Genomic DNA, 57671 nt, shown 5'->3' with positions numbered 1-57671 from the left:
TAAAAAGTTGCATTTTAAGAGATTTTGGGATCAATTCCTTTACAATTTCAAGTTTTGAAGGCTCGAAAATGTAATCCAATTGTTTGTTCTCATCGCTTTCAAACTTCTCTATAGGTAGAAACTGTTCATCCATTACCACCTGGGTGGCAGCATTCTTGAACTGGTTGTAAATAATCTCGATTTTGTCATATTTCCCGTCAAGAAATTGTTGCATTAAATCCTCTGCGATCTCCGCTACCGGGTCATAATTAAGATTGTCAAAAATATCATTGTTATTGCCGGCGATAGGAAAAGTTTTTTTCAATATATCATTGGCTTTTTTACCCAATGAAAGTATTTCAACTTCCTTACCCTGGTACTCACCCTGGATCTTAGCCTTTACTTTCTTCACGATATTACTATTAAAAGCTCCGGCAAGTCCTTTATTTGAGGAAATGGCCACAAGCAGAACTTTTTTAACCTCGCGTTTTTCAGCAAATTCACTCCCAGATTCTTCTTCAAGTGTAGCGCTTAGATCCTGAAGCAATTGCGTAAGCTTTTCGGCATAAGGTCGCATGGAAGTAATCGCATCCTGCGCCTTGCTCAACTTTGCAGCCGATACCATTTTCATGGCACTGGTGATCTGCATGGTCGAGGAAACCGAATTGATCCTGCTACGTAATTCTTTTAAGTTTGCCATTTTTATTTAGTATTGAGTATTGAGTAATTAGTACGGATAACTTTTAATCAACACTATAAACCTTATAAATTTGAGGAGGAAATTCAAGATCTAATATCTCAAATCTCACTACTCAATACTATTTCTTATATTTCTCTGAAAGCTCCTTAGCTGCCTGAGTAAGGGTATCAGTTACTTCATCAGTCAGTTTACCTGCTTTCAAAGTATCCAGAACATCTCTATGTTTTGTATCGAGATAATCTAAATATTCTCTTTCAAATTCACGAACCCTATCTACAGGCACATTTCTAAGAAGGTTTTTGGAACCTGCATAGATGATCGCGATCTGGTCTTCCACCGGATAAGGATCATTTTGTCCCTGTTTAAGGATCTCCACGTTTCTTCTACCTTTTTCAATAACTCCAAGAGTCGCCGCATCCAGATCTGATCCAAATTTTGAGAAGGCCTCTAATTCACGAAACTGAGCCTGGTCGAGTTTAAGGGTACCCGCAACTTTTTTCATCGATTTGATCTGAGCCGAACCACCTACACGGGATACAGAGATACCCACGTCAATCGCAGGACGAACACCCGAGTTGAATAAATCAGAAGTTAAGAATATCTGACCATCGGTGATCGAAATTACGTTGGTAGGAATATATGCGGAAACGTCACCTGCCTGGGTTTCGATAATAGGAAGGGCCGTTAAAGAACCTCCACCTTTCACCTTATCTTTAAGAACATCAGGAAGGTCATTCATTTGTTTTGCAATCTTATCATCATTGATCACTTTCGCTGCACGCTCCAGTAATCTGGAATGAAGGAAGAAAACGTCTCCGGGATACGCTTCACGTCCTGGTGGACGACGAAGTAAAAGCGAAACCTCACGGTATGCTACCGCCTGCTTTGAAAGATCATCATAAATGATCAGCGCAGGACGTCCCGAATCACGAAAATATTCCCCGATCGCCGCGCCGGCAAAAGGAGCATACACCTGCATTGGAGCAGGATCTGAAGCATTAGCGGCCACAATAGTGGTATAAGCTAAGGCTCCTTTGTCTTCAAGGACTTTGGCAATCCCCGCTACGGTTGAAGCTTTTTGTCCAATCGCCACATAGATACAGTAAACGGGCTCACCCCTGTCATAAAATTCTTTCTGATTAAGGATGGTATCGATACAAACGGTAGTTTTACCAGTTTGACGGTCACCAATTACCAGCTCACGCTGACCTCTTCCTATCGGCACCATAGCATCGATAGATTTGATACCGGTTTGAAGCGGCTCGTTTACCGGCTGACGGAAAATTACACCGGGAGCTTTTCGCTCCAAGGGCATTTCAAAGGTTTCCCCTTCAATATCTCCTTTCCCATCGATAGGGTTTCCCAAAGTATCAACTACTCTTCCAACAATTCCCTCTCCAACATTGATAGAGGCAATTCGCTGAGTTCTTTTTACAGTTGAACCCTCTTTGATCTCTTTCGTAGGTCCTAAAAGTACTACCCCAACATTGTCTTCTTCAAGGTTAAGAACGATTCCTTCCAGACCACTTTCGAACTGTACCAATTCACCATATTGGGCGTTGGCGAGTCCGTAGACACTGGCAATACCGTCTCCTACGGTAAGAACAGTCCCCACTTCGTCCAGAGAGGCTTTGGCTTCAAAACCAGATAATTGTTGTTTTAATATTGCTGATACTTCAGCAGGATTTACTTCTGCCATAATTATTCAGATAAAATGGCACGCCATGCGCACCGGTTTTTATTAAATTTTTGAAACGTATGTGTTTTCTTTAAATCTTCTTTTCAGGTTATTGAGACTTCTTGATACACTTGCATCATACTGAAGGTCCCCAATCCTTAATATAAATCCGCCAATGATACTTTCATCAACGATTTGCTTCAGTTTTGCCTCGGTACCGGTCAATTCCTTAACCTTTGTCATTATAACTTTTTCCAATTCTTTATCTAATGGAATTGCGGTAGTCACAATTGCTTCCTTGAGCTGATTGTCTTCGTTATACATGTAAATGTACTGTCTTGCAACAGCATCCAGAATTTCAAGACGACCATTTTCGATAAGCAAATCAACCGAACCCTGCGTCAATTCATTCAGATTGGGAAAAATAGCACTTAAAGATTTCTTTTTAAGGCTGTTTTTAATAACCGGACTCCCTAACATATCGCTAAGCTCCTTGCTGCCCTCAACAGTACGAAGGATACTTAACATATCCTCCTGCACCTTAGTGGCCGAGTTCTTATCTTTTGCGAGTGAAAGAATCGCCTTTGCATAACGTTTTGCTGCCCTGGTTCCTCTCATACTCTTAGTTTAGCTTTGCATCACCGATCATTCGTTCGATCATTTGATATTGTTCTTTTTTATCGGAAAGTTCTTTACGAACCACTTTTTCAGCGATCTCGATTGATAGATTAGCTACCTGATTTTTCAATTCGTTCATTGCCGACTGCTTTTCGTGCTCAATGCTGTCTTTAGCCTGGGCTACGATCTTATCAGCTTTTTTCTGTGCCTCATCAGATGCTTCAGCGATCATTTTTTCTTTCAAATTCCTGGCCTCTTTAAGAATAGCGTCTCTTTCCATACGAGCATCGATCAAAAGCTTTTCATTATCAGCCTTTAAATTCTGCATTTCCACGCGTGCTTTCTCAGCCGATTCGAGGGCATCTTTAATTCCTTCTTCCCTGCTATTAAGAGAATTCAGAATTGGACCCCAGGCGAATTTTTTAAGCAACAAGATCAAAACTACAAGGATCGCTATTTGCCAGAAAAACAATCCGAATGAAAAATCATTAATTAACTTTTCCATAATTTATTTTACTAATATGATGTTTCGCTCAATTTTAAATTAAGGAAAAACCTTGCAGCCAACCGCTACAAGGCTTTTTCCTTTTTGTTTAATTACACTGCGAAAAGCGCAGCGAATGCAATACCTTCCAATAACGCAGCGATAATAATCATTGCGGTCTGGATCTTTCCGGTTGCTTCAGGTTGACGGGCGATTGCTTCCATAGCACGACCACCAATCATACCAAGACCGATACCTGCACCGATCACGATTAAACCTGCTCCAACCATTACTGGGATTTCCATAACTAACTATTTAAAATTAAACTTACTTCTACTTTGTTCTAAAATTATACTACCGGTAAATCTTCACTGTGATCTTCCGGATGATCTGAATGTTCTTCAACTGCCATTCCTATATAAAGTGCACTCAACAGGGTGAAAATATAAGCCTGAAGGAAAGCCACCAACAATTCAATTATCGATATAAAAATGGTAAATCCGAAAAATGTTGGTCCCGCTACCCAATTCTGAAAAATAAAGATCAAACCAAGTAAACTCATTACTACCACGTGACCAGCGGTCATGTTGGCAAAAAGCCGGATCATCAATGCGAAAGGCTTGGTGAACATACCTAAAATTTCAATAGGCATCAAAACGATCTTCATAAGTACAGGAACTCCGGGCATCCAGAAGATATGTTTCCAGTAATGCTTATTCCCGCTGAATTGTACTATAAAAAAGGTTACTAATGCAAGTGCAAAAGTCACCGCTATATTTCCGGTGATGTTCACACCAAGGGGAGTCAATCCAAAAAGGTTCGACAAAAGGATGAAGAAAAACACGGTAAGCAAAAAGCTCATGTATTTCTTATATTTAGGACCGATATTCGGTTTTGCGATATCGTCGCGAACGTACACTACCAAAGGTTCCAGAAACCTTCCCAAACCTTTAGGTATTGCCGATCTTTTATAATTTTTTGCCAGAATCCGGAAGAATACAAAAAGAAGAAGGGCCACAACAAGCATCATCACCACATTCTTGGTGATCGAGAAATCAAGCGGGCGCTCGTTGGTAGGGAAACCATCTTCGCCGTAATGGATTGTTCCTTCAGCGTCGGTCTTATAAATTTTTGTATGATATAGTCTGTAAGTATTTCCGTCGATCTCAACGAGTTCTTCGCCGTTGTGAAATCTCGCCGAAGAAAATATATGAAGACCTTCGTCCCAAATGATCACCGGAAGCGGCGTACCATAATGCTCCCCTGTTTCCCCATTAGCCAAAAGATTGAAATAATGAGAATCCATAAGGTGGTGCCCCACAAATTCCTTAATACCTTCTTTTGTATTAATAGCACCGTGCTCTTCTTCAGTTTCATGAGCTACAGCTTCATGTTCTCCAGCATTATGCTCATTTTCCTGCGCGTTCAGATTCAAAGAAACGAGGATAAAAAGGCCGCCTAATAAGAATTTAAAAATGTTTTTCTTCCGCATTTTAAGATACAGTTTCGGTCTTTAAATTTGGGTGCAAATGTACACAATTATCTAAAAAGAAAAATCATAAAATTGGGAATAAGTCAAAACTTCTAAAAAAAGGAGTAATTAATTGTTATTATTGAAGTTAGCCCTGTTGAGTTCTCGCGCTAAAAATAAAATTTCCACCCCCAGACAAAGTATAAAAGGAACAAAAAAGAGAAAAAAGTTCTCTTTAAAATCTCCAAAATCACCCTGTTGCAAAAGAAAATAAAAAAGTCCGATCCTGATAACCCCTGCGGCCAAAAAAATAAATCCGATAAATTCTATCAGCTGTTTTTTAAAAATAATATAATTGGAAAGCAGTAAAGCAGAAAACCCGAAATTGTATAAATAACTGAAGTTGATGAGTTTTCTAACCTGCTCATCCCCGCTCGCAAAATAAATTTCGAGGAGATAAGCAAAACCCAATACCAAAGCAAGGGCAAATCCCAGCTTTACTATTTTAGTCATCATAAAAAGAAGTGATTATTTATTAAAATCGTTAAGTTGTTTGATCACAAGATACATGGAAGCTACAAGGCCAAAAAGTACAAATCCCAGCGTGAACCAATTGGTTTCGGTAGAATTGTAATTTTCATCCAGCTTTTTTCCAATCCAGGCGCAAACGAAAATGGTACCGCCCATCTGGAGTCCAATCCCGGTGAATTTTGCCCAATTTTTAAGCAGATTTTTCTTCCCGTTGTTGTTTTCTTCTTTCATCATTCAGTGGCTTTATGGCGCCTTTCATTTCACAGGTGGCATTAAAAACCGCACCGGGTTCGACGGCCAGCTTTCCGGTAACGACTTCGCCTTCAATATTTGCCGGACTCCTTAGAGTAAGCACTCCCGAAACATTAAGTTTTCCTTTAAAACTGCCTTCAATATCGGCATTTTCACATTCCAGTGTTCCGTTGATGAGTCCTCCTTCGCTAATCACCACTTTACCTTCAGCTTTAAGGCTTCCTTCCAGAGTACCTTCGATGCGGAAACAGCCTTTTGAACTAATTTCTCCGGTAATCACAGTGCCGGAAGAGATTCGGTTTTGCTCGCCATTAGAAGCGGCAGTCTTTGATTTTTTGGTTTCAGAAAACATAATGGTAGGGCTTTAGTTAAGAGTCTTGAATTCTCTTAAATTTTTCTTAATTTGTACAATTCTATAATTTTCTGATGAGATTACAAAAGACTCTCTCTCTATTTTATAGTTTTTATTATTCTTAAGCAACTCCTGAAATCCCAGTGCTTTGGATTTATTTTGGAGGTGATGCACCACCACAAAATATTCTTCAGGTGAATAAACATCTACCGATACTGATAGTTTATCATACCCAAGATCCAGCAGGGCCTTTTGAATTTTCGCCTTTAAAACTTCTGCTTTTTCTTTTTCCATTTCCACAGGAAAAACCAACTTAAAATTAGTTTGTAAACTATCCCGGTTAAATTCAAGAACCTTAAGCTGCGGAAGGTTAGAAGAAAGTATGGTTTTTGCCTTTTGGCCTTCAGTAGTTTGCGGATAAGCAACCGCGAGATCATTCAATGCTTTTTCATAAGCCTCAATCCCATAAAGTCGGGCATTAGCCTGAGCTTTTAAAAATTCTAATTTAGGTACTATGGGATCGCCGGTGAATTGTGAGATATATTTATTGGCTTCTTCGATCACCTCTGAAAATTCTCCATTTTCAAAACTTTCATATAATTTCCCGTAAATAATTTCCGGACTGTTCTCCTCACTTTTCAGGCTGCCGGGATCGTTGATAAAGGCAGCATAGCGCGAACCGGGGTAATTTTGAAGAATATCGTTCTTAAGATCCTGCTGTTTGCCCAATTGATTTGTTTGTCCGTAAATTTTATAGAGATAATATTTCGCTGGTAAAACCAGCTGAGGATCCGGATTATGATTGAGCAAATATTCCAGGCGCTCTTCGGCTAAAGCATATTCGTTATAATTTTCACTGTAAATGATGCCCAACTGATAATTTGCCAGGTTTCGCTGCGCGGCGAGACTGTCTAAAGCCAACTTACCACCGGGAATCTGACTTACATAAGCCATGGGGTCATATTTGGGATTATTATCAATATTTACCTCAGCAATTCTTTTCTGGGCATTGACCGAACTTTGATTTAAAGCATTTGAACCCCAGCGCCAGTTATCTTTTAATTCCCGGCTTCCCCAAACCCGAAGAAATTCCTGTGCTCCTCTTGCAACGCGAAGGGGGTTATAGAAATAGAAGGTATTTCCGGTTGATTCAGTGTCTTCTGCAGGAACTTCAACCGCTGATGGAAATGGATTATCCGGACCAATATTAGCAGTATAAACAGGTAATTCGGTACTATCCAGGCCGGCGGTAGCTTCTTCTTTTAACTTATTGGTATATTCGGTAAAATAGGCAATTTGTTCTTCTTCGCTCATCCCGGCAAGCCTTAAAATACTGTCAGTCTTTTCAGCGAGCTCCTCATATTTTATTACGTCTTCAAGGTTTTGTCTTTTTTTCTTAATGCTGCGATATTCCAGCAGCTGGGGCGACATATAGGCAAGCGTGCTGTCATAATATTTTCCCGCAGTTCTATAATCGGCGTCATCAAAATAGATATTTGCCAGAATTTGATAATCAATAGATTTTAAATATATATCACTGGAAGGTGCACGCAGAGATTTATTATAATACTGAATGGCTTTTTTGGTGGAATCTAACTGGTGAAAATATTCCCCAAGCTGAAAATAAATTTTGTCAAGGTAAGGCCGATTTTCACGATCGGCTTCCAGTTCTTTAAGCAAATCCAGCAGGTATGCATTCTCGCCCTGATTCATTTGAAAATTCCGTGCTTTTTGGACGTATGCATTCACCAAATAAATTCGCGGTGTTTTCCGGTTAAGATCGATCACTTTATCGAAAGCGGCGTTGGCTTTGGTGGGATCGCCCAGCCGATTGTGTAACTGGCCTAAAATGTAATAATACCGGCCCTTCTCCGAATCCAAATCGGTATAAGTCGCTGCTTGTGATAATGGAGCCACGGCGCTGTCAGGCTGATTTAGATTTATATAGGCCTGTGCCAGGCTTGAATTGGCATCAGCTATTTCCTGGTCTTCCAGCCTGTCTGATTCGAGAATTTTTTTCAGATTTTCAATCGCCAGGCGTTCATTGCCCAGCCTGATATTGGTCTTTTCCCGCCAGATCCTGGCGTGATTGATATTTTCACTTGCGGGGTACCGGTAAAGTATATAATTGAAAGCATCGAGAGCGGGAACGAACCGCTGATCGAAGTAACGGGCCTTGCCAAGCAGAAGATAAGCCTCGTCCATTTCGGGATTCCTTTCTTTACCCCCAATCTGCATGGAATGTTTCTGAATGGCTTTTACCGCTTTCTCTTCGGCACGCCCGAAATTCTGATTCCGAATACTGTCGGGCAGAAGGATCTTATCATCTACATCAAGTCGTTCAATGGGTAAAATATCCCAGTAATTATCCGCGTAATTTTGATTGATCTCCTTTTTTCCCTGCTCAAGAGCGAGTTGACCGTTGAAGAGCGTATTGTACTCGGCCGTTACCGCGTGATAATTGCGATTGATAAAGGTATTCTTCTTCCGTGAACAGCTAAGGATAACTGCCGAAATTGCAAAAAAAAGTACGATTCGTGCCGATGTATTCAAAAATGATCTTTTCCCGGTATTCAAATAACTTCATACCGGCAGGTTTAGTATGTAAAAGTAAGTTTCTTTTTCTAAACTTCAATAAGGACAAAACTTAGCTCTCGGCGATCTCCCGTGCAAAGTAGGCTTCGAGTTCTTTAAGAGTGGCTTCTGAGGTTTGAATATCTTTCACGATCTCTCCTTTATCAAGCACCACAATTCGTTCGCAAACTTCAGTGACATGAATCAAATCATGACTGGAAATAAGAAAGGTAGTTCCGGTGGTTTGGGAAAGTTCTTTCAATAATTTTTTTAGACGAATTTGGGTGGTCGGATCGAGATTGGCAAAAGGTTCATCGAGAATGACAACTTCCGGATCACCGATAAGCGCGGCGACAATACCGGCTTTTTTCTGATTTCCTTTGGAAAGGTCACGGAGATATTTATTTCGGCCAATGATCTCTCCATTGAAAAAGTCTCCGAAATTTATCAAAAAGGAATCAATATCGGCTTTATTGCGGTTGCGAAGTTCCCCGATGAAATAAAAATATTCTTCAGGAGTAAGATAGCCAATTAAAAAACTTTCATCTATAAATGAAGAGGTAAAAGGTTTCCATTCCTCACTCTGACTAACGGTAATTTCCTTATTAAAAATATTACCGGTGGAAGGCTGGATAAGGTCCAGAAGCAGACTAAAAAAGGTAGTCTTACCGGCTCCGTTATTTCCCACGAGGCCAAAACTTTGTCCAGATGGAATATCGAGATGATCGATGTTGAGCACTTTGGTACCGTTGTATATTTTGGAAAGATTAGTTGCAGTTATCATATTATTCACCTTTTTGTTTGAAACCTTCAATCATGATATATTTTCTTTTTTTGTAACGCATTACAAGAAAATTTAAAATATTAGGCCGAAGAATAAGCCCAATAATTCCCAATCCGGCAAGAAAAGCAACTCCCACCTGGTAACCTATAAACTTATTGATGAGCCAGAAGAAAAAAATCGGGACCAGCAATAATGGTAATCCAATAAGCCATTGAGAAGCACCCGTTCCCTGGTAGTTCATAAATGGGCTTTTATCAAGATCAATGCGTTTTTTATTGAAAGAACCCGCATAAATAAGCAAGGGAACGTTCACTCCCATATTATAGAACGCGCAGGCAATATTCAGCAAAAGAATGTTCCAGCCAAAATAGACGTAAGGGGTAGATAAAATTGCCAAAATTCCCACGCTAAAGCTTATTAATCCCATTTTGGAAGCCAGGTACTGCCTCATGGGAATGTTCTGCGCCATGATCATGGGGTAGTATGAAGCATCCCAGGAAGGCACAAACTGGCCAAAATTGATCATAAAGATTCCGGTAATAAAGATTCCAACAAAAACAAAAAACGCAGGCATGCTTTGATAGGTGTCATTCGTATAAAAAAGGAGTCCGTAAGCCAGGAAAATAAGCGAAATATAAATGGTCGTTTTCGGTCTTTTATTTCTCCAGATAAGTTTAAGATCCTGCTGCAGAAAAGGAGCTATGCTTCCAAAACGCTTCGTCCAAACAAAATCCTGGGTATTGGCCGATTTACTTTTTCCTTTGATCCCGGCATCCAGATAAAATTTAGATTCCAGGTTGAGTTGATTCCATTTAAAAAGCAGTAACAGGAAAAGCACAGGCAAAAACGCCAGGTATGGATGTGCCACTACAAAATCGACTGCCATCCCAAAATAAACACTGATCCTGAAAATTTCAAAATAATCGAGCAATGCGAGAATGATGGCTAAAACTACCACCGGGATCAGCGCCTTTAGATTTTCGGTAAACCGTTTTTTAATGATAAAATTGGCGTAATTCACACATAAAGTGGTTGCATAAACTGCCAGCATCCATCCCAGAATGTTCCATACACCATAATCTCCTTTCACAAGGGAAAAAATTCCAAACGGAATGATAATCAGCAGCGGAAGGAAATTATAAAAGGAAATCAGCGATTTCAGCAACACGAAATTCACTACTTTTCTTTTAGGAATAGGCTGGATCATCAGTGGTTTGATGTCAAGAACGGGTAATGTTTGAAGCATAAACCGGAAAAAAAGCTCAAAAACAAAATAAACCAGCAAAAAGCGATTTACGATTTGCAAAGGAGCGGCTTCCGGATAAAATTCTTTTAACAAAGGGTAAAGGCCAATTCCAAAAAGCAGGAACATTGCCGAAAAATACAGGGCTAAAAATGCCATCAGGATCTTTAAGCCTATACTTTTGCCAAAACTGGCCGACCTGAAAAAAGATTTCCACTCTAACCAGAGAAATTTTTTAAACATGAAAATGGACCTTTTATTCGGTTTGTAGAGAAATTTAAACTTTTGTTACATTCTTAAAACGAGCTTACTTTGTATTTTTGCGCACAAACAGTAAACAATGAGCAAGTTTTATCCGCTAAAAATAAAGGAAATAATTCGTGAAACCCCACAAGCGGTTAGTTTATCTTTTGAAATACCCGAAAACTTAAAAAAAGAGTTCCGTTTTAAAGCGGGACAATATATCACTATAAAAACCGAAAGCGACGGAAAGGAATTACGAAGATCCTATTCCCTTTGTTCCGCACCAGATTCTGATGAATTCAAGGTAACGGTTAAAGAAGTTGAAGGTGGCCGCTTTTCGGTGATCGCCAATAATAAACTCGTTGCCGGGGATATCCTGGAAGTACATCCGCCTGAAGGAAGATTTGTCCTCGAGCCTTCTGAAGGTATTAAAAATTATGCGGCTTTCGCGGCGGGAAGCGGGATCACTCCCGTGCTCTCCATCATCAAAACCGTACTTCGGGATGAGCCAAAGAGTCGGTTTGTACTTACCTACGGAAATAAATCTCCCGAAGACACTATTTTCTTCAAAGAGCTTTTAAAACTTCAGTCAGAATTTCCTGATCGTTTATTCATAGAATTTATTTACAGCAGGACGCGTGAAGAAAATGCCCATTTTGGGCGTATTGAGACCAGCACGGTTAATTATGTGCTGAAAAACAAATTCAGGGAACATAGTTTTGACAAGTTCTTTCTATGCGGACCCGAAGCCATGATAAAACATGTGAGCGAGGTGTTAAAGGAAAATGGCGTTAAGGAAGAGCAGATCTTTTTTGAACTTTTCACCACCACCGAAGAAGAAAAACCTATTGAGGGCGAGGTTGAAGGCCAGACTCAGGTAACCCTGATCGTTGATGAGGAGGAATTTCATTTTTCAATGGACCGTAAAGCGGTAGTACTTGATATGGCGCTTGAAAAAGATATAGACGTACCTTATTCCTGCCAGGGAGGAATTTGCAGTAGTTGTATGGCGCGTATCAAAGAAGGTAAAGCCGAAATGACCAAAAATCAGATCTTAACCGATGAAGAGGTAGAAGAAGGATTTATTCTTACCTGCCAGGCACACCCTACCACTCCCACTCTTAAAGTAGATTATGACGATATTTAGAAAACGACTTCTGTGATCCTTGTAAGTACTTTTTGAGGCGAAATGCTTCGCATAACTTCCTCATAACCGGCGGGAATTTTATTTCCGTAAACCGAGGTCGGTATTTTTGGATACTTCTCCAGGTCTGGTAGGATACAGTTTTCTATTGGCTGATTAAAGGCCTTAAACCCTGTGTAGGGATGCGTAACTCCCCATAAGCTTATCACCGGTATTCCATAAATGGCCGCAAGATGCGCATTCCCACTGTCCATAGAAACCATAGCGTCTAAATTGGAGATCAGGGTCAGTTCTTCGGCAAAACTCAATTTACCCACTACACTTATGCTGTTCTCGAATTGTTTTTGCCATTTCTCAAGTTTATCGCGCTCCCTTTTTCCGCCGCCAAAAAAGATCAATCGGGTTTTACCCTGGGCATTCAATTCTGAAATTACCCGCTCCATGAGATCCAGAGGATACATTTTTGATTCGTGCTGGGCAAAAGGTGCAATTCCTATCCACTTTTGCCGGTCGTGGCCTATTAATTCCTGAACTTTAGGAAGCAGCGTCCTGCGCTTGGGCGGCCGATATTGTGAAAGATCAAGCGGATATCCCAGCCCGGCGAAAACATCGGCATAACGCTGGTGGGTTGATTTCAACTGCTTAAATTCTTTATTCTCTTCCCGGGTCAATGCTTTCTTTTCGCTTCGGCCTTTATCAATTTGCTTAAACGGAATTCCGTAGAAATAAAAAACCGATCGCAAAATGTTGCTCCTGATCACGTCATGAAGATCGGCCACCACATCAACTTCCTCGTCCCTGAGCTCGCGAGCTAAACCGGCAAGTCCCAAAACACCGCTATGAACACCTTTTACATCGGCTTCATAGACACGTACATTGGGAATATGACTGAAAAGCGGTTCAAAAAATGAGCGGGTAAGAATAGTAACGATTACTTCGGGATATGTTTGGGTTAGTACACTTATCACCGGAACCATCATGGCCACGTCGCCGAGAGCCGAAAACCTGATGACCAGAATATGCTTTTTCTCCCGTTTTTGCGGTGCAGGAGATTTACTCATCACTTATTTGTTATTTCTTAGAACCGGATTCAGTTCATCATCATTATACATCTTCATTTGCTTATAAACCTTCATGTATTTTCGCCCTGCAGCTATATCATCCAAAAGCTGATTAATCGCCGTTGAAAGATCTACCCTTTGCTCCAGAAGCACATCAAGTTTCGCCTTGCATTTCATTTGATGTTCCTGGGAAGCATCCTTGCGATTGGCTTCTTCATCCATATGATAAATTTTCAGTGCCAGAATTGAAAGACGATCTATCGCCCAGGCGGGACTTTCAGAATTGATAGTAGCATCTTCATTAGGTTCTACATCCTTAAATTTTTCAAGAAAATAACTATCGATATATTCCACGGTATCGGTGCGGTCCTGGTTAGAGGCATCTATCTTTCGTTTGAGTTCGAGAGCCGCCTCTGAATCGATATTCTGGTCCCTGATAATATCTTCATAATGCCATTGAACCGTGTCTATCCAGCATTTTCGGTACAGAAGATGTTCCAGCAATTCATTTTCGGGATCGTAAGGATTTTTAAATTCCTGGTCTACACTGTCTTTTTCATGATATTTCTGTATTACTTCCTGAAATATTTTGTTGGCTTTATCTGAAAACATTCGGTTTATTTTTCGTGTTTTTATTTTTGGATTATTCTGAAAAATCCTTCCGAAGAAGGGCTACAAAGATATCATATTTCCCCGGGCTATCCAGAAATCCTATGCTAAAAACGCCAGAACAAAGGGCATAAGTATCAGCACTGTCAGCAAAATCTCTTTGAACAATTTTTCTTTTTTCCCTTCAAAATAATTTGAAGCGATGATGCTGAAAGGAACAAAAAAGAAGATGAGTTCACTACCATTTTTAGTAGGTGCCAGAACAGCAACAGCGCCCGCCACGAGCAAGTATAAAAGAATCAGGCTTAAAACAGGTCTCCTGGTCACGCTTGCTTTCTGAAGTGCAGAGAAATAATTGATCAGAGTCCATAAAAGCAAAGCGAGCAAAATACTCAGGGGAATTAGCAAACGAAAATTCCTGTATTCCGAAAAATCAAAATTACTTGCCTGAAACCAGTCCGAAAAAGTGTAAAACTGGTCATTCACCAGCAAATGAAAACAGGTGGTAAGGGAAACCACAGCCAAAAAAGCAACGAACGGCACCAGCCAGTTCTTGAAATATGCCGCAAAGGAAAGAATGGCAAAAAAAACGATAATAAAAAAAAGACTGGCCCAGAAGTAATACAAACTCGCAATTCCTATCCAGAAAGTCGCATCGAATATTTTTTGCTGAATGAATTTTCTTGTTCTCAGGCTAATAATACGCCGAAGAGCAAGTAGTACAAAAAGATTGGCTATAATGGCCGGCCCGTTCTTCAATAAACTGAAGAATGAAACGCAAAAAATAGTAAAAAGAAGGGTTTTGTAAGCACTGCGCTTGGTTAGCTCATTTTTCTTTGCGATAAAATTTAATACAAGTACGTTTAGAATGAGCGCCAGCAAGACTCCGGTAAGCTCCAAAATCGTAGAAAAACCTAAACCTTTCAGGCTAAAAAATGTTGCGCTGAGATAAAATCCGATCATCAAAAGGATGATGAGGGAAAGGTTTAATGGCTTTGATTTACTAAAAAAGCTTGTTAGCATGTAGGTTTTTTATATTTTTGTAATCCAAAAGATTTTTAGCATGACAGAGTTTTTCAGAGCAATAGAATGGATTTTTGAAGATGTACTTTTCTGGCCTTTAGATCAACTTCGCTTTTTACAAAACGATTCCTGGTTTCTGGCAAATATCATTAATTGGATCTTTTTGATCATTGGTGTTATTGCATTTGCATACTGGATGAATCAACTTCGCATTTTTGACAAAGAAGAAAAAGAAAGCGACCGCACCAGGCCAAAACCATTTTTAGGATAGGTCAAAACCTATATCCTTTCTAAAATACATCTTATCGAAATGAAGTTTTTCAGCATTTTGATAAGATTTTTTTAGTGCCTTTTTATAGTCCTCTCCAAAAGAAGTAATCGCAATAACCCGGCCTCCGCTGGTCACCACTTTTTCCCCGTCATTTTTTGTTCCTGCATGAAAAACGATGGAATCCCGGATTTCTTTTATTCCGGTGATCTCTTTTCCTTTTTCATAAGTCTGCGGATAACCGCCGGAAACCATCATTACAGTAGTCGCCGATTGGTCATTCACCCTTAATTCAGCCTCATTTAGCTTTACTTCCCAGGTTTTTTCTAAAAGACTTACCAGATCACTTTCAATTCGTGGAAGTACCACTTCGGTTTCTGGATCCCCCATTCTCACATTGTATTCAATGACGTAAGGATCGTCACCCACTTTTATCAGGCCAATAAAAATAAATCCTTTATAATCAATATTTTCAGCTTCAAGGCCCTGTACGGTTGGTTTAACAATGCGCTCTTCAATTTTTTGCATAAGAACGGTATCGACAAAAGGAACGGGTGAAACAGCTCCCATACCCCCGGTATTTAAACCGGTATCACCTTCCCCTATTCTTTTATAGTCTTTTGCGGTTGGAAGAATTTTGTAATTCTTACCATCGGTAAGTACAAATACGCTCAGTTCAATTCCATCAAGAAACTCCTCTATGACCACTTTTTCACTTGCCGCACCAAATTTCCCGGAAAGCATATTCTCAAGCTCTTTTTTCGCTTCCTCCAGATCGTCAATTATCAGAACTCCTTTTCCGGCAGCAAGTCCATCTGCTTTTAATACATAAGGCGGTTGCAGGGTTTCCAGAAATTTCCTGCCGGCTCCAAGGCTCTCCCAGCTAAAACTTTCATAGGCGGCAGTGGGAATTTTATACATGCCCATGAATTCCTTGGCTCGCTCTTTACTGCCTTCAAGAAGCGCTCCCCTTTTAGAAGGACCAATGATCATGATATCCTGTAAACGCTCATCATTTTTGAAATAATCAACTATTCCTTTCACCAGCGGATCTTCAGGTCCAACTACGATCATATTAATATCTTTGGTCAAAGCTGTTTTGGCCACCGCTTCAAAATCGATGGGATTAAGATCAAGATTCTCAGCTATTTCTGAAGTTCCCGCGTTGCCGGGCGCTACAAAAAGTTTATCGCACTTCTTACTTTGAGCGATTTTATAAGCAAATGCATGTTCGCGGCCGCCGGAGCCAAGAATAAGGATATTCATGGATTAATATTTTTTATGTTGGCTCAAAAATAATTGTTTGTAAATTGAAGCACCAATAATTTCAATAAAAAAGCTCTTCCGACCTTGGATTGGTTTAAACTTTCTTTAAAGCTTAATAAATTTCCCATTAACCGGGCCATTACCCATTTAAAGGTGATCCAGACCATTCCTGAAGAGAACTATGAAAACTACCTCCACGGCCAGCGGGAGAAAATTGTAAAATATCATCTTAAAAATAATGGGTTTTACAGGAATTTCTTTGGAAAAGATAAGTTTTCATCCTGGGAAGATGTCCCTGTAATGAAAAAATCTGATTTGCAACAACCCCTGGAAATGCGCCTTAGCGATACTTTCTCCAAAAAGAACCCCTATATTGGGAAAACTTCCGGCAGCAGCGGTCATCCCTTTATTTTTGCCAAAGATCGCTTTGCCCATGCTCTGAGCTGGGCCGCATTTCAGGACCGGTATAAGTGGTATGATATCGATCTCAACAAATCACTTCAGGCCAGGTTTTATGGGATTCCGCTGGATTTCTACGGAAATATCCAGGAACGGCTCAAAGACCGGATAAGCCTGAGAAGGCGATTTAACATATTCGATCTTAGCGAACGAAAAATGGAGGCATTCCTGAACCGGTTCAAAAAATCAGATTTTGATTACCTCAACGGTTACACGAGTGCCATCATGCTTTTTGCCCGTTTTCTGAAAGATCGCGGAATGGTTTTGAAAGAAATGTGTCCAAGCCTTAAGATCTGCATAGTCACTTCAGAAAGACTGTTTGAAAAAGACAAAATTCTTATTGAAGAAGCGATGGGGGTGCCGGTGATCAATGAATATGGAGCCAGCGAGGTTGGGCTTATCGCTTTTGAAGATGAAAACCAGCACTGGATCGTAAATTCAGAAGATCTTTTTATAGAGATCCTTGATAATAATAACAATATCCTTCCGCCTGGCAATGAAGGCAGAGTGGTCATCACTTCCCTTTACAACAAGGCTCACCCGATGATTCGGTACGATATTGGGGATACCGGAGTACTTTCTGAGAAAAGTACTTTTAAAAAACCCATTCTCGAAAAACTTATCGGTAGGACCAATGATATTGCAAGGCTTGCCAATGGAAAAGTCGTTCCCGGCCTAACCTTCTATTATGTGACAAAAACGGTGATCGAAGACAGCGGAAATATCAAGGAATTCGTGATCGTGCAGACAAAAATTGATGAATTTCACATTGAATATGTCAGCGAACATGAATTTTCGGAAGAACAGCGGCATAAAATCCTGAAAGCCATTGAAACTTACGTGGGAAAAAATCTGAATATTCAATTTGAAAGAAAAGAATATCTCAAGCGCAGCCCCAGCGGAAAACTGAAACAGTTCACTTCTCTGGTTCATTAGAAATTTCCTGTTTCGATTTTATAAAGAACTGCTCCTTCAGGAAAATGAGCATTCTCCAACAGCTGTGAAGATAGCCGTAGCCCAGAACATGGTGATAAACGCGAAAATTATAGTTCAGCATCGCAAATTTGTTCCTGGAAATAGAATTTTTCCGCACCCTGTATTTCGCCAGGCTTTGCTGGATACCAGTGATAGGGCCACCTTTCCGTATCACCTCCAGCCATAATGCCCAATCCTGTCTTTTTGCAATATCGGGACAGAAAATCTTTCCGATTTTTCGGGTATCATAAATCCCTGTAAGATTGCCTACATAATTTGCCTTTAATAATTTCTGAAAATTGAGTTTTGGAAGAGCCTTTATTGTCTTACCCAAACTCCGTCCTTTTTCATCAATCAAATCATAAGAAGAAAAGCACGCCTGGAAATTTTGTTCATGAAGGGTTTTAAGCTGGATTTCCAGCTTTTCAGGTATCCAAAGGTCATCGGCGTCTAAAAAGGCAATAAAACGTCCAGCAGCCTTTTCTATGGCTTTATTGCGCGAATATTGAGTACCGAGGTTGGTGGAATGATGAAAAAGCTGAATCCTCTGGTCAGAATTTAATTTATTCTGAATGATTTCGCGGGTGTCATCAGTAGAAGCATCATCAACAATTAGCAATTCCCAGTTCTCATAGGTTTGTGCGATGACCGAATCTATGGCGTGGCCGATAAATTTGCCGCTGTTGTAAGCCGGCATTATTACCGAAACCTTGCCATAATCTTCCATTTTTTATCTTCTGATGTGTTCTGAAAAATCTTTATGCTCCCTTTTCTCGAGCTCTTCAGAACTCAAATTCTTAAAATAGTCATAAGTGATTTTCATTCCCTGCTGCCGTGAAACTTTCGGCTCCCATCCAAGAACTTCGCGTGCTCTTGAAATATCTGGTTGCCGCTGCATGGGATCATCTTTAGGAAGTTCTTTAAAAGTTATTTCCTGGTCCGTCCCGGTTAAACTGAGGATCTCTTTAGCAAAATCGAGAATACTGATCTCATCAGGATTTCCAATATTCACAGGATTGCTGTAATCGCTGTGCAACAACCTGAAAATTCCTTCCACCTGGTCGTCCACAAAACAGAAAGATCGGGTTTGACTGCCATCGCCAAAAACGGTGAGATTCTCGCCCCTTAGCGCCTGGCCTATAAAAGCAGGTATTACACGGCCGTCATTCAGTCGCATTCGGGGTCCGTAGGTGTTAAAAATACGTGCAATTCGTGTTTCCAGCCCATGAAAGCGATGGTATGCCATTGTAATGGACTCCTGGAATCTTTTGGCTTCATCGTATACCCCGCGAGGACCAATGGCATTTACATTACCGTAATATTCTTCGTTTTGCGGATGTACCAGCGGATCTCCATAAACCTCGGAAGTCGAAGCGATCAGGATCCTCGCATCCTTATCTTTGGCAAGCCCCAGGCAGTGCAAGGTTCCCACAGAGCCAACTTTGAGAGTTTGAATGGGAATTTTAAGATAGTCAATTGGGCTGGCAGGTGAAGCAAAATGCAGAATATAATCCAGCTTACCCGGCACATGTACAAATTTGGTGATATCGTGATGCTGAAATTCGAAATTCTTCTTTCCAAAAAGATGCGCAATATTTTTTAGGTCACCGGTGATAAGATTATCCATGGCGATCACTTCAAAACCCTCGCTGATAAAGCGGTCGCAAAGATGTGAACCCAGAAATCCGGCAGCGCCGGTAATTAGTATTCTTTTAGCCATTTTTTGTTTTTGCTTACCTGAAAAGTAATCAATTTTCAGTTAAAAGATCTTTTAAAGAGGTTTTCCATTCCGGAATTTCAAAAGGAAAGGTGTCCTTAAGTTTTTTCTTGGAAAGCACGCTGTAGGATGGTCTTTCCGCCAGTGTCTTATAAAATCCTGTCTTATTCAGCTTGACTTTTTCGCGGTTCCCGGAAAAATCCAGGATGGCTTCTGCGAAATCATACCAGGTCGCTTCGCCCTCGTTACTAAAATGATAGAGATTGAATTCCTGCTTTTCAAAATTCAATATTTTCAGCACATATTCTGCAAGATCATTAGCATTGGTGGGAGTTCCCCGCTGCGAAGTGGTGATATTGAGCTCTGCGCCTTCACCGGCTTTTTTCAGGATGGTATTAAAAAAATTATGGCCAAATTCAGAATACAACCAGGAAGTTCGAAAAATGTAATATTTATCAGCAATTTCCTGGATAAACTGCTCACCTTGCAGCTTAGAACGCCCATATTCATTGACGGGATCTACTTCATCTTCTTCGGAATAAGGAGCTTCAGCATTTCCGTTGAAAACATAATCGGTGGAAAAATGAATCAGGATGCAGTTATTTTCTGAAGTTATTTTAGCCAGATTTTTAACGGCTTCGGCATTGATCAAAAAAGCTTTTTCGGGTTCATTTTCGGCCTGTTCCACATTGGTGTAGGCTGCGCAGTTGATGCAAACATCAAAATTTCCTTCCTTAAATGTTTTTTGAATGCTGTCTTGAGAAGTAATATCGAGCTGAGCAGAAAATAAAAAATGAAAATTCCAATGAGGATATTTTTTCGAATGCTTCTGAAAACATTTCCCCAGCTGCCCGGAAGCTCCTGTTACCAAAATATTTTTCATCCAAAAACTTCTTTTAAAGTAGGTTGTTTGCGGTCTTTTTCAGAAATGATCATTTCGGCTTCGGGAAAATTCCAGTCAATATTCAGGTCAGGATCATTAAAAATAATACCCGCTTCTGAACCGGGTTGGTAATAATGATCACATTTGTAAGCGAAAACAGATTTTTCGGAAAGCGTCAAGAATCCGTGAGCAAAACCTTTTGGCACAAAAAGCTGGTAGAGGTTTTGGTCATCAAGAATGGCAGAATAAGTTTTTTTAAAAGTGGGAGAATCCCGCCGCAGATCTACCACTACATCGACCACTTTCCCGTAAATTACGCGGACAATTTTAGTCTGGGCAAAATCCCCGGTTTGATAATGCAGTCCGCGAAGTACACCGTATCTCGAGATTGACTGGTTATCCTGCACAAACTCATTATCTATTCCGGTAGTTTCGGCGAGCCTTTTACGGTGGTAGGTTTCCAGAAATATTCCCCGCTGGTCTTCAAAAATGGTGGGTTTTATTAAATAACAATCTTTTAGTGGAGTCTTTTCAACCTTCATTTAGAAATTTTAAGAATTAAAAATCTGTTCCAGGATTTTCTCAGTGATAAGATAAGTTGGCTTAACACCTGAGGTTCCTAAACCTCCGGATGCAAGGGTGCTTCCGGTTTCCAGCGGATTATCTGAAGCATAATAAGCATATCTCACCTTCACATGCTCGCTGATGCTGCCACGCAATTTGGAAGCCGCCTGAATGGCTTTGTGATAATGAGCTCCTTCCATCTCGAGGCCGCAAACATTCCAGGTCGAGTCGTGGAAAAACCTTAAAATATCCTTATTCTGAAGGGAAGTTCCCAATACGGTGATCATGGCGCCATCAACCACATTGATGCCATAACCCTCAAGATCAGATTTCTTTAATTTATTATCAAAAGGGTAATTATCGGCAGTGCCTTCAAATAAATGTGCGTCGGGAATCATAATATCGCCCTTGCCACCTTCCAAAATGCCGGCTTTTCCCATTATAGAAATGGATTTTACGTTGATCTTAATTTCCTTTTCTTCATAGGCGAAAGGCTTTAGCAGCTCATCCATGGTTTCATAAGCCTGTTCCCCAAAGGCGTAATCCATCACTATAATGACGGGTTTATCCTTATCTTCCAAAGAATTGAAACTTTGATTTTTAAAACCTTGTTCAAGCTTTGCCGTATCGAATACCTGCACATCGATATTGGTTCCACTCGTGTCTTCAATAAAGAACATTCCCTGTTCCAAAGCGGCTTTGGTAACTTTATTTCTCAAAGGGCCGTTTGCACTGTTGCTCAAATCTTCATATACACCCAGTTCACCCTTCTTTTTCAATTCTTGCTTTAGGGCCACGGGAGCAAAAACCGTGTTCATTACACTGTGCATATTGGCACTGATCACATGGATTGGACGGTTAAGCAGTCCTTTTTTCTGCAAATGGGCTTTTATATGATTTGCCCAAATTTCACCGTGGATATGATGCCCCAGCCTTTCCCGTAATACCGGACTGAAAGTGATTATTCTTTTATCATTTTTTACTGCCTCCTGAATGGCCATTTTACCGAGGGAATATATAAGCTTTAGAAATCGATCCTGGTTTTCACTGGTCGAAAATTTAGGATAGATCATCGTGAGCTCCTGAAAAGTCCTCCCGAGGATACTCGCGGTATGCGTCAAAGCCACTTCACGTTGCGCCTGAGTGAGCTCTTCTTTTTGATAAACGGCCGCTTCAAGTTTTTGCCAATCGCGGGTCACACTTCCATCTTCATCGATCACCACCCGCTTCATGATCTTTTCAGATTCAATGAACATGAAAGTGAGGTGGGTAAGAATATCATAAATTTCAGAACGCCCGCGGGTGATCTCAATATTCATCTGCTCATCGTCAATGCGGTAGCAGTTACGGCGTCTTTTTGGAGGAACTATGGGTTTGAAATGCGAATTTCCGTAGCCTTCATCACTGGTAAGATTGATAAATCGGCATTCTTCAATTCCGCGAGGCAAACGGTCAATTACATAAAGTAGTCCTTCCAGTTCGGCTTTATCATCGGCAACAGAACCGTAAATTTCAGGGCGGAGTGTCAAAAGCGATTCCCGAAGGGTTTCTCCAGATACCCCCATGGGTTTATAAAATCCGCGGTTAAAAAGGTGCCGCATGGTAATATACATCCTTTCAATAGCTCCAGAGCTTTCCTGAGCTCTTGTTCTTCCCTGTAATTTTGATATTGCCATATATTATTTAGTTTCTTTTAATTTATCTGCGATGCTGCGGTCATTCGCTAAACGCGGAAGTTTATTCTGGCCGCCGAGCTTTCCTATCGATTTCATATACTCCTGAAATGCATTTTTCCCGACTTTGGTGATCTTTAAACGCTGAAGAATATGGCCTTCAATCAGATCGAAATAATAGGAATTTTGCCGCTGCAGTGAATTGTCAATAATCTCTGCAAATTTATCTAAATCTTTCGGTTCCTTTTCAAATTCAATAAACCATTCGTGAAACGGGAGCTCCTCGCCTTCGGGATTAATCTGTGGGGCAACGGTAAATTCGCTTATGGAAGCACCGGTTTCGGCAACCGCTTCCTGCATCGCCTGCTCCACTTCTTTCGCGATCACATGTTCACCAAAAGCCGAAATAAAATGTTTGATCCTGCCAGAGACTATTACTCTGAAAGGTTTCAACGAGGTGAACTGAATGGTATCGCCAATATTATAGGCCCACAGGCCTGCGGTGCTGGAAACTATCATGACATAATTCACCCAAATTTCAACCTCATTCAACAGCAAGCGTTTTGGATTTTCATTAAAGAATTCGTCGGCTTTTACAAATTCGTAGAACATTCCCGAATCTAATTGTAGTAGCATTCCCTTTTCATCCTGCCTGTCCTGAAAGGCAAAGAAACCTTCAGAAGCGGGATATAATTCAATACTATCTACTTTTCGGCCAATCAGGTTTTCAAATTTTGCGCGGTAGGGTTCGAAATTAACACCGCCATAGATGAAAAGAGAAAAATTAGGAAAAATTTCGCCCACCTTCTTACCCGTGCGATCAACCAGCCTTTCAAAATACATTTGCACCCACGAAGGAATTCCACTGATAACGGTCATATCTTCTTTCAGCGTCTCATCTACGATGGCTTCCACCTTGGTTTCCCAGTCTTCAATGCTGTTGGTTTCCCAGCTGGGCATTCGGTTTTTCTGTAGATATCCGGGCACGTAATGAGCCACAATTCCTGAAAGTCGGCCGAGTTTTACACCATTTTTCTCGTCTAGCTCGGGACTTCCCTGTAAAAAGATCATTTTACCATCTACAAAATCGGAATTTCCAGTATCATTTATATAGCACAGAATAGCGTTTCGCGCCGCGTGTATATGTGTGGGCATAGATTCTTTTGTAATGGGAATATACTTGGCACCACTGGTAGTTCCTGAAGTTTTGGCGTAATACAGAGGTTTTCCCGGCCAAAGAATATCTTCTTTACCAGCGACCATATCATCTACATAAATCTTGAGCTCTTCATAATCCCTGATAGGAACATTTTTAACAAAATCGGCATGAGTAGAAATAGATTCAAAATTATGTTCCCTGCCAAATTTGGTTTTTTTCCCTTTTTCAATAAGGTGATGAAAAATTTTTTCCTGAGTTTTAAACGGATTTGATGCCCAGGAATCGATCTTTTTCCTGATAAAAGCGGCAAAAATTCGTGCGGCAAAAGATTTTAAAGACATGGGCTATTTGAAATCTATATATTGAGTGGGATCTACAGGATTACCTTCATTCCAAAGTTCAAAGTGAAGATGGGGACCCGTAGAAAGTTCACCTGTAGAACCGGCGGTGGCAATCACTTCTCCTGCGCGTACCATTTCTCCCTGGCTTTTGGTCAGTGAAGAATTGTGTTTATAGACCGAGATCAATCCGTAACTATGCTCTACGATGATCACATATCCGGTTTCGGCAGTCCATTCAGCAAAAATCACCCTTCCGTCGGCAACGGCTTTAACGGGAGCATTTTTTGGAACGACCACATCAACCGCATAATGTCCGTCTTTTAAATTAAATGGTTCTGAAATACTTCCTTTTACTGGCGGAAACAGGGAAAAATCGAGATTATCTGTCGCGGTGGGCAGAATATTGTATTTATCCTCTTGTGCTACCTGCGATCTTAAAAGAGAATCTGCCCTTGATGGAGCCAGATTGCCATATTCCACTTCTTCAGATGTTGCATTTAACACCGAATCCCGGTTCAGTTTTGTTTGATCAAACTCCCCTGTAAGCACACTTTTTATGGAATTTAGATATTGTTCATTCAGCCTTAAAACAGTTTGAAGGGAATCGGTTTTATAAGCAAGATTAGCAGCATCTTCTTTAAGTTTTGCTGATGAATATCCCGGGATGTATTCCCTTAAAGGAGTAAAAGCGATCAAAATAGTTGTGCCAATAATGAGAATTATAGCCGAAAGTCCAACTGCCACGAAGACGTTTAACCTGGTAAGGCGGAAGGAAAATCGTTCTTCAAAGGTATCTTCATTCAGGACGACCATCCTGTATTTATGCAACAGTTTTTTGGCAAATTTTCTTTTTTCCTTGGTGTCTTTAGCCATAGCTGAAATTAGATTTTACAAAGATATAGGAAATATTTTCCCTGAAATGAGCATGAGATTCAAATAGCATAAATACCAAAAACCAAATAATCGTGTTCTTAACGTTTAGATTGCCATATTCTTATTAAGTTTGTAAAACTAAATTTAAAGACATGAATGCATTTATTTTGCCAATGGTAATAGGCGCTCCACAGATTATCCTTATCGTGGTGGTTATCCTGTTGCTTTTTGGAGGAAGAAAAATTCCTGAATTAATGAGAGGTCTTGGTAGCGGAATTAAAGAATTTAAAGATGCTTCCAAAGACGACGATAAAGGAGCAACTCCTGATGAAGGGAAGAAAGTTCCGGAAGAAAACAAATAAAGCAAGCTCGCTACAAAATAAAAAACCCGGCTTTTTCCAAAGCCGGGTTTTTTATTTATTATTTATATAAGCTCTATTCCAGCTTTGCCGACTGTAAAATAGCATCTAATTCAAAAATATTATCCCTTTTTGCTCGGGAAGGTGAAAAAACAAAACCTTCAAGAATTAAGAATCGATTATTCTTTTCATCTTTCACTGCATAGTTAACAAAAGGACCTCCCATAAAGGCATTTTCTACCGTCCAGGTTCCTCGTGTTTCATAGGCAAAGTGCCCGTCTATGCTGGTTTCGAATAAATATGGCGCATAGGCCTTTTCGGTGATCATATAAGAACCTTCCACGGGGCCTGGAATTTCAGCTTTCCCTATAGAATCACGAATTTTTGAAATATTCGCTACGACACTGGAATCGTTCTCAATCCGGTCTATAGGTACTTCATATACCAGAATTTCCATATTCCCTTTTGGAATTTCTTTTCTTATCCAAACAAAACTGCTGTCTTCTTTGGCATACCGATAGGCGGTGGGGAATTTTAATTTAAGCCCGAATTTTTTCTCAAGAATTTCATCCTTTTTAAGGGATTTTCCAATTCGGCGCTGTTTTTCCTTTAGTTCGGTTTTTTTCAACAAATTAATGATTGAATCAGATTTTTCATTGATTAAATCAACGAGCTCCTCATTATTCTGCCCCATAAAGACAATTCCTTTTTGAGGTTTAGCAAATTCATCAGAAATAAAATCGATCCCTTTTGGTTTATTTTCTTCAACTTTTAAAAAAATACGGCTGTTCCTTACGAAACCGGTAAAAGACTTTGGTGGCATTTGATCCAGCGTAAACAAAGGTTCATCCTGAGGAAGACCATTAACCGGGGAAGCGAAATTTGATCGTATTGCTTCACCCACTTCTCCTTCCCAAAGCTTATTATCCATGACTACAGTAAGCTGGTTGATGTTTCCGGAAGAATCTGAAAGTATCCGTTTATTGGGTTGAGATTTGTCGTTTTTACAGGAAATTAATAAAAGAATACAGGTTAGCAGGATCAGACTACGTTTCATTTTTTTGGTTTTGAAAAGATCTTAACCACGGGAAACCTTCAGTTTCATGCCGGGTTTAAGACTATTACTATTCACATCATTCCATGACTGCAAATTTTGTACCGTTACGCCCGGAAACTTACGAGAAATGCTCCAAAGTGAATCTCCCTGCTTTACTGTATAGGTTTTTGGATCGGATTTGTTAGAAGATTTCTGGTTTCCTGAAGCAACCTGACCGGTAACCGGTTTTCGAGGATAAATGGTCAAATATTGTCCCACTCTTATATTATTACTTCTAAGATTATTCCAATTTCGGAGACTGCTAACACCTACTCCATAGCGTTCAGCTATTCTTCCTAAATAATCCCCTGGTTTAACCCGATAGCGAATTCTATCTTCGGTTTCAACATATTTTGGAAGCTCTTTTTCGCTATTCGCCAGATCTTTTTCGGCAAAATTATAGATCGCATCTTCATTGTTCACGAATTTTCCCGTCGCAGGTCTCGGAAGGCGCACAACATACTTTTCATCTTCCACATAAGGAATAATGTCCAGTTTGTAACTGGGGTTAAGAAATTCAAGCATGCTTTTATCGACTCCCGTAACTTTAGAAATCTGATCGAAAGTGAGCAACTGCTTTACCTGAATGGTATCGGTTTCGAAGAAAACAATATCGGGATTCTTAGGTTGGAAATGGTGTTCTTGAGCATATTCAAACAAATATAAAGTTGCCAGAAAAGCAGGCACATAGCCGGCTGTTTCACGTGGAAGGTACCTTCTTAAAGTCCAGTAATCGGTTGAGCCTCCACTTCTGCGAATCGCTTTCGAGACGTTTCCCGGTCCGGAATTATACGAAGCCAGTACGAGATCCCAATCTCCAAAAACCTTGTAAAGACTGGCCAGATATTCGGCGGCGGCTTCGGTAGCTCGTGCAGGATCCATACGCTCGTCTACATAAGAACTTACGTCAAGACCATGCATTTTCCCGGTGGTGAACATAAATTGCCATAGTCCAGTAGCACCGACACGCGATTTAGCCCGTGGATTAAGGGCAGATTCAATGATGGCGAGATATTTTATTTCAAGTGGAATATCATATTTATCTAATTCCTGTTCAAAAAGCGGAAAATAATAGGTGCTCAAAGCCATCAGGCGTTCGAGATTTTGTTTGTCCCGCTTTAAATACGATTTGATAACACTTTCAAGAATAGGATTGTATTCTATGTTAAAAGGCGTCCGGGCATTGAGTTTGGCAAGGCGGGCCTTTAAGGTATCGGTAGGGAGCGCATCATACACAACTTCTTCATAATCCTGATCCTGAATATTTCGCTGCATTCTTTCAAAAAGATCGGAATTTGTTAATTCTTTTCTCCATAAAGAATCAATGGAAGCGGCTCTTGGAAGGTCTTTTAAAACTATCCTTGAGGAATCACCAATTTGAGCAGAAATTGGCAGTTTGTCCCTGAATTCCGGATCTGGTTTAGCGAGCTTGATTTCGGAATTATTGGTTTTTTTGAAAATCTGAACCCTGAAATTGGCTTTTTCAAGCCTTTCATTATTCTTCTTTTCCTGTGCAAATATGCTGATCCCTGCCAGCAAAAACACGATACATAGACTTTGTTTCAGCATAAATCCTATTTAAAACAATAAACGTAAAAACCGCAAATTTCGTACCCCATTATTTTAAAATAGCTTCAATGCCCGGAAGGCTTTTTCCTTCCAACATTTCGAGCATTGCTCCCCCGCCGGTAGAAACATAGCTCATTTGGTCTTCGAGTCCGAATTTTTTCACGGCAGCAACGGAATCGCCTCCTCCTACAAGGGAAAAAGCGCCTTTTTTAGTAGCTTCGGCGATAGCCTCGCCTAATTTTATAGTTCCGTTGGCAAAGGTTTCCATTTCAAAAACCCCCATAGGACCGTTCCATAGAATAATTTTTGATTTTTTGATTACTTCAGAAAAGTTTCTCAGGGTTTCGGGACCAATATCCAATCCCATCCAGCCGTCGGGAATACTGTCAACATTTTCGGTTTGGGTACTTGCCTGCTCAGAAAAACTATCGGCAATTACAGAATCAACCGGAAGATGAACTTCCACTCCTTTTTCTTTCGCTTTTTTCAGAATATCAAGAGCAAGCTCCTGTTTATCATCCTCCACCAGGGAATTTCCAATTTTTCCGCCCTGGGCTTTAATAAAGGTATAGGTCATTCCTCCACCTATAATAAGATGGTCAATTTTATCCAGAATATTTTCGATTACAGTGATCTTGGAAGAAACTTTGGCTCCTCCGAGTACCGCTGTTACGGGTTTTTCCTTGCTATTCAGAACTTTATCAAGGCTTTTAATCTCTTTGGCCAATAGGTATCCGAAGCATTTATCTTTAAAGAATTTGGCGACCACTGTTGTGGAAGCATGGGCGCGGTGGGCGGTTCCGAAGGCATCATTCACATAAATATCACCAAGTTTTGCCAGTTTTTTGGCAAAGGCTTCATCGCCTTTTGTTTCTTCTGGATGAAATCGCAAATTCTCAAGTAGAAGCACTTCGCCCGGCTTAAGGTTTTCAGCAGCTTTTTCCACTTCTTCACCAATACAGTCTTCAACAAATTTTACCTGAACGCCAAGAACTTCAGAAACTGTTGCTACGATATGTTGAAGTGAAAATTCGCTTTCTTTTCCTTTAGGTCTTCCAAGGTGAGACATCAGTACAACACTTCCGCCATCTTTAAGAATTTTCTCAATGCTTGGTTTAGCCGCTTCGATACGATTGGTATCGGTGACTTCCATATCTTCATTAAGAGGTACATTGAAATCTACCCTGATTAAGGCCTGTTTATTTTTAAAATTATAATCGTCTATAGTCTTCATAGTAATGCTTTATTACAAATATAAATTTTTCCAAATACAATAAAGCCTATATAATTTTATATTTGCCTATGCTTTTTGATGATATAGTAGGTCTTCCACACCTAAAAAACCATTTAACAACCACGGCTGACCGTGGCCGTGTTCCTCATGCACAATTGTTTACGGGAAGTGCCGGCAGCGGTGCGCTTCCTATGGCTATCGCCTATGCTCAATATCTTTTATGCCGCAATAAAAATGGGGAAAATAGTGGAGGTGCAGAGGCCTGTAATTTAAAATTCAGAAATTTTTCACATCCCGATCTTCATTTCGCATTTCCTGTAGCGGCAAATAATAAAATTAAAAAGAATCCGGTTTCCTCTCATTTTTTAGAGGAATGGCGAGAAAACCTGATGATGAATCCTTACTTCAATCTTTTTGAATGGTATCAAAAACTTGGAGTAGAAAACAAACAGGGACAGATTAGTGTCCACGAAGCCCAGGAAATCGTTAAATCTCTTTCGTTAAAAGCTTATGAAGGAGGCTTTAAGGTAATGATCATCTGGATGGCCGATAAAATGAATACTCAGGCGGCGAATAAACTGCTGAAGTTGATTGAAGAACCTCCAAATAAAACCGTGTTCATTCTAATAACTGAAGACGAGGAGCAAATTATTCAAACCATCCGCTCGCGCTGCCAACGCCTGTATTTTCCTCCAATAAGCGAAGCGGATATTTCTACGGCGCTACAGAAAAAATATCAGGTCAATATCTCTGAAGCAAAAAAAATCGCTCATTTAAGTACCGGCAATTTTATCAAAGCGCTGCATCTTTTAAGGCAGGATTCTGGTGATAATCAGTTCGAAAGCTGGTTTATAAGCTGGGTGCGCACTGCTTTTAAGGCAAAAGGAAATAAGGCTACAGTACTTGAGCTAACCGCCTGGAGCGAAGAAATCGCAGCACTTGGCCGAGAAACCCAAAAAAGTTTTTTGCTTTATTGTCTCGATTTTTTCAGGCAGGCAATGCTTATTAACTATAAAGCTGAAAACCTTGTCTATCTGCAGCCCGGAAATAAAAATTTTAAGCTTGAAAATTTTGCGCCTTTTGTACACGGCCGAAATATCATGGAAATTTCCGAAGCACTGGAAACAGCTATTTATCATATTGAACGCAACGGAAATGCGAAAATTATTTTAACCGATCTTTCTATGAAACTTACAAGATTTTTACATAATAAAGCTGCCTGAAATGGACTCTATAATTGAAAACAGTACTCCTATACTCATTTTACTATTTATAGCGATTGTTTTTCTGCAATCAGGACTGGACAAAGCCATTGACTGGAAAGGAAACCTCGGCTGGCTTACAGAGCATTTTTCATCCACATTCCTGTCTGGAAGCGTACCTCTAATGGTGGGTGTAATAATGATACTTGAAATTATAAGCGGAATTCTGGCAGTTGCAGGGATCGTTTGGATCCTGGCATTTAATCAGGTAGATATTGGGCTCTACAGCTGCATTCTTGCCAGTTTAACCTTACTAATGCTGCTTTTTGGCCAGAGAATAGCAAAAGATTATGCGGGGGCTTTTACCCTGACCGGCTATTTTATAGTTACTGTTTTTGGAGTCTTTCTTCTAAGCTGAAAATAAAAAAGGCCTCGAAATATCGAGGCCCTATAAAATTTTATTACAAATATGTTATTCAGTTGCGCTGGTATCTTCGGCCGCACCTCCTCCATAATCCTTGTTTAATTTCTCAAGGATCTCATCGGTAATATCAAGATCTTCTTTCCCATACATAATATTTCCGCTTTCGTTAGAGCCAAAAATATAGGTATATCCGTTCTTTTCGCCATATTCTTTTACATAGCCTTTTACTTTATTCACCATGGAATCCATCACAGCATTGCTTTCTTCCCTTAAACGGTTACTTTGCATTTGCTGACTCTGCTGAATCATTTGCTGCTTACGCATTAATTCCTGCTCCTTTTGCTGACGTTCAGATTCAGACATAGATTTCATTCCCTGCTGATATTCCTGCACTTCCTGCTGAAAAGCTCTTCCTACAGAATCAAGTTGTTTTCTCAAAGAATCAGTTTTTGACGTAAAGGTGGCCTGAACATCCTCCATTTCTTTATATTCCTTAATAAGTTTTGTGGTATCTACATAGGCTGTTTTTTGCTCATTACATGAAACCATTAAAACAGCTATGGCAGCTATACCAATAAATCTTTTGATCATAATTTTAATATTTAGTAAGCAAATGTATAAAAAGTATTTTTTCAATTAATGGCCATTTCATTAAAATAGACATGATTTATACAAAATCATTATTCCATTCGTTAAATTTATCAAAAATAAGCGATTTTAAGGCGATTTAAGAGTCGTTCGTGCTTAGGAAAACAATGTGGGCAATAGTTATTAAAGCGTCCAAAAAAGCTCTTTAAATAAAGTATTTTACAATTTTTGAAAGAAATAGGCCAGGGAAGAATATTCTCCGGTCGTTTTTGCCTTTAAATTGGATTGTAAGCCAATTTTAATTGCATTTAAAAATGAAGTTCCATTTCCCTTATATTTTTCACTTAATAAGCTTACATAAAACGAATCAAAAATGAGAGGTTTTTCCTTCACTAACTTTAATGGGAATTGCGAAATGATTTCTTCTTTTACTCCCCTTCGCGAAAAATGCCATAGATGTCTTGGCACATCCCAGGCCGCCCAGAAATTTTGGTAGTACTTCGCGTCGAAGGATTCATGGTTAGGAACAGCTATAACTAAAATTCCATTCTTATCTAATTTTTGAATTAACTCCTGAAGAAGTTTAGAATAATCAGGAACATGTTCAAGAACATGCCAGAGAGTAATTACTGAAAATTTTTCCTGCCTTACTTCTTCCACAGAAGAAAAAATATTCGCTGATTTTCCTTTAGCAAGTTGCCTGGCATCATGATCGGGTTCCACTCCAAAACTATTCCATCCGCGGGAATTCATGTGTTGGACAAAATCTCCTGTCCCGCATCCGTAATCCAAAAGCTTTCCTTTTTTTACTTCTTTTTCAATCCAGGCTGCTTTTTGATTCAGCATATACCTTTTTATCAGCTGGTATATTTTTTCCTGAACAGTTACCTTCCTATCGGTATGGGAAATATAATCTTCACTTTTATAATATTCTCCTAAATTCTCAGGTACCGGAATGGTTTTTAAAATTCCATTTTTCCATAGCTCTAAACGGAATTCTTCATTGCTTACGAGAAAGTCGGTATAAATTTTATCGGATGGTTTACTTTTCAAATTTAGAATAATCTTGAAGTTCTATGCAGATGTTCCACGTGGAACATAAAATATTATCTACCCATATAAACAAGTAAAACGGAAATATCATTCGGACTCACCCCGCTAATTCGTGATGCATGAGAAATACTTGTAGGCTGAACCTTCTTAAGTTTTTCCCGTGCTTCAAATGACATGGATTTGATTTTTGAATAATCAAAATTGTGAGGGATTTTTATATCCTCAAGGCGATTTAGTTTATCCGCATTATTCTTTTCTTTTTGAATATACCCGGAATATTTTATTTGAATTTCTGTTTGTTCGAGCATCTCTTCATTGAGTTCGTTCCTGGTGATATATTCCTCAACTCCGGAAAACCTCCTGACATCTTCCATGTTAATCTCCGGCCGTGAAAAAACCTTAAAAACTTTATCACTTTGTTTCATGGGAGAAGAATTCTTTTCCTCTAAAACCACATTCGCTTCGTTGTGATCAACGCTTAAATCTTTAAGAAAATCAACAAAAGAATTGGCCTTTTCTCGCTTCTCTTCCATTTTTCGCAAGCGCTCTTCTGAAGCCAAACCAAGCTTAAATGATTTTTCAGTCAACCTGAAATCAGCATTATCCTGCCTTAATAAAGTTCTGTACTCAGCACGCGAAGTAAACATTCGATATGGCTCCTGTGTTCCTTTTGTAATAAGATCATCTATTAAAACACCTATATAAGCTTCGTTTCTTTTTAGAATAAATTCTTCGCGTACCTGAACTTTTAAAGCAGCGTTTATACCGGCCATTAATCCCTGACAGGCGGCTTCTTCATAACCGGTAGTCCCGTTTATCTGTCCAGCAAAATATAAACCTTCTACCAATTTTGTCTCCAGCGTATGCTTTAATTGTGTTGGAGGGAAATAATCATATTCAATGGCATAACCAGGTCTGAAAAATTTCACTTTATCAAAACCATCAACCGATCTTAAAGCTTTAAATTGAATATCCTCAGGAAGTGAAGTTGAAAAACCATTTACGTAAACTTCAACGGTATTCCAACCTTCAGGTTCTACAAAAAGCTGATGACGATCCTTATCTGCAAAACGATTAATTTTATCTTCGATCGAAGGGCAATAACGCGGACCAATACTCTTAATTCTGCCATTGAACATTGGAGAACGGTCAAAGCCTTCCTTTAAAATTTCATGAACCTCATTTGAGGTATAGGTCATGTAACAGGATCGTTGTGTAGTTAAAGGCCTGGTTTCATCAGAAAAGGAAAATTTAGCGGGCTTTTCATCTCCTGGTTGCTCAATCATTTTGGAATAATCAAGTGACCTTCCATCAACCCTGGGAGGAGTTCCGGTTTTCATTCTGCCGGCTTCAAAACCAGCCTCAATAAGATCTTTTGTAATCCCGGTAGCTGCTCTTTCCCCGGCTCTTCCTCCACCAAATTGTTTATCACCAATATGTATAAGTCCGTTTAAAAATGTACCATTAGTACAAATTACAGTATCTGCTAAAACCTCCAGACCAAGCGAAGTACGGACACCTTTAATTTTGCCATTTTTAATAATTAGACCCGCGACCATTTCCTGGTAAAAATCCAGATTCGGAGTTTTCTCAAGACGCATTCTCCAATCCTCAGCAAATCTCATACGGTCACTTTGCACACGCGGACTCCACATGGCAGGTCCCTTGGATTTATTCAGCATCTTAAACTGGATAGCACTGGAATCGCTAACAAGACCACTATATCCGCCCATGGCATCAATTTCCCGAACGATCTGACCTTTAGCTATTCCGCCCATAGCAGGGTTACAACTCATTTGAGCTATATTCTGCAAATTCATGGTAATAAGAAGTGTGCTGGAACCCATATTAGCAGCGGCAGCCGCAGCCTCACTCCCAGCATGGCCCGCACCAACTACTATAACATCATATTTCTTTTCAAACATTCAGCAAATTTTTTATCATTGTTCCACGTGGAACATTTTCATCTTTTCCTCTTCCTTGCGTCGCATCAATTCCTTATCCCTTTCAGTTTTATCCTTATATCCGCAAAAATGTAAAACACCATGAATCATTACACGTTTCAGTTCTTCATTAAAATCAACACCGAATTCCCCCGCATTTTCTCTTATTCTTTCAATGCTGATATAGATGTCACCATGTAAGGTATCCCCTACCGTATTATCAAAACTGATAATATCAGTCAGAGTATCATGGTCTAAATATTGCAAATTGATATTATGAAGATACTCGTCGTCGCAAAAGATATAATTGATCTCCCCGGTTAATTTATTTTCAGATTTAACCGCCGCAACAATCCATTCTGCATAATCCTGTTCCCTTTCCAAAACAAAATTGGTCTCACTGAAAAAATTAACCTGATGTTCCAAAATATTCCTTTACTTTCTCTTTATAAATTTGGCGCAAAGGTAATATTTGCCTGTTTAAAATCTCATCAGAATTAAAATATTCTTTCGCCCTATTAATTTGATCCTGAAGTGTATTCCTAAAGACCTTCTGATTAGTTTCAGATTTTCTTTTATTGTCCATGCCCTGCCTTTTTTCGGCGTTCTCATATTTTAATAACTGGTATTCCAATTGCTTCATTCTTTCAAGTGTCTTCTCATCGAAACCTTTATCCAGTAATTGATCTTCAATCTTTTTCATCAAATCTTCAGCCTCTCCATTTCCAGACTGACCATTCATTTTTCGAATTTCCTCCATCTGCATTCGCAAAAGCTGTTGTTGTTTATAAATTTCATAAAGTTCACCATTCATTTCCTCCCTTTTACTCCCTTTTTGCCCTTCTTCATTAGCGGGTTGATTGCCCTCTTCTATTTCCTGTTCCATTTTTTTATTTAGTTGCTTCTGCTTTTGAATGATATCAGGCAATTGTAATTCTTCATCTCCCTTGCCGTTGCCTGCTTGCGGATTTGCCATCATTTGTTCCATGGAATTAAGAATATTGCTTAACATATTTGCAAGATCATTAGCGCCGGTAATAACATATTGCTGGCTCGCATTTCCCTGCGGAATTTCATTTTTCGAAAGCCTTTCAACGGCCTTATGCAGATCAAATTGCACATCGGTAATCTCAGAGGTTATTTTTTCACCAATCATCGGATTTTTTAAAGCAAGACTGAACAAACTGTCATCGATATGCTGAAAGTTCTCTCTAAGATTACTCTGGATTTTCAACTTTAAAGCATAGTCGGGATTACGCTGCTGAATCTTTTTAAAAGCGTTCAATAAATCTTCCTGTTCAAAAGAAAAGGTTAATAAATTATCTAAAATTTGACGCAAGGTAGCGGCATCAGCCTGAAGTTCCTGCATTTGTTGCTGCATTGCCATTTGCCCCATTCGGGAACTCATATTTTTCATGTTTTTGGCAGCATTTTTTTGTGATTGAGTAGCATTATTCTTATCACCTTTTTTTAAATTTTCAATGGCATTTTCCTGTTGCTTCTCTATTTCCTCCTCATCTATTTCCTCTCTTCCCAGATCTTTTGTACGTTTTAAATTCTCATTTTCTTTTTCAAGTTCATCCATTTGCTTCTCAAAATCTTTGAATTCTTCATTCAATTTTTGCTGTTCCTCTACAGAATTATTTTGTTCATCTTCAGAAAGATTTTCTTGTTTTTCAGAAAGCTTTTCAAGATCACGTGCCAATTTTTGCTTCTTTTCCTCTACATAATATTGCTTTGTTAGCTCCAGGATTTGTTCAAGATTACGCTGGTTATTCCTATTTTGTTTGGAAAGTTTTTCAAGCTTTGAACCCAAGTCTTCCTTTTGAATTTTTTCAGAATATTCCTGAAGTTCCTTCAGCAGCTCCTCATTTTCTTTCAGCCGCCCTTCATTTTTTTTGAGCCGTTCCTTCAATTCTTTTTCCAACGGGGTCACCACTTCATCCTCAAGTTTTGAAATATCCTTTTCCAATTTTTCTGAAAATTTTTCCATCATCCTGTTCTGTTGCTTCTGGCGCTTCAGAAAATCCTCAAATCGCTTTCGATCGTTGTAATTAAGATTTTCCTTTTCTTTCTCCAGACGAGAAAATTCTTCCAACTGCTTATCAGATTCCTCAAAATCCTGTAATTTCTCTTTTAAATTCTGAATTGACTCCTTTTGCTCCTGGAGATTTTCAGAAGCCATCTCCTCATCGGTCTTTTTATAAAAAGAAAATACTTCCGATTTTGAAGCTTTCCCACCATTCACGGCATCATTATCATAAACCCGAAAGAAGAAATAATAATTCGTACCCTTTTCAAGCGTTAAATCCCCAGGAAAACTATAATGAAATTCAGCAAAAGAGCCCTTATTAATTCCAAGTGAAATAACTTGACTTTCATTTTCAGAATTTTCGGGATAATAGACCAGTTCTAATTTAGAAAGCCCGTAATCATCGGTTAAATCGCCCTTAAAATATTGAATATCAGCATTTAAACTATCGCGTTTAGATTCTACTTCAATTTGCGGATATTCGTCTTTTATCACCTTCAGTTTATAGGAAAGAGGTTCGAAATTTTGAATTTCCTGGTTTGATGAACTCACAGCATAATCCAGATCCCTCTTTACCTGTTTTTGAAGAAAAGCCCGATCATTTCTTACTAAAAGATTGTAAATTGAATCTCCCGTTGAAAAATTAATTTTCCCCGCGTTTTTACTTTTGAAATTCCAGGATACCCTTGTACCCTCGGGTATGGAATAATTTCCCGATCCTTTCAATTTTTCATCCTTCAGTCCCGTATATGACGGATAATCCATTTCCATCTCAAAATCCAGCAATTTCGGAACCTTAAGTACCCGTAAATTTTTGCTTTCAGAAGAAACATCTCCGCTTACAATTCTGAATGGAATATTTTTTTGTGGGTTCACGAAAGTATATTCGAAATTTCCTGGGGAAATTTGTTTCATTAAATTTTGTGAATTCTTCTGAAATATTTTCACCTCCCCGGGCAGAATATCGCCCATAACTTTAACCTGAAGTTTATAATCTTCCCCTTCTCTGGTAGTGAGTTTATCGTTAATCACAAGAAATTGAAAGGGAGCCGGTTTGAGGTAAACTGTGGAATAGTCCTGAATTCGATGAAAGCTACCAAAAAGAGAATCAGCCTGCCCGGCTACAAACAAGGCAAGGAAAATCAGAACTGGGAAAACAAGAAAACCTGCTTCCCTCCTTTTTTTCTTGATATCTATAGCGTTTGAAAAAGGAATGTGAAGAAGCCGCGAGGACCGCTGATCAATACTGGCTAAAATAAGCTCGGTTTTGGCATTTTCATCCTTAAGTTGAAGCAGGTTCTTCAATTTATCATTTACCTCCGGAAAATGCCTCCCTATGAGTTCAGAAGCTTTGTAAGGATCCAATCCTTTTGAAAGCTTCAGTAATTTCAGCAAAGGAATTCCCATAAAATAAAAAAGAAGAAAAAATTCAATGCCAATGAATGACCAGAACAGGATCATCCGGCCTGTGGTTGAAAGCCAGAAAAAATATTCAACAAAACTTATAAATAGAAAATAAAGTAAGCCTATGGCAAGAAATAACAAGCTGCCTTTAAGTATACGGTCGAGGTAATACTTACGGATAAAAGCCTCCAGTTTTTCATGTACCCTCTCAAAATTCTCCATCTCTTTCACGGTAATTTCAATAAAAATACAATAAAATTTGAAGCTCTTCCAGATGATCGGCAAGCGGTTTAGGATTGCATAAAGAAGGTTGTATCTTTGCGCATAAAAATTTAATAGATATGTCTTCGAAAGTACGTGTGCGATTTGCTCCCAGTCCAACGGGACCTTTACATATAGGTGGTGTAAGAACAGCTTTGTATAACTATTTATTCGCAAAAAAACACAATGGCGATTTTATTCTTCGCATAGAAGATACTGACCAGAACAGATATGTCGAGGGCGCCGAAGACTACATCATTGAATCTTTAAACTGGTGCGGAATTTCTTATGATGAAGGGCCGGGAAAAGAAAAAGATCATGGGCCATACCGTCAAAGCGAACGCAAAGACATCTATAAAAAATATGCCGAAAAACTTATAGATACAGGAAAAGCCTATTATGCGTTTGACACTGCCGAAGAACTCGATGAACACCGAAAAGATCATGAAGAAAAGGGCAAAACTTTTATTTACAACTGGCATAACAGGCAAAAACTGAAAAATTCACTTTCTCTTTCTAAAGAAGAAGTAACGAAGAAACTTGAAAATGAAGAGCCTTATGTGATCAGGTTTAAATCCCCGCAAGATGAAACCCTGGCGCTTAATGATGTTATTCGGGGAGAAATGGAAATCGATACCAATATCCTTGACGACAAAGTTCTTTTTAAAAGCGATGGAATGCCCACCTACCATCTTGCAAATATCGTAGATGATCATTTAATGGAGATCACCCACGTAATTCGCGGTGAAGAATGGCTGCCTTCCCTGGCGCTCCATCATTTACTTTATAAGGCTTTTGGCTGGAAAGCTCCTGAATTTGCCCATTTGCCGCTTATTTTAAAACCTCAGGGCAAAGGAAAATTGAGCAAACGTGATGGCGAAAAGATGGGTTTTCCTGTGTTTCCTATTGAATGGAAAGATCCAAAAACAGGTGAAGTTTCAGCCGGGTATCGCGAAGAAGGTTATTTTCCGCAAGCTGTAACGAATATGCTCGCTTTTCTTGGATGGAATCCCGGAACGGAACAGGAATTCTTCGAGCTTGATGAACTTGTTCAGGCTTTTGAGCTGGAAAGAGTCCATAAAGGAGGCGCGAAATTCGATCCGGAAAAGACAAAATGGTTCCAACAGCATTATATACAACTTGCCGATAACGATATGCTTACAGAGCGTTTCATGGAATTATTGGAGAAAAGAGAAATAAAATCGAAAAAAGATTATACTCGAAAAGTGGTGGAATTGATCAAGGAAAGAGTGGTTTTCGTTGAAGATTTCTGGGACCAGGGGTATTTCTTTTACATCGCTCCTACTTCCTTTGAACCTAAAGATTCTAAAAAAGCCTGGAAAAATGACAGTTCCCAAATAATGAATGAATTAAAGGAAATTCTAGGGAATGTTGAAGATTTTCATTCCGAAAATTTACAGGCGGTTGTAAAGGGATGGATCAACGGAAAGGAAATAGGTTTTGGAAAAGTGATGATGCCATTAAGACTGAGCCTTGTAGGCGCTTTACAGGGGCCAGATTTATATGTTATCGCTGAAATGTTAGGGAAAAAAGAAACACTTTCGCGATTGGAAACTGCAATAAAAACTTTGAAATAAATTAAAAAAGGCAGGACCAAAATTCGAGTTTTAATCCTGCCTTTTTCAATATGTAACCGAAACTTTTATCTCTTTCCAGAGGAAACGGTGCGTTTAATTCCGAATATTTTTGAAACTGCTTTCAAAACAATAGCCTTCTGAATGATGGCTCCGACGGTACCTCCCAGCAAAGAAACCGGCGAAAGGTTTGATTTCACCTGATCTACACTCAATTTAATTTCTTCCTTATCAATTTCTGTCTGAAGTTTTAGTATCTTCAAATCTTTATCGATTTCATCAAAATTGGTATAGGTTCTCATTCCTCTTCATTTTCATTAAAAACAATACCAGAAGCCTTTTTAAGCATGAATTTTCTTATAGGTTTTTTACCAACCGTGAAGCATAAAATTCCTACGAGAAGGTAAAATCCACCTACAATGAAATAACCTAAACTCGCTATTTCCGTAGCCTGGCTAATTAAAATTGCCACTGCAAAAGAAAGCATGATAACGGCCAGACTTGCAAAGGTAACCAGGAGCAAAACACGCACAAGAGTAATGGCGCCTTTCATTCCCGATTTGAAGGCTTTTAACTTATAGTATTCAGCACTACTTTCGGAGTATGCCTGAATGCTATCTTTTAATTCCTGAACACTGTCTGATAGTTTTTCAAATGCCATATATCAGCTTATACTACGGCCTTGTCTGTACCAGAAGATTTTGACTTCTTAGGTTTGTCCCGTTGCAACTTTGCATTTTGTTTTCTAAGCTCCTCGAGTTTTTCTTCCATGGCAGAAAGGATATCATCTGCTTTATAGCTCGCGTTAGATAAAGTCTCTTCCAGGCGCTCTTCAAAATCCATACGGGCCTTTCTGGCTTTATCGCTTAAATTGGAAGTTGTTTCCTGATATCTTTTATTGAAACGATCCTGGGCATCCTGAGCATCTTTACGTAAACGCTTTCGGGTATCTTCACCGCTTTCTGGTGCATAAAGCAAACCTAAGCCGGCTCCGATAGCAGCCCCGGTTATGAGTGCTAAAAATGTATTTCCTGTACTTGCCATAAGTTCTTGAATTTTAATTATTATTAACTCAAAGATAAGTGTTGGTAACGCCTAAGCTTGTTAATAACCGGTTAATATGTTAAAATTCAATGCTAAATATTTCTTAAAGCTATATTAAACAAAACTTATTTTTTCTTTTTAGCCCAGGAATCGCGAAGGCTTACAGTTCGGTTAAAAACTGGTTTTGCAGTCGTAGAATCTTTATCGACGCAAAAATATCCAATTCGCTGGAACTGTACATTTTCTCCAATTTCAGCATTTTTTAACCCCGGTTCTAAATATCCGGTAGTTATTTGTAAAGAATCGGGATTTATAAAATCGAGATAATCTTTATCTTTTATTCCATCGGGTACTTCTTCAGTAAACAAGCGATCATAAAGCCTTATTTCGGCTTCAAGGGCGTGTTTAATCGATACCCAGTGAAGCGTTCCTTTAACTTTCCGAAGAGATTCCTCTGTACCACTGCCACTTTTACTTTTAGGATCGTAAGTACAATGAATTTCAGTTATATTTCCATTATCATCTTTAACAACACTTTCCCCTTTAATGATATAGGCGTTTTTTAAACGCACTTCCTTACCTAAAGTTAATCGGAAAAATTTGCGATTGGCTTCCTCTTTAAAATCTTCCTTTTCTATGTAAATTTCTCTTGAAAAAGGAATTTTTCTTGAACCCGCCGATTCATCTTCAGGATTATTTTCGGCTTCTAGCCACTCCTCTTCACCTTCAGGATAATTGGTGATCACAAGTTTCACAGGATCCAGAACAGCCATTACCCTTGGAGCTACTTTGTTAAGATCCTCCCGCGCACAGAATTCAAGATGTGCCACATCTATAAGATTTTCCCTTTTCCCCACTCCAATAGAATCGGCAAATTTACGAATGGAAGCCGGAGTATAACCTCTTCTTCGCAAACCTGAAATTGTAGGCATTCGGGGATCATCCCAGGAATCTACAATGCCTTTTTCAACCAATTGAAGCAATTTTCGTTTACTAACAACGGTATGACTAAGATTTCTTCTCGCAAATTCCCGTTGTTTAGGTTTGAAATCACCAGGTTTGCTAACTTTTTCAACAAACCAGTTATACAATTCGCGATGCGGAAGAAACTCCAGCGTACAAAAAGAATGGGAAACACCTTCAATAAAATCGCTTTGGCCATGTGCCCAATCATACATGGGATAGATCATCCAGTCATTACCGGTGCGGTGGTGACTTTTATGCAAACAACGGTACATCACGGGATCACGCATGAGCATATTTGGTGATGCCATATCTATTTTAGCCCTGAGAACATGACCTCTTTCTGGAGTTTCCCCATTCTTCATCTGTTCAAAAAGCGCTAAATTCTCTCCTACCGAACGATTCCTGTAAGGACTCTCCTTTCCAGGTTCGGTGGGAGTTCCTTTCTGTTCTGCGATTTCTTCTGAAGTTTGACTATCAACATAAGCATCGCTATTTTTGATCATTTCTACAGCCCAGTCATACAGCTGCTGAAAATAATCTGAAGCATAGCATTCTTTCGCCCATTTGAAACCAAGCCATTCCACATCTTTCTTGATGGCATCAACATATTCCTGCTCTTCTTTCATTGGGTTTGTATCGTCAAACCGAAGATTTACAGGTGCATCATACCTCTCTCCCAGACCAAAATTCAGACAAATGGAAGAAGCATGGCCAATATGAAGATAACCATTTGGTTCAGGTGGAAACCTGAATTTAAGTTCTTCCTGTTTATAATCTTTACTAAGATCTTCTTCTATGATTTGCTCAATAAAATTGAGTGATTTCTTTCCTTCAGCCATATATTTAAAATAAAACGCAAATTTATCAAAAATTAAATCGTTAAGGCCAGCCTGGATCAAATACTATTCCTGAAAAGCCCTTCATAAATTGAAATGCTCAAAAACAGGTGGTATCTTTGACAAAAAATTTTAGTGGGCGTAATTAAACTGAAAAATATCAAGGTATTTTCTTATCATGGATGCCTTGATGAGGAAGGAAAGATAGGTAGTGAATATCGGGTAGATCTGAAGGTAAAAGGAGATCTGTCGCACTCCGCAAAAACCGATAAACTTGATGATACCATAGATTATGTTCATTTAAATAAAATTGTCAAGGAAGAAATGGCAATACGTTCCAAACTTCTGGAAACAGTGGCAGAAAGAATTTTGAGCCGAATTATGGATGAACTTTTAATGGTACAGAAAGCGAAGGTAGAAGTTTCTAAAATCAATCCTCCAATTGGAGGGAATGTTTCCATGGTAAGTGTAAGCCGATCGAAATCGAGGTAGTTTTAGTTTTGAAACTTAAAATTTTTATTACATTTGCCCTCCTGTAATGGCATCGTGGCCGAGTGGCTAGGCAGAGGTCTGCAAAACCTTGTACAGCGGTTCGAATCCGCTCGATGCCTCACCAAAAGCTCCTTATTTGAGGAGCTTTTTTTATTGCATTTTTGAAGTTTTATCTACTTTTTCCATCAATCCTCCAAACTTTGAATCATTTGGCGTCATATCCTGAATATGATCTTTTATTTCATTAACCTGGCCAGGAAAAAGTCCCTGGGAAATCAGCAGGACTCCAGAAATAATAAGCAACAGGCTTATCGCTTTTTTTAAAAAATAAATTCGGTTTGGTGTAAGCTTTCTATTCAATTTTTTCGCCAGAAGGATCTTTATCAGGTCTACACAGAGATAGGTAAAAAGCACGGTTCCAAAGAAAACCATCATTCTGTTAAGTTCCATATCTAATTTTGGGCCGAAGACAATTATCACTCCCAGCCAGAATCCAAGAACGCCGATATTGATGAAATTAAGCAGAAATCCTTTGGCAAATAATCCAAAATAATCGCTTTTACCAAGTTTTCTTATTTCCGGGGTCTCTTCATCGGTATGAAAAACTTTTTTGGTTTGTAAAAAACTCATCACCCCATAAGTGGTAAGGATCGCCCCTCCGAAAACAAAAAGCGCCGGATCGTCTTTGATCCTTTCAAGAAGTTTGGTAGTGCTTAAATACGCGATGGAAACGAAAACAGTATCGGCAAGCATTACCCCAATATCAAAAGCTAAAGCTGCTCTAAAACCTTTAATGGCAGCTGTTTCGAGCAATACAAAAAATACAGGCCCTAATAAAAAAGCCAAAAATAAACCAAGAGGCATTCCCGATAAAACATCCTGTAACATCCGGTACGTTGTAGTGCAAAGGTAAAATTTTAGATATTTTTAGGGCTTTTTTCTTTACCGAATGAAAGAATTAAAAGCTAAATCTATCTATTTTCCATTTCCTCCCTATTGCCAAGCAGGGTAAAATCAAGATGTCTTTTTACCAGATCGGCATTTTTAACTTTTACATATACTTCATCTCCTAGGGTATAAGTTTTCCCGGTTTTTTTACCTGTCACGGCAAATTCTTCAGGATCATATTCATAATGATCATCTCTTATATCCCGCAGCCTTATCATCCCTTCACACTTATTTTCAACGATCTCTACAAAAATTCCCCATTCGGTAACTCCTGAAATAACTCCGAGAAATTCCTCATTTTCATGATCCTGCATGAATTTCACCTGCATATATTTAATGGAATCCCTCTCGGCATTGGAAGCTAAATTTTCCATTTCACTGCTATGATGGCATTTATCTTCATATTCTTCTTCATTCACATCGCCTTTTTTCTCCAAATAATGCTGAAGAAGACGGTGTACCATTACGTCTGGATATCTCCTGATGGGTGAAGTAAAATGAGTGTAAAAATCGAAAGCAAGGCCGTAATGACCAATATTCTCGGTGCTGTAATAGGCTTTGCTCATAGAACGTATTGTAAGCGTATCTACCATATTCTGTTCTTTTCTTCCCTGCACATCTTCAAGAAGTTTATTTAAAGAACTGGTAGTCGATTTTCGGTCACGAAGATTCAACGAATGGCCAAATCTGCCCACAATATTCTGTAAAGCAGCAAGTTTTTCCTCGTTCGGCTCATCATGACAACGATAAACGAAAGTTTTTTTAGGTTTTTGTTTTCCTATGAATTGTGCTACTTTTTGATTGGCAAGCAGCATGAATTCTTCAATAAGTTTATTTGAATCTTTAGCCGTTTTAAAGAAAACCCCGGTTGGGTTATTCTCTTCGTTCAGGTTAAATTTCACTTCCACTTTATCAAACGAAATAGCGCCTGCGCGCATTCTCCTGGAACGCATTTTCTTTGCAAGACGATTGAGGGTAATTACAGCCTCGACAAGCGCTCCTTTCACCGTATAAGCATGTTTTCTTATGGAAACATCATCAGGAATGGTTCCCGTACCGGTTTCGATAATATGCTGGGCTTCTTCATAAGCGAATCTTTCATCAGAATAAGTTACCGTTCTTCCAAACCATTCCTTTTTAACATGGGCATTATCATCAATTTCAAAAACTGCTGAAAAAGTCAATTTTTCTTCTTCAGGCCTTAAAGAACAGGCATTATTAGAAAGAATTTCAGGAAGCATGGGAACGACGCGGTCAACAAGGTAAACCGAAGTTGCTCTTTCAAAAGCCTCATCGTCAAGTATGGTACCTGTTTGCAGGTAATGCGAAACATCGGCAATGTGAATACCAATTTCATAATTTCCATTTTCCAGCTTTCTGAAGCTTAGGGCATCATCAAAATCTTTCGCGTCTTTGGGATCTATGGTAAATGTGAGTACATCCCGCATATCCCGACGTTTTTTTATCTCTTTTTCATTTATGGAAGTATCGATCTTATCTGCAAATTCTTCTACCTCTTCCGGAAATTCGTGCGGTAAACCATATTGAGCAAGAATCGAATGGATTTCAGTTTGATGTTCACCGGGAGTTCCGAGTACACGGATGATTTTTCCGAAAGGTGAATCAGCTTTTTCAGGCCATTCATCAAATTCTACAACCACTTTATCTCCATCTTTAGCATCTTTCATATTCCTCCCGGAAACGAAAAAATCGGTGTACATGGAATTATCGTCGACCACTACAAAACCAAAATCTTTTTTTAACTGAAGCGTACCCACGAATTCAGTACGTTTTCTTTTTAAAATTTTAGTTATTTCTCCTTCAGATCTTTTGCTTCTCCTGCGGTTATAAACATATATTTCTACGGTATCACCGTCAAAAGCCGTATTAAGATCTTTGTTGGCAATAAAAATATCGTCGGCAAGTTCTTCCACCATTACATAACCATAGCCTTTGGTGGTAAGATCCAGAACACCTTCGTAATAATCATTTCTGCCTTCAATTACGAATTTGCCGCGATCTACTTCTTTAATTTGTTTTTTTGCCGCTAACTGGGAAAGCTTTTTTATAATTTGATTACGGCTGCTGGCATCATTTACATCCAGAGCTGCTGCGATTTGCTTATAATTATAGGCTTTCCCTGAATTTTTGCGAAGTATGTCTATAATGCTCCTGGAAAGATCACCCTGGAACTGATTTTTATTCTTCTTCTTTTTTTTGTTCATTCGAATTCTTTACTAATTGGTAAAATTAAGTGAATAAAAGCAGACATAAATTATTTGTTCGTAAAGTTTTGTTAATGAATAACAGAAAAAAATTTAGTCATAAAAGTTATTTTTTTATCTCTATTCAATATAATTATTGATTTTCTTAATTTTTTCTTAATTTTACAGTAACGTTCCCGAAAGCTTACCTACCTATATTTGTATATGATCATGAAAGTAAGTAAGCCAGGTCTTTTTTCATTTTTGTTTTTTCTAATCTTCCTGCTGGGAATTATTAGTGTGATCATTTTTGTTAACAAAACTCTAAATAAAAGATCTGATCTTTTTCCCGCTCCTACCACTACAACAACTGAAAAATCTGCTTTAGCATTAAAAGAATAAAGCTTATCTTTAAGAGGCTAAATTCTTTGTAATGAAAGATTATCTGTGTCTGGCCACCTTTACATATTCCCATGAATATTTTGTTTTAAAACTTAAATTCGATGGAGCCGGAATACGATATTATTTTCAGAATGAAACCCTTGTAAATATATTCCCTCTATCTTCTGTAGCCTTTGGAGGCATAAGGCTTATGGTACATCCGGACGATTACAAAAAAGCAAAACAGATCATCGAATCTTTAGACGATCGTTCCTCTCATCTACGCATCGTATAGTTATAAACACTTATATTATATCTATTATTTTTTCTTTTATAAAATTTAAAAATGATGGTTTATTATAGTGTGTTAATTTGTAGCAAAAAATAAGCAGCTAAAGTTTGGAATTTCAGTTGCAAGTTTTTCATAACAGCTTATGAACATATTTGTACTTTTATAAGTAGCTGATATTCTTAAGTTTTTAAGATTTACTTAACAAAAGTTAATAAAGGATATTAAAATGAGTTTATTGAAAAGTTAATTTGAATTCGTTGTCAATAACATGTTTTTAATAACTCATAAGTATCTTAAAAAACCATGATTTATTATTTGGTATTCTCATAGTAGTATAGGTATTGTTATAAATTTCTTAAAAAACAAATTTTTTTGTGAGTATTTAAAGGGATCTTTTTAACAAAATATTACCAAATTTAAAGCATTGAAAATTAAGGAAGTCCCGATTTTAATTAACAATGAAAAAAACTCCGGTTAACAGTCTGTTTTTTTAAATTTGCTTCCAAACAATCCTCATTATGAAAATCTCTATTGGAAATGACCACGCAGGAACTGAATATAAGGAACTGCTTCAAACAGAACTGGAAAATTGGGGCCACTCCGTTATAAATCATGGCACCAACTCTGAAGACAGTGTAGATTATCCAGACTTTGTACATCCTGTTGCGGATGATGTGGAAAGCAAAAAAGCCGATTTTGGTATTATTATTTGCGGTAGTGGCAACGGCGCTAATATGACCGCTAACAAGCATCAGGGAGTTCGTTCGGCTCTTTGCTGGAATGTAGAGATTGCTAAACTTGCCCGTTCTCACAATGATGCCAATATTTTAAGTATTCCCGCCCGATTTGTAGATAAAGACCTTGCTTTGGAAATGATGAGTGCCTTTTTAAATACCAAATTTGAAGGAGGTAGACATCAGCGAAGAATAGATAAAATTCCTGCGAAAAAAAGCTGTTAAATACTTATGGAAGATCTCAGGATCAGTATTAAGGAATTTCATGAGCTTAGCCTGGATGAACTTTATGATATTCTTCAGTTGCGCTCTGAGGTTTTTGTAGTGGAGCAGGATTGTGTTTATCAGGATATTGACGGGAAAGATAGAAAAGCCATTCACGTTGTAGGTTTCAAAAATAATGAAGTTGTAGCTTATACCCGCTGTTTTAAACCCGGATTCTATTTTACTGAAGCGGCCATTGGGCGTGTGGTCGTAAAGAAATCGGAACGAAAATTTGGCTACGGCCATGCAATTATGGAAGCTTCCCATAAGGCTATTAACAGGTTTTTCAACACTTCAGAAATACGACTTTCCGCCCAGCAATATCTTATAAAATTCTATGAATCACATGGATATGAAACTTCCGGAGAAGGTTATCTCGAGGATGGAATTCCACATATCAACATGTTGAAAAAAGCCTAATTACGGGTTGTTTTAATTGATCTGTTAAAAGGGATCTTCAGCTGAAAGCCCAGGTCCTGAGAAGTGCTGTCGTCTACGATGTCAATTCCATACCTAATATTACGGGTGTCTTCATAAACCATGGTTCCGAAGATCCTGTCCCAGATACTCAAAATATTTCCATAGTTACTATCGGTCCACGGCAATTCATAATGATGGTGGAATTTATGCATATTAGGAGTGACAAAAACATAACTTAAAGCTTTATCCAGCTTTTTTGGAAGACTTAGGTTGGCATGGCTGAAGTAGGTGAAAAAGACACTCAATATTCTATAAAATAGGTAAAAGGCAAGCGGCATTCCCATAATGATCACGGCTATCAAAGCAAAAATTTCTCTAATAAGGTAATCAAAGGGATGATGTCTTGTTCCGGTGGTTACATCAACATGTATTTCGCTGTGATGAATAATATGAAGGCGCCACATCCACCTGATCTTATGAAGAAGAAAATGAACAAAATATTGTGCAATTAAATCCAGAACCATCAGCGATACCACTAGCTCTGCCCAAATTGGCAACTCAATGAAATGTAATAAGCCAAAATTAGAATTGTTAAGCCAGATAAATACTCCGGCAGTTAATATTCCGAATCCTAAATTAATAAGAAGAACAAAGCCGAGAAGGATCAAATTTGTCCTGGCGTGTTCCCATTTATTGTATTTGAACTTTACCAGGCTATAAAAACCTTCCAGTATCCAAAATAAAATAAGGACTGAACTTAGCCAGACCAGCTTTTGCCAGGCTGCCATATTTTCAAAAAAGGAAAGAAAAGTTTCCAATTTTATTTCAGGATTTTTGAATAAGCCACAGGATTTGAAAGGATTTCCTGAGCTTTCTCTATTTCGGGATTGTGCTGTGTGTAATATTCATATAAACCTTCCTTATAAAAATATCTCTTTATAATTTCATCCCGCAGCAGATCTACAATTTCAGTTTTTTGTTTATCTAGTTCCTGTTTTTTATAATTTTTAAGGCTACTGCGCATCGCTGTAGTTTCTTCAGCGATCCTGGCTTTAATTTCTTCTTTTTCGGCAGATTCTATAAGCTCATCAAGGTTTTTTTCGGTTTGAGTTTCGTATTTAAAACCGGAAGTTTCGAGGAATTTTTTAAAATCTGCATAATCGCTGTCAGTAAACTTAAATTCTGAAGGATCACTTATTTGATGCGCATAATAATATTTAGTAGCATAATCGAAAATCGCATCCTGGTACAACAAAGAACTGGTAATATCAGCTAATTTTGAAGTTTCTAACTGGATGTCGGGTAAAATTCCCCCTCCATCAAAGACCTTTCGTCCGTTTCGGGTGGTGAACTGGTTATAATCAGCTGAAGTTTTTCGAATTGCTTTTCCTTTTTCATCGCGATGGCGGTAATCCAGGGCCTGGATACATCTTCCGCTGGGAGTATAATACCTGGAAATGGTGATTTTCAGCTGGGTTCCATAGGCAAGTTCACGTGGTCTTTGTACCAGACCCTTACCAAAACTTCTTGCACCTATGATCACTCCCCTGTCGAGATCCTGAATTGAACCCGCGACGATCTCACTGGCCGAGGCGCTTCTTCCATTCACCAGTATCGCTAAAGGAATATGCGTATCGATAGGCTCATTTTGGGTAAAAAATTCACGGTTATACTTTTCAATAGCCGATTTAGTGGTCACGATTAGTTCGCCTTTTGGAAGGAATAAATTAGCGATATTGATCGCTTCATTTAACAGGCCGCCCGGATTGTTTCGAAGATCCAGAATGATCTTTTCGGCTCCTTTATTTCTTAAGTCTTTTACCGCCCGGGAGACCTCTGCAGATGCCTTATTATTAAAACGGGAAAGCACGATATAGCCCGATTTATCATCTAATAATTTATAAAATGGCACTGCATTGAGCTCGACTGAAGTTCGTTTTAATGAAGTTGTCTTAACCTCTCCCTGCCGCCGGTATGTTATTTCTATAGTACTTTCCGGAGCTCCATTTAGAAGCTCTCCCGCGTCTTCTTTAAAATCAGAAACATTGATATTCCCTATTTTTATTATTTCATCTCCCGGCTTTAAACCGGCCTTATCTGCAGGATAATCTTTATAGGCCTCGACAATAGTGATGGCATCAGCCCCTGTTTTGACCATGGCACCAATCCCTGTATATTCTCCCGCACTGTTTATACGAGCAGCTTCAACATCCTGTTCGTTCCAATAATTGGTATAGGGGTCAAGGTCGGCGAGCATCGATTTAATGGCCGTATCCATGAGTTCAGCCGGATTGGTCTCATCAACATAATTCATGTTGATCTCTTTAAACAATGTGGTGAAGATTTCAATTTGCTTGGCGATCGCAAAAAAATCAGATTTAAAACTGGCAGTTCCCACTAAAATTCCCACAAGAACCACCGGTAAAATGATCCTTTTCAACATCCTTTTTTTCATCTGTTCATTTTTTGAATTTGTTCCAGTAGCTTTTGCATGCTTTTTTCCAGTTTTTCATAAGGGATTTCTTCTTTGGAAATGTAAATAAACATGAAGCTGTATGTACGACTTAAATCTTTGTAAACAAGATACTTATTTTTCCTGAAAATTTCGCGCATCAATCGTTTGATCCTGTTTCTTTTTACCGCGGTTTTTATCAGTTTCTTTGGTACAGAAACGCCGGTCTTAATTTCAGCTTCACCTGAAATTGGCCGCTCCAGATACATTAGCTTTAACGGAAAGGCTTTTATACTCTTTCCTTTCAGAAAAAGTTCATCAATAAGCTTTTGGCTTTTGAGCTTTTCAGGTTTTCCAAAACTTTCGTTCATGTTTCAAAAATACGGATAGTGGCCAAATAAAAAACCCTTCCGTTACTGAAAGGGCTTTTTTAATAAATTTTATACTTATTTACTTTCCGAAGTCTTCTGAAGCTTGCGACGCACTCCAGCTATTGTTGCTCCTGTCGATATCTGCCATTAAACCTGTATCATCGATCACAATTTCAGAAACTTTTCCTTTAGAAGATGGAATCTCGAACTGGTAGTTTGGAAAAGCCCATGGCCAGTCGTAAAGAACAGTTCTGCTTTGATCTTCCAGCGCAGGTTTTTCCCAACGCATTATGCGCAGCGGGATGTAATAAGCATCTGTAGAACCATCAGCAAAAGTAACCTTTACATCTAAAGGCATGGGCATAAGGCCAATTCTCTGGAGATTCACCGTGGTGTTTTCTTTGGAAGTTTCAACCGAATCAATTCCATAATCAATATGGTTCGTCGTTCTGGTCCAATCGTTGAGATACCAGCTCAATTCGGCTCCGGTAACTTTTTCAGCAAGCCTGATAAAATCGTTTGGTGAAGGATGTTTAAATTTCCATTCATCATAATAACGGTTCAGCGTTTTAGCCAGGTTTTCAGGTCCGATAATATACCCAAGCTGAGCAAGAAAAACAGCTCCTTTATCGTAGGCTGCAACCGAATATGCCGCGTTCACGCGATAACGATCGCTATGCGTGGTCATTGGCTGTTCTAGGCCCGAACGCACGATATAGTAATAATCTCTGTAAGAAGCTTGCCAGTGATTTTCACTGTTTTTTCCGGCAATCTGGTTCTTCGCCAGAGTAGAAATATAGGTGGTAAAACCTTCATCCATCCATGGATGTTCAGATTCGTTGGTTCCCAGCAACTGCTGAAACCATGAATGAGCAAGCTCATGAGCCGTGGTTGAATAGAGACCGCTGAGTTTTTTCCCCCCGGTAATTAAGGTGCAGTTGGCATATTCCATTCCACCGTCACCGCCCTGGATTACCGAATACTGTTTCCATGGATACGGCCCGATATTCTCATTATAGAATTCTAATAATTCGGCTGTTTTAGGCTGTACTTTTTTCCAGGCATCGATCACTTCGGGATCGTTCTTATACAGAAAATGAAGCTTTACCCCGCTTTTGGTCATCATGGAATCGTGGATATATTCAGGATCGGCAGCCCAGGCAAAATCGTGCACATCATGAGCTTTAAAATGCCAGGTAAGGGTTTTACCTTTTTGTTTTTTAACCTGAACACCTTCTTTTTGATATCCGTAACCTATTTCTTCCGCATTTTGAAGAACTCCAGATCCGCCGAGAATGTAATTTTTATCGATAGTTATCTTTACATCAAAATCACCCCACACACCGTAGAATTCACGGGCTATGTACGGATCGGCATGCCAGCCTTCATAATCATATTCGGCTAATTTTGGATACCACTGCGTCATGGAAAGTGCCACGCCATCGGCATTATTTCGTCCAGATCGACGGATCTGTACTGGCACCTGCCCTTTAAATTTTAAATTAAAAGTTGTTTTCTCTCCAGGCAGTATTTCATTGGCCAGATCGACCACAAGAATAGTTCCTTCTTCATTAAAATCTACTTTTTCGCCATCCTGTGACAGTTCGGTAACATGTAGGTAACCAATTTCTTCAGGAGAAAGTTTAGAAATTCTGCTTTCAAAATCGGGATTTTCACGTGTTCCTTTATTAATCACCATTCTGCTGTCTGGATCGGCAATACTCTTCAAGCGGGCATTCATCTCACTTTCAGGCTGAAAGGCATTGTTGAACAGATGATAGAAAACACGATGTAGGGTATCGGGAGAATTATTGGTGTATTCCAGTTCCTGAGTCCCGGAATACTGATAATTCTCCACGTTCATATTCACATCCATTTTATAATCGACATGTTGTTGCCAATACTTGCTGTTCTGAGCCTGAATAGCGAATACTGAAAGAAATAATATATTAAAAATCAGTTTTTTCATTTAAAATTGTAGGTTATAGATTATTTGAAAGTTGGCTCGCAAGGATAAGGGCATTATAAAGATTTACCATTTTCCCTGAGGTGGACAAATCGGTAAATTTCATGGTATTATTTCGGTCTCCTCCCACAATAACAGTAGCATTGGTTGAAAGGCCGCTGTCTATGATCACTTGTTTTACCTGCGCGGCGGTAAGTTTAGGATAAAAACCTCTTATTAATGCGGCAACACCGGCAACCTCAGGCGCAGCCATAGAAGTTCCCTGCAGATATTCATAAGTGTTATTAGGAGTGGTTGACCAGATTTTTACGCCGGGAGCAAAAACATCTACATTCTTTTTTCCATAATTTGAAAATCCTGCTACCAGTCCTGATCCATATTCATAATTTAGAGCTCCCACCGTTAGGAAATTATCAGCAATTTCATTCGGATTTTCCGGAGTCTGATCGTTAGGATAAACCATTTTCTCATCAAGGTTCAGGCCTTCATTACCGGCGGCATTCACAATTAGGACATCGTGAGCTGCGGCATATTTAATGGCATCCCAAACCCACTGGTAATTAGGTGAAAAATATTTTCCGAAACTGGTGTTGATCACTTTTGCACCATTGTCAACGGCGTATCGAATTCCCAGTGCGATATCCTTGTCATATTCATCACCGTCTGGAACCGCTCTTACCACCATGATTTTGGCATTGCTGGCCACTCCATTGATCCCAATTCCATTTTTGCGTTCGGCGGCGATAATACCAGCCACATGTGTACCGTGTTTGATATTTTCTTTGGTTTTTTCAGGACCCATTACATTGTTGTTTCCGTAATTGGTATCCTTGATATTGTAAGGATCATCACCCACCACTGCTCTACCATTAAGGTCAAAATTTAAATGGGTATCAATCCTGTTTTGATAATAATCAATGGCATCCTGAAGCTCTTTTAGGGCTTTAGGAATGTTTTCATTGACATTATTCTGAATTTGAGTCAGCATAGCTTTATACTGCTGCATTTGCTGGGTTTGCGGCTGATATTCAGAAAGTTGTTTTTTGGTGTAATCTTCGGTTCCTAATTCTGCCGAAACAGCCTGGTGTGCTGCGCTTAATTGTTGCTTGATTTGCTGATATTGCTGCAGCGTACTCATTGTCTCACCATATTCCTTTTCATACTCAGCTTTAGCGGCCTGGTACATTTTGTACTCATCTCTGTTTGCAGTGCTAATGCTGCTCTCAGGTTTTCCTTCGTACTTAGGCTTCAATCTTTTAATGATGCGAACATATTCCAGATTTTCTGCGACAGCATTGCCAAGAAAATTCCATCCGTGAATATCATCTACATAACCATTTTTATCATCATCTTTTCCGTTATTCGGAATCTCATCTGAATTCGTCCAGATTTGGTTTTTAAGATCGGGATGTTCAATATCAACACCACTATCAACCACTCCTACAATTACGGGAGAAGGTTTATTGTTTTTTATGATTTCGGCGTATGCCTTATCCACACTCATTCCCGGTATAGTATCGCTACGAAGATCAGAGGCGCTCCAGTTTTTAAGCTGAGCTTCGCTGAGATCGGTTACCTTTAAAGGAATGGAATCTATTTTTTCAATAGGTGTAGATACCAGGCTTGGAGCTGAAGTTCCACAGCTGCCTAAAAATCCGGCAATAAAAATAGCCAGTAGTGGCTTGTAAAATGAAAGTTTCATCAGAAAGGGTTTAATTAAAAATTTCGTTGAATGTATAGGTTTGGTCAAGTCTTACTCCTTTTTCGGTATTTTTAAGAGTAATGATTTCATTATGAGCATCATGTTCCAGGAACAGATAATAATTTTCATCGGCGGCCTTATCGAGAAATTCCTTTTTCTCATCAAGGGTTATAAGGGGTCGCGTATCATAGCCCATAACGTAAGGCAATGGAATATGCCCGGCCGTAGGAAGTAAGTCGGCCATAAACACCAGTTTTTTATTTTTGTATTCAATATGCGGAATCATTTGCTTATCGGTATGTCCATCTGCAAATAATACGCCAAAGCCCAGGTCAGCGGCTTCATCAAGGTATTTTTTTCCTTTTTTTCCGATAAAATGAAGATTTCCGCTTTCTTCCATAGGAAGGATATTCTCCTTTAAAAAGGAAGCTTTTTCCCGTGCATTCGGGTGGACGGCCCATTCCCAGTGCTCATCATTGCTCCATAAACGGGCGTTTTTAAAGGCCGGTTCATAGCCCGAATGATCTTTATTCCATTGAATAGTGCCACCACAATGATCAAAATGAAGATGTGTCATGAAAACATCGGTGATATCATCCCGGTGAAAGCCGAATTTTTTCAGGGAATTATCTAAAGAGTGCTCTCCCCAGAGGTAATAATAGCTGAAGAATTTTTCGCTTTGTTTATTGCCCATTCCCGTATCTATGAGAATGAGCCGTTCGCCATCTTCTATTAGCAAACAGCGAGCTGCCATATCAATCATATTATTTGAATCGGCCGGATTGGTCTTTTGCCAGATGCTTTTTGGTACAACACCAAACATTGCACCACCGTCCAGTTTGAAGTTTCCGGCTTCAATAGGATAAAGTGTCATGAGGGATACTTTTTTAAAAATGCACTGCAAATTAGAAAAAAGGCCTCGTAAAAGCAGATAATGCCATGGAATTAACAAGATATTATTACTGAAGCTTCCGTACTTTAGCTTTCATAGTAAAACATTTTTAATATTTTTAGCTTTTATAAAAAACAGAATCTATGCTGGAGTTAGCGGGAATAATAATTTTAGGCATCCTTGCGCAGTGGTTCGCGTGGAAATTAAAAATTCCTGCAATTCTTCCGTTGATCCTGTTAGGATTAGCCGTAGGACCTTTTTCAACGCTTTTTACGGCCGATGGAACAAAATTGATCGAGCCTATTTGGAACGGAGAATCAGGTTTATTTCCCGGGGAAAGCCTTTTCTATTTTGTATCCCTGGCTATTGGGATCATTCTTTTTGAAGGTGGTCTTACCTTAAGGAAAGGTGAAATTTTGAATGTAGGTTCTGTAATTGTAAAATTGATCACCTTTGCGGTGATCGTAACTTTTATAGGCGCCGGAATAGCAGCTCATTTCATTTTCGGACTTACCTGGCAGATATCTTTTCTTTTTGCGGCACTAATTATTGTAACCGGTCCAACGGTAATTACACCAATTCTTCGGAATATCCCTTTAAAAAAAGACGTTTCGGCTATTTTAAAATGGGAAGGAATTCTTATCGATCCTATTGGTGCACTTGTTGCGGTACTGATGTTTGAGTTCATCAGTGCAGAACAGGGAACAAAATTTACCGAAACCGCTTTTCTCGAATTCGGAAAGATCGTTCTCTTCGGATTTACCTTTGGATTCACCTTCGCTCACGGCCTCGGATTTGCCATTAAAAAGAATGTAATTCCGCACTACTTATTGAACGTTTTTACCCTTGCCTCTGTACTCGCCGTTTTTGTTTTGGCCGATCAGTTTGCCCATGAAAGCGGTCTTCTGGCGGTAGTGGTTATGGGAATGGTGATGGGAAATATTAATCTTCCCAACCTTAAGGAGTTGCTTTATTTTAAAGAATCACTTAGTATTTTACTGATTTCGATATTGTTCATTTTACTGGCAGCAAATATCAATATGGAAGACCTCGACCTTATCTTCAACGCAAAGGCTTTGCTATTATTTGCCACCGTGGTCCTGGTAGTTCGGCCAATGGGAGTTTTTCTCAGCAGCATAGGCTCCTCTTTAAAATTCAATGAAAAACTTTTTATCAGCTGGGTAGGCCCAAGAGGAATTGTCGCTGCGGGTATTGCTTCTCTTTTCGGAATCGAACTCGCACATCAGGGAGTTGAAGGTGCTGAATATATTACTCCGCTGGTATTTATGATTGTTCTGGGAACGGTTTTGCTGAACGCCACTACCGCGCGGTTATTTGCACAGCTCGTAGGAGTTTTTCTGAAAAATTCACAGGGAATTCTTATCATTGGAGCCACCACTATTTCTCGGTTAATAGCTTCGTACCTGAAGAAGAATAACAGGCACGTGGTGCTGATAGATAACAACGGCGCAAACGTTAGAAAAGCAAGGGAACTGGGAATTGACGCTTTTCAGGAAAATGTATATTCAGAAGATCTTATCAATAACATAGAATTAAATGATGTTGGCTATTTAATGGCTATGACCGGTAACCACGAGGTAAACGTGAATGCTATTGAAAAGTTCAAAAAACATTTCGGTGAAAATGGATCTTTTAGAGTGGTTTCTTCAGATGAAATGTATGATCCTGAAAACAATCCCGAAGAGGGACTATTTTCCCAAACCGATGATTATATAAAGTTGACAAACCTTGCCAGAAAATATCCTTCCATCCATGAGATAAGCCTGAATTCGAAAAAACATTACGAAGGGCTGATAGAGATCTCCAAAACCGATCCTGATATCATTCCCCTTTTTGTGAAAGATAATGAAGGAGAGCTGCATATTATTCCTTCAAACAGCATGAATATGGATATTGAAGAAGGCTTTATGCTGGTTTACCTCGGCAAGGAAATTGAAACTGGCGACAGTGAAGAAAAAGAAAATATCAGGGAAAATATTGAAACAGATTAATCTTCCTTTTC

56 protein-coding genes and 1 tRNA gene (2 of these 57 cut by a window edge) are annotated in these 57671 nt (G+C 39.1%); 13 read left to right on the top strand and 44 right to left on the bottom strand.

The features are described from left to right. The 12 genes from atpG to C7S20_RS06040 all read right to left on the bottom strand — a co-directional run. On the bottom strand, positions 1-679 hold the 5' portion of the coding sequence (gene atpG / locus C7S20_RS06095) for an ATP synthase F1 subunit gamma (RefSeq protein ID WP_107011649.1). It extends 182 nt beyond the left edge of the window; only the first 679 of its 861 coding nucleotides appear in the window; it begins with the start codon at positions 677-679; its stop codon lies off the left edge, out of view. Between the two features lie 118 nt (positions 680-797). Next, on the bottom strand, positions 798-2378 hold the full coding sequence (atpA, locus tag C7S20_RS06090; protein ID WP_107011648.1) for a F0F1 ATP synthase subunit alpha: 1581 nt from the start codon (positions 2376-2378) through the stop codon (positions 798-800). Positions 2379-2420: 42 nt separating this feature from the next. Beyond that, a complete protein-coding gene (atpH, locus tag C7S20_RS06085) occupies positions 2421-2975 on the bottom strand; it encodes an ATP synthase F1 subunit delta (RefSeq protein WP_107011647.1) in 555 nt (184 codons plus the stop codon). 4 nt (positions 2976-2979) lie between these two features. After that, entirely contained in the window at positions 2980-3480 is a 501-nt protein-coding gene (locus C7S20_RS06080) for a F0F1 ATP synthase subunit B (RefSeq protein ID WP_107011646.1), read from the bottom strand. 92 nt (positions 3481-3572) lie between these two features. Then, on the bottom strand, positions 3573-3764 hold the full coding sequence (atpE, locus tag C7S20_RS06075; protein ID WP_107011645.1) for an ATP synthase F0 subunit C: 192 nt from the start codon (positions 3762-3764) through the stop codon (positions 3573-3575). A 44-nt stretch (positions 3765-3808) separates the two neighbouring features. Next, on the bottom strand, positions 3809-4951 hold the full coding sequence (gene atpB / locus C7S20_RS06070) for a F0F1 ATP synthase subunit A (protein WP_107011644.1): 1143 nt from the start codon (positions 4949-4951) through the stop codon (positions 3809-3811). A gap of 108 nt (positions 4952-5059) precedes the next feature. Next, positions 5060-5446, bottom strand: coding sequence for a hypothetical protein (locus tag C7S20_RS06065; RefSeq protein WP_159039881.1), 387 nt, complete (start codon positions 5444-5446; stop codon positions 5060-5062). 12 nt (positions 5447-5458) lie between these two features. Beyond that, entirely contained in the window at positions 5459-5695 is a 237-nt protein-coding gene (locus tag C7S20_RS06060) for an AtpZ/AtpI family protein (protein WP_227009113.1), read from the bottom strand. Further along, positions 5652-6065, bottom strand: a complete 414-nt coding sequence (locus tag C7S20_RS06055) for a bactofilin family protein (protein ID WP_107011641.1) — start codon at positions 6063-6065, stop codon at positions 5652-5654. The genes C7S20_RS06060 and C7S20_RS06055 overlap by 44 nt, the downstream gene beginning before the upstream one ends. Before the next feature lie 12 nt (positions 6066-6077). Then, complete coding sequence (porW, locus tag C7S20_RS06050; RefSeq protein WP_107014114.1) at positions 6078-8618, bottom strand: type IX secretion system periplasmic lipoprotein PorW/SprE; 2541 nt, start codon at positions 8616-8618, stop codon at positions 6078-6080. A gap of 94 nt (positions 8619-8712) precedes the next feature. After that, on the bottom strand, positions 8713-9423 hold the full coding sequence (locus C7S20_RS06045) for an ABC transporter ATP-binding protein (protein WP_107014113.1): 711 nt from the start codon (positions 9421-9423) through the stop codon (positions 8713-8715). A 1-nt stretch (position 9424) separates the two neighbouring features. Continuing rightward, entirely contained in the window at positions 9425-10909 is a 1485-nt protein-coding gene (locus C7S20_RS06040; protein ID WP_107011640.1) for a DUF5687 family protein, read from the bottom strand. Between the two features lie 97 nt (positions 10910-11006). On the opposite strand from C7S20_RS06040, the gene C7S20_RS06035 reads away from it, so the two are divergent. Continuing rightward, positions 11007-12056: a ferredoxin--NADP reductase gene (locus C7S20_RS06035; protein WP_107011639.1), complete on the top strand. Its 1050-nt coding sequence runs from the start codon at positions 11007-11009 to the stop codon at positions 12054-12056. On the opposite strand, the gene C7S20_RS06030 is transcribed toward C7S20_RS06035, so the two are convergent. From C7S20_RS06030 to C7S20_RS06020, 3 genes are all read right to left on the bottom strand, one after another. Further along, complete coding sequence (locus tag C7S20_RS06030) at positions 12053-13114, bottom strand: glycosyltransferase family 9 protein (RefSeq protein WP_107011638.1); 1062 nt, start codon at positions 13112-13114, stop codon at positions 12053-12055. The two genes, C7S20_RS06035 and C7S20_RS06030, sit on opposite strands and share 4 nt — an antisense overlap. Before the next feature lie 3 nt (positions 13115-13117). Next, positions 13118-13726, bottom strand: coding sequence for a DUF4254 domain-containing protein (locus C7S20_RS06025; protein WP_107011637.1), 609 nt, complete (start codon positions 13724-13726; stop codon positions 13118-13120). Between the two features lie 99 nt (positions 13727-13825). Beyond that, entirely contained in the window at positions 13826-14746 is a 921-nt protein-coding gene (locus C7S20_RS06020; RefSeq protein ID WP_107011636.1) for a DUF6427 family protein, read from the bottom strand. A gap of 40 nt (positions 14747-14786) precedes the next feature. Here C7S20_RS06020 and C7S20_RS06015 point away from each other — a divergent pair, with 40 nt between their 5' ends. Then, a complete protein-coding gene (locus C7S20_RS06015; protein WP_107011635.1) occupies positions 14787-15017 on the top strand; it encodes a DUF6341 family protein in 231 nt (76 codons plus the stop codon). On the opposite strand, the gene purD is transcribed toward C7S20_RS06015, so the two are convergent. Beyond that, complete coding sequence (gene purD, locus C7S20_RS06010; protein WP_107011634.1) at positions 15009-16280, bottom strand: phosphoribosylamine--glycine ligase; 1272 nt, start codon at positions 16278-16280, stop codon at positions 15009-15011. The genes C7S20_RS06015 and purD overlap by 9 nt on opposite strands. 84 nt (positions 16281-16364) lie before the next feature. On the opposite strand from purD, the gene C7S20_RS06005 reads away from it, so the two are divergent. Then, positions 16365-17675 carry a phenylacetate--CoA ligase family protein gene (locus C7S20_RS06005; protein WP_107011633.1) on the top strand — a complete coding sequence of 437 codons (1311 nt, stop codon included), beginning with the start codon at positions 16365-16367 and terminating at the stop codon, positions 17673-17675. Here C7S20_RS06005 and C7S20_RS06000 read toward each other — a convergent pair. Genes C7S20_RS06000 through C7S20_RS05970 form a run of 7 tightly spaced genes read right to left on the bottom strand, consistent with a single transcriptional unit; the run spans position 17656 to position 24924 of the window. Continuing rightward, positions 17656-18441, bottom strand: a complete 786-nt coding sequence (locus C7S20_RS06000; RefSeq protein WP_107011632.1) for a glycosyltransferase family 2 protein — start codon at positions 18439-18441, stop codon at positions 17656-17658. The two genes, C7S20_RS06005 and C7S20_RS06000, sit on opposite strands and share 20 nt — an antisense overlap. Before the next feature lie 3 nt (positions 18442-18444). Beyond that, the gene (locus tag C7S20_RS05995) at positions 18445-19434 is read right to left on the bottom strand and encodes a UDP-glucuronic acid decarboxylase family protein (protein ID WP_107011631.1); all 990 of its coding nucleotides are present in this window, start codon (positions 19432-19434) and stop codon (positions 18445-18447) included. A gap of 28 nt (positions 19435-19462) precedes the next feature. After that, the gene (rfbD, locus tag C7S20_RS05990) at positions 19463-20314 is read right to left on the bottom strand and encodes a dTDP-4-dehydrorhamnose reductase (RefSeq protein ID WP_107011630.1); all 852 of its coding nucleotides are present in this window, start codon (positions 20312-20314) and stop codon (positions 19463-19465) included. Then, complete coding sequence (rfbC, locus tag C7S20_RS05985; RefSeq protein WP_107011629.1) at positions 20311-20856, bottom strand: dTDP-4-dehydrorhamnose 3,5-epimerase; 546 nt, start codon at positions 20854-20856, stop codon at positions 20311-20313. The genes rfbD and rfbC overlap by 4 nt, the downstream gene beginning before the upstream one ends. A 9-nt stretch (positions 20857-20865) precedes the next feature. Next, positions 20866-22554 carry a DUF6909 family protein gene (locus C7S20_RS05980; protein ID WP_107011628.1) on the bottom strand — a complete coding sequence of 563 codons (1689 nt, stop codon included), beginning with the start codon at positions 22552-22554 and terminating at the stop codon, positions 20866-20868. 3 nt (positions 22555-22557) lie between these two features. Further along, entirely contained in the window at positions 22558-24051 is a 1494-nt protein-coding gene (locus tag C7S20_RS05975) for a GH3 auxin-responsive promoter family protein (RefSeq protein WP_107011627.1), read from the bottom strand. Positions 24052-24054: 3 nt separating this feature from the next. Further along, positions 24055-24924, bottom strand: a complete 870-nt coding sequence (locus C7S20_RS05970; protein ID WP_107011626.1) for a M23 family metallopeptidase — start codon at positions 24922-24924, stop codon at positions 24055-24057. Between the two features lie 152 nt (positions 24925-25076). On the opposite strand from C7S20_RS05970, the gene tatA reads away from it, so the two are divergent. Further along, a complete protein-coding gene (tatA, locus tag C7S20_RS05965; protein WP_107011625.1) occupies positions 25077-25286 on the top strand; it encodes a twin-arginine translocase TatA/TatE family subunit in 210 nt (69 codons plus the stop codon). Positions 25287-25359: 73 nt separating this feature from the next. Here the strand turns inward: tatA and C7S20_RS05960 are convergent, their stop codons facing one another. From C7S20_RS05960 to C7S20_RS05950, 3 genes are read right to left on the bottom strand one after another with little or no spacing between them, the layout of a single operon-like run. Further along, the gene (locus tag C7S20_RS05960) at positions 25360-26340 is read right to left on the bottom strand and encodes a DUF4837 family protein (protein ID WP_107011624.1); all 981 of its coding nucleotides are present in this window, start codon (positions 26338-26340) and stop codon (positions 25360-25362) included. 21 nt (positions 26341-26361) lie between these two features. After that, positions 26362-27948, bottom strand: coding sequence for a LysM peptidoglycan-binding domain-containing protein (locus tag C7S20_RS05955; protein WP_107011623.1), 1587 nt, complete (start codon positions 27946-27948; stop codon positions 26362-26364). Between the two features lie 49 nt (positions 27949-27997). Further along, a complete protein-coding gene (locus tag C7S20_RS05950; RefSeq protein WP_107011622.1) occupies positions 27998-29182 on the bottom strand; it encodes a phosphoglycerate kinase in 1185 nt (394 codons plus the stop codon). Between the two features lie 68 nt (positions 29183-29250). Between C7S20_RS05950 and C7S20_RS05945 the strand changes: the two genes are divergently transcribed. Further along, on the top strand, positions 29251-30405 hold the full coding sequence (locus C7S20_RS05945) for a DNA polymerase III subunit (RefSeq protein ID WP_107011621.1): 1155 nt from the start codon (positions 29251-29253) through the stop codon (positions 30403-30405). A 1-nt stretch (position 30406) separates the two neighbouring features. After that, on the top strand, positions 30407-30802 hold the full coding sequence (locus C7S20_RS05940) for a DoxX family protein (protein ID WP_107011620.1): 396 nt from the start codon (positions 30407-30409) through the stop codon (positions 30800-30802). 54 nt (positions 30803-30856) lie between these two features. Here the strand turns inward: C7S20_RS05940 and C7S20_RS05935 are convergent, their stop codons facing one another. The 5 genes from C7S20_RS05935 to C7S20_RS05915 form a co-directional block, all read right to left on the bottom strand. Continuing rightward, the gene (locus tag C7S20_RS05935) at positions 30857-31399 is read right to left on the bottom strand and encodes an OmpH/Skp family outer membrane protein (RefSeq protein ID WP_107011619.1); all 543 of its coding nucleotides are present in this window, start codon (positions 31397-31399) and stop codon (positions 30857-30859) included. A 216-nt stretch (positions 31400-31615) separates the two neighbouring features. Next, on the bottom strand, positions 31616-32449 hold the full coding sequence (locus C7S20_RS05930) for a class I SAM-dependent methyltransferase (RefSeq protein ID WP_227009112.1): 834 nt from the start codon (positions 32447-32449) through the stop codon (positions 31616-31618). A 53-nt stretch (positions 32450-32502) separates the two neighbouring features. Further along, positions 32503-34374 (bottom strand): tRNA uridine-5-carboxymethylaminomethyl(34) synthesis enzyme MnmG, encoded by a 1872-nt coding sequence (mnmG, locus tag C7S20_RS05925; RefSeq protein WP_107011617.1) that lies wholly within the window; start codon positions 34372-34374, stop codon positions 32503-32505. Positions 34375-34389: 15 nt separating this feature from the next. Further along, entirely contained in the window at positions 34390-34818 is a 429-nt protein-coding gene (ybeY, locus tag C7S20_RS05920) for an rRNA maturation RNase YbeY (RefSeq protein ID WP_423738329.1), read from the bottom strand. Then, a complete protein-coding gene (locus C7S20_RS05915; RefSeq protein ID WP_107014112.1) occupies positions 34802-38050 on the bottom strand; it encodes a DUF4175 family protein in 3249 nt (1082 codons plus the stop codon). The genes ybeY and C7S20_RS05915 overlap by 17 nt, the downstream gene beginning before the upstream one ends. 119 nt (positions 38051-38169) lie before the next feature. On the opposite strand from C7S20_RS05915, the gene gltX reads away from it, so the two are divergent. Beyond that, positions 38170-39687, top strand: a complete 1518-nt coding sequence (gene gltX, locus C7S20_RS05910) for a glutamate--tRNA ligase (protein WP_107011615.1) — start codon at positions 38170-38172, stop codon at positions 39685-39687. A gap of 65 nt (positions 39688-39752) precedes the next feature. On the opposite strand, the gene C7S20_RS05905 is transcribed toward gltX, so the two are convergent. From C7S20_RS05905 to C7S20_RS05890, 4 genes are all read right to left on the bottom strand, one after another. Next, complete coding sequence (locus C7S20_RS05905; RefSeq protein ID WP_107011614.1) at positions 39753-39986, bottom strand: DUF6327 family protein; 234 nt, start codon at positions 39984-39986, stop codon at positions 39753-39755. After that, positions 39983-40345 carry a phage holin family protein gene (locus C7S20_RS05900; RefSeq protein WP_107011613.1) on the bottom strand — a complete coding sequence of 121 codons (363 nt, stop codon included), beginning with the start codon at positions 40343-40345 and terminating at the stop codon, positions 39983-39985. The genes C7S20_RS05905 and C7S20_RS05900 overlap by 4 nt, the downstream gene beginning before the upstream one ends. 8 nt (positions 40346-40353) lie before the next feature. Beyond that, positions 40354-40728: a YtxH domain-containing protein gene (locus tag C7S20_RS05895; protein ID WP_107011612.1), complete on the bottom strand. Its 375-nt coding sequence runs from the start codon at positions 40726-40728 to the stop codon at positions 40354-40356. A 125-nt stretch (positions 40729-40853) separates the two neighbouring features. Next, positions 40854-42533, bottom strand: a complete 1680-nt coding sequence (locus C7S20_RS05890) for a glutamine--tRNA ligase/YqeY domain fusion protein (protein ID WP_107014111.1) — start codon at positions 42531-42533, stop codon at positions 40854-40856. A gap of 132 nt (positions 42534-42665) precedes the next feature. On the opposite strand from C7S20_RS05890, the gene folB reads away from it, so the two are divergent. Together folB and C7S20_RS05880 are read left to right on the top strand one after the other, a co-directional pair. After that, positions 42666-43022 carry a dihydroneopterin aldolase gene (gene folB, locus C7S20_RS05885; protein ID WP_107011611.1) on the top strand — a complete coding sequence of 119 codons (357 nt, stop codon included), beginning with the start codon at positions 42666-42668 and terminating at the stop codon, positions 43020-43022. A 48-nt stretch (positions 43023-43070) separates the two neighbouring features. Continuing rightward, positions 43071-43141, top strand: a tRNA-Cys gene (locus C7S20_RS05880). A gap of 31 nt (positions 43142-43172) precedes the next feature. Here C7S20_RS05880 and C7S20_RS05875 read toward each other — a convergent pair. Both C7S20_RS05875 and rnr read right to left on the bottom strand, forming a co-directional pair. Beyond that, positions 43173-43910: a LysE family translocator gene (locus tag C7S20_RS05875; protein WP_107011610.1), complete on the bottom strand. Its 738-nt coding sequence runs from the start codon at positions 43908-43910 to the stop codon at positions 43173-43175. 83 nt (positions 43911-43993) lie between these two features. Further along, positions 43994-46195, bottom strand: coding sequence for a ribonuclease R (gene rnr / locus C7S20_RS05870; protein ID WP_107011609.1), 2202 nt, complete (start codon positions 46193-46195; stop codon positions 43994-43996). Between the two features lie 412 nt (positions 46196-46607). On the opposite strand from rnr, the gene C7S20_RS05865 reads away from it, so the two are divergent. From C7S20_RS05865 to C7S20_RS05855, 3 genes are all read left to right on the top strand, one after another. Beyond that, on the top strand, positions 46608-46850 hold the full coding sequence (locus tag C7S20_RS05865) for a putative signal transducing protein (protein WP_107011608.1): 243 nt from the start codon (positions 46608-46610) through the stop codon (positions 46848-46850). Between the two features lie 515 nt (positions 46851-47365). Continuing rightward, complete coding sequence (rpiB, locus tag C7S20_RS05860) at positions 47366-47806, top strand: ribose 5-phosphate isomerase B (RefSeq protein ID WP_107011607.1); 441 nt, start codon at positions 47366-47368, stop codon at positions 47804-47806. A gap of 6 nt (positions 47807-47812) precedes the next feature. Further along, entirely contained in the window at positions 47813-48265 is a 453-nt protein-coding gene (locus C7S20_RS05855; RefSeq protein ID WP_107011606.1) for a GNAT family N-acetyltransferase, read from the top strand. Here C7S20_RS05855 and C7S20_RS05850 read toward each other — a convergent pair. The 6 genes from C7S20_RS05850 to C7S20_RS05825 form a co-directional block, all read right to left on the bottom strand. Further along, positions 48262-49083 (bottom strand): sterol desaturase family protein, encoded by an 822-nt coding sequence (locus C7S20_RS05850; protein WP_107011605.1) that lies wholly within the window; start codon positions 49081-49083, stop codon positions 48262-48264. The genes C7S20_RS05855 and C7S20_RS05850 overlap by 4 nt on opposite strands. A 2-nt stretch (positions 49084-49085) precedes the next feature. Then, entirely contained in the window at positions 49086-50720 is a 1635-nt protein-coding gene (locus C7S20_RS05845) for a S41 family peptidase (RefSeq protein ID WP_107011604.1), read from the bottom strand. Next, positions 50717-51088, bottom strand: a complete 372-nt coding sequence (rnpA, locus tag C7S20_RS05840) for a ribonuclease P protein component (RefSeq protein ID WP_107011603.1) — start codon at positions 51086-51088, stop codon at positions 50717-50719. Before rnpA ends, C7S20_RS05845 begins: the two co-directional genes overlap by 4 nt. Positions 51089-51167: 79 nt before the next feature. After that, entirely contained in the window at positions 51168-53057 is a 1890-nt protein-coding gene (locus C7S20_RS05835) for a M1 family metallopeptidase (protein WP_107011602.1), read from the bottom strand. A 13-nt stretch (positions 53058-53070) separates the two neighbouring features. Beyond that, positions 53071-54756, bottom strand: coding sequence for a S8 family peptidase (locus tag C7S20_RS05830; protein WP_107011601.1), 1686 nt, complete (start codon positions 54754-54756; stop codon positions 53071-53073). Between the two features lie 10 nt (positions 54757-54766). Continuing rightward, positions 54767-55630 (bottom strand): MBL fold metallo-hydrolase, encoded by an 864-nt coding sequence (locus tag C7S20_RS05825; protein WP_107011600.1) that lies wholly within the window; start codon positions 55628-55630, stop codon positions 54767-54769. Positions 55631-55791: 161 nt separating this feature from the next. Between C7S20_RS05825 and C7S20_RS05820 the strand changes: the two genes are divergently transcribed. Beyond that, complete coding sequence (locus tag C7S20_RS05820) at positions 55792-57660, top strand: cation:proton antiporter (protein ID WP_107011599.1); 1869 nt, start codon at positions 55792-55794, stop codon at positions 57658-57660. Here C7S20_RS05820 and C7S20_RS05815 read toward each other — a convergent pair. After that, a protein-coding gene (locus tag C7S20_RS05815) for a YebC/PmpR family DNA-binding transcriptional regulator (protein ID WP_107011598.1) crosses the window boundary here: on the bottom strand, positions 57657-57671 show its 3' portion. The gene runs 747 nt beyond the window's last position; only the last 15 of its 762 coding nucleotides appear in the window; the start codon falls outside the window, past its right edge; it ends in the stop codon at positions 57657-57659. The genes C7S20_RS05820 and C7S20_RS05815 overlap by 4 nt on opposite strands.

It is taken from the genome of Christiangramia fulva (genome assembly GCF_003024155.1).
Taxonomy (GTDB): Bacteria; Bacteroidota; Bacteroidia; order Flavobacteriales; family Flavobacteriaceae; genus Christiangramia; species Christiangramia fulva.
Note: the sequence above shows the minus strand (reverse complement) of the source record. Positions and strands in the feature narration are given on the sequence as shown.

What these genes read in the sequence shown, in the direction of transcription:
- C7S20_RS06080 (WP_107011646.1), bottom strand. Translation starts at nt 3,480, where the DNA reads ATGGAAAAGTTAATTAATGATTTTTCATTCGGATTGTTTTTCTGGCAA.
- atpB (WP_107011644.1), bottom strand. Translation starts at nt 4,951, where the DNA reads ATGCGGAAGAAAAACATTTTTAAATTCTTATTAGGCGGCCTTTTTATC.
- C7S20_RS06055 (WP_107011641.1), bottom strand. Translation starts at nt 6,065, where the DNA reads ATGTTTTCTGAAACCAAAAAATCAAAGACTGCCGCTTCTAATGGCGAG.
- C7S20_RS05875 (WP_107011610.1), bottom strand. Translation starts at nt 43,910, where the DNA reads ATGTTACAGGATGTTTTATCGGGAATGCCTCTTGGTTTATTTTTGGCT.
- C7S20_RS05825 (WP_107011600.1), bottom strand. Translation starts at nt 55,630, where the DNA reads ATGACACTTTATCCTATTGAAGCCGGAAACTTCAAACTGGACGGTGGT.
- C7S20_RS05995 (WP_107011631.1), bottom strand. Translation starts at nt 19,434, where the DNA reads ATGGCTAAAAGAATACTAATTACCGGCGCTGCCGGATTTCTGGGTTCA.
- C7S20_RS05915 (WP_107014112.1), bottom strand. Translation starts at nt 38,050, where the DNA reads ATGGAGAATTTTGAGAGGGTACATGAAAAACTGGAGGCTTTTATCCGT.
- C7S20_RS05935 (WP_107011619.1), bottom strand. Translation starts at nt 31,399, where the DNA reads ATGATCAAAAGATTTATTGGTATAGCTGCCATAGCTGTTTTAATGGTT.
- C7S20_RS05890 (WP_107014111.1), bottom strand. Translation starts at nt 42,533, where the DNA reads ATGGCTGAAGGAAAGAAATCACTCAATTTTATTGAGCAAATCATAGAA.
- atpE (WP_107011645.1), bottom strand. Translation starts at nt 3,764, where the DNA reads ATGGAAATCCCAGTAATGGTTGGAGCAGGTTTAATCGTGATCGGTGCA.
- C7S20_RS05900 (WP_107011613.1), bottom strand. Translation starts at nt 40,345, where the DNA reads ATGGCATTTGAAAAACTATCAGACAGTGTTCAGGAATTAAAAGATAGC.
- purD (WP_107011634.1), bottom strand. Translation starts at nt 16,280, where the DNA reads ATGAATATCCTTATTCTTGGCTCCGGCGGCCGCGAACATGCATTTGCT.
- C7S20_RS05970 (WP_107011626.1), bottom strand. Translation starts at nt 24,924, where the DNA reads ATGGCTAAAGACACCAAGGAAAAAAGAAAATTTGCCAAAAAACTGTTG.
- C7S20_RS05895 (WP_107011612.1), bottom strand. Translation starts at nt 40,728, where the DNA reads ATGGCAAGTACAGGAAATACATTTTTAGCACTCATAACCGGGGCTGCT.
- C7S20_RS06000 (WP_107011632.1), bottom strand. Translation starts at nt 18,441, where the DNA reads ATGGAAGATTATGGCAAGGTTTCGGTAATAATGCCGGCTTACAACAGC.
- atpA (WP_107011648.1), bottom strand. Translation starts at nt 2,378, where the DNA reads ATGGCAGAAGTAAATCCTGCTGAAGTATCAGCAATATTAAAACAACAA.
- C7S20_RS05855 (WP_107011606.1), top strand. Translation starts at nt 47,813, where the DNA reads ATGGAAGATCTCAGGATCAGTATTAAGGAATTTCATGAGCTTAGCCTG.
- rfbD (WP_107011630.1), bottom strand. Translation starts at nt 20,314, where the DNA reads ATGAAAAATATTTTGGTAACAGGAGCTTCCGGGCAGCTGGGGAAATGT.
- C7S20_RS06020 (WP_107011636.1), bottom strand. Translation starts at nt 14,746, where the DNA reads ATGCTAACAAGCTTTTTTAGTAAATCAAAGCCATTAAACCTTTCCCTC.
- atpH (WP_107011647.1), bottom strand. Translation starts at nt 2,975, where the DNA reads ATGAGAGGAACCAGGGCAGCAAAACGTTATGCAAAGGCGATTCTTTCA.
- C7S20_RS06045 (WP_107014113.1), bottom strand. Translation starts at nt 9,423, where the DNA reads ATGATAACTGCAACTAATCTTTCCAAAATATACAACGGTACCAAAGTG.
- rpiB (WP_107011607.1), top strand. Translation starts at nt 47,366, where the DNA reads ATGAAAATCTCTATTGGAAATGACCACGCAGGAACTGAATATAAGGAA.
- C7S20_RS05905 (WP_107011614.1), bottom strand. Translation starts at nt 39,986, where the DNA reads ATGAGAACCTATACCAATTTTGATGAAATCGATAAAGATTTGAAGATA.
- C7S20_RS05845 (WP_107011604.1), bottom strand. Translation starts at nt 50,720, where the DNA reads ATGAAAAAAAGGATGTTGAAAAGGATCATTTTACCGGTGGTTCTTGTG.
- rnpA (WP_107011603.1), bottom strand. Translation starts at nt 51,088, where the DNA reads ATGAACGAAAGTTTTGGAAAACCTGAAAAGCTCAAAAGCCAAAAGCTT.
- tatA (WP_107011625.1), top strand. Translation starts at nt 25,077, where the DNA reads ATGAATGCATTTATTTTGCCAATGGTAATAGGCGCTCCACAGATTATC.
- C7S20_RS05955 (WP_107011623.1), bottom strand. Translation starts at nt 27,948, where the DNA reads ATGCTGAAACAAAGTCTATGTATCGTGTTTTTGCTGGCAGGGATCAGC.
- C7S20_RS05950 (WP_107011622.1), bottom strand. Translation starts at nt 29,182, where the DNA reads ATGAAGACTATAGACGATTATAATTTTAAAAATAAACAGGCCTTAATC.
- C7S20_RS05820 (WP_107011599.1), top strand. Translation starts at nt 55,792, where the DNA reads ATGCTGGAGTTAGCGGGAATAATAATTTTAGGCATCCTTGCGCAGTGG.
- C7S20_RS05940 (WP_107011620.1), top strand. Translation starts at nt 30,407, where the DNA reads ATGGACTCTATAATTGAAAACAGTACTCCTATACTCATTTTACTATTT.
- C7S20_RS06035 (WP_107011639.1), top strand. Translation starts at nt 11,007, where the DNA reads ATGAGCAAGTTTTATCCGCTAAAAATAAAGGAAATAATTCGTGAAACC.
- C7S20_RS05865 (WP_107011608.1), top strand. Translation starts at nt 46,608, where the DNA reads ATGAAAGATTATCTGTGTCTGGCCACCTTTACATATTCCCATGAATAT.
- rnr (WP_107011609.1), bottom strand. Translation starts at nt 46,195, where the DNA reads ATGAACAAAAAAAAGAAGAAGAATAAAAATCAGTTCCAGGGTGATCTT.
- C7S20_RS05830 (WP_107011601.1), bottom strand. Translation starts at nt 54,756, where the DNA reads ATGAAACTTTCATTTTACAAGCCACTACTGGCTATTTTTATTGCCGGA.
- C7S20_RS06015 (WP_107011635.1), top strand. Translation starts at nt 14,787, where the DNA reads ATGACAGAGTTTTTCAGAGCAATAGAATGGATTTTTGAAGATGTACTT.
- C7S20_RS06030 (WP_107011638.1), bottom strand. Translation starts at nt 13,114, where the DNA reads ATGAGTAAATCTCCTGCACCGCAAAAACGGGAGAAAAAGCATATTCTG.
- C7S20_RS06065 (WP_159039881.1), bottom strand. Translation starts at nt 5,446, where the DNA reads ATGATGACTAAAATAGTAAAGCTGGGATTTGCCCTTGCTTTGGTATTG.
- C7S20_RS05945 (WP_107011621.1), top strand. Translation starts at nt 29,251, where the DNA reads ATGCTTTTTGATGATATAGTAGGTCTTCCACACCTAAAAAACCATTTA.
- C7S20_RS05835 (WP_107011602.1), bottom strand. Translation starts at nt 53,057, where the DNA reads ATGAAAAAACTGATTTTTAATATATTATTTCTTTCAGTATTCGCTATT.
- C7S20_RS06060 (WP_227009113.1), bottom strand. Translation starts at nt 5,695, where the DNA reads ATGATGAAAGAAGAAAACAACAACGGGAAGAAAAATCTGCTTAAAAAT.
- C7S20_RS05980 (WP_107011628.1), bottom strand. Translation starts at nt 22,554, where the DNA reads ATGGCAATATCAAAATTACAGGGAAGAACAAGAGCTCAGGAAAGCTCT.
- gltX (WP_107011615.1), top strand. Translation starts at nt 38,170, where the DNA reads ATGTCTTCGAAAGTACGTGTGCGATTTGCTCCCAGTCCAACGGGACCT.
- mnmG (WP_107011617.1), bottom strand. Translation starts at nt 34,374, where the DNA reads ATGTTTGAAAAGAAATATGATGTTATAGTAGTTGGTGCGGGCCATGCT.
- C7S20_RS06025 (WP_107011637.1), bottom strand. Translation starts at nt 13,726, where the DNA reads ATGTTTTCAGATAAAGCCAACAAAATATTTCAGGAAGTAATACAGAAA.
- rfbC (WP_107011629.1), bottom strand. Translation starts at nt 20,856, where the DNA reads ATGAAGGTTGAAAAGACTCCACTAAAAGATTGTTATTTAATAAAACCC.
- C7S20_RS06040 (WP_107011640.1), bottom strand. Translation starts at nt 10,909, where the DNA reads ATGTTTAAAAAATTTCTCTGGTTAGAGTGGAAATCTTTTTTCAGGTCG.
- C7S20_RS05975 (WP_107011627.1), bottom strand. Translation starts at nt 24,051, where the DNA reads ATGTCTTTAAAATCTTTTGCCGCACGAATTTTTGCCGCTTTTATCAGG.
- C7S20_RS05960 (WP_107011624.1), bottom strand. Translation starts at nt 26,340, where the DNA reads ATGAAACGTAGTCTGATCCTGCTAACCTGTATTCTTTTATTAATTTCC.